At 44.8% G+C, this 56,668-nt stretch carries 58 protein-coding genes, 9 tRNA genes and 1 other RNA gene (1 of these 68 cut by a window edge); 40 read left to right on the top strand and 28 right to left on the bottom strand.

The features are described 5' to 3' along the window. Positions 1-1,188 carry the final stretch of a two-component sensor histidine kinase BarA gene (barA, locus tag AB4375_RS08165; protein WP_372051305.1) on the top strand. 1,626 nt of this gene lie to the left of the window's left edge, so only the last 1,188 of its 2,814 coding nucleotides appear in the window; the start codon falls outside the window, past its left edge; its stop codon occupies positions 1,186-1,188. A gap of 125 nt (positions 1,189-1,313) precedes the next feature. On the opposite strand, the gene acpS is transcribed toward barA, so the two are convergent. From acpS to rpoE, 11 genes are all read right to left on the bottom strand, one after another. Beyond that, positions 1,314-1,694, bottom strand: coding sequence for a holo-ACP synthase (acpS, locus tag AB4375_RS08160; protein WP_017059039.1), 381 nt, complete (start codon positions 1,692-1,694; stop codon positions 1,314-1,316). 78 nt (positions 1,695-1,772) lie between these two features. Beyond that, positions 1,773-2,510, bottom strand: a complete 738-nt coding sequence (gene pdxJ / locus AB4375_RS08155) for a pyridoxine 5'-phosphate synthase (protein ID WP_137001310.1) — start codon at positions 2,508-2,510, stop codon at positions 1,773-1,775. Then, positions 2,507-3,235 carry a DNA repair protein RecO gene (recO, locus tag AB4375_RS08150; RefSeq protein WP_019826299.1) on the bottom strand — a complete coding sequence of 243 codons (729 nt, stop codon included), beginning with the start codon at positions 3,233-3,235 and terminating at the stop codon, positions 2,507-2,509. The genes pdxJ and recO overlap by 4 nt, the downstream gene beginning before the upstream one ends. A 116-nt stretch (positions 3,236-3,351) precedes the next feature. Continuing rightward, positions 3,352-4,323 (bottom strand): GTPase Era, encoded by a 972-nt coding sequence (gene era / locus AB4375_RS08145; RefSeq protein WP_017059042.1) that lies wholly within the window; start codon positions 4,321-4,323, stop codon positions 3,352-3,354. Continuing rightward, positions 4,316-4,993: a ribonuclease III gene (gene rnc / locus AB4375_RS08140; RefSeq protein WP_017066012.1), complete on the bottom strand. Its 678-nt coding sequence runs from the start codon at positions 4,991-4,993 to the stop codon at positions 4,316-4,318. Before rnc ends, era begins: the two co-directional genes overlap by 8 nt. A gap of 26 nt (positions 4,994-5,019) precedes the next feature. Continuing rightward, complete coding sequence (lepB, locus tag AB4375_RS08135; protein WP_017068697.1) at positions 5,020-5,916, bottom strand: signal peptidase I; 897 nt, start codon at positions 5,914-5,916, stop codon at positions 5,020-5,022. A gap of 245 nt (positions 5,917-6,161) precedes the next feature. Continuing rightward, positions 6,162-7,955: a translation elongation factor 4 gene (gene lepA, locus AB4375_RS08130; RefSeq protein WP_017059045.1), complete on the bottom strand. Its 1,794-nt coding sequence runs from the start codon at positions 7,953-7,955 to the stop codon at positions 6,162-6,164. Positions 7,956-8,092: 137 nt separating this feature from the next. After that, positions 8,093-8,563 (bottom strand): SoxR reducing system RseC family protein, encoded by a 471-nt coding sequence (locus AB4375_RS08125; protein ID WP_372051304.1) that lies wholly within the window; start codon positions 8,561-8,563, stop codon positions 8,093-8,095. Then, positions 8,560-9,522, bottom strand: a complete 963-nt coding sequence (rseB, locus tag AB4375_RS08120; protein WP_017059047.1) for a sigma-E factor regulatory protein RseB — start codon at positions 9,520-9,522, stop codon at positions 8,560-8,562. Before rseB ends, AB4375_RS08125 begins: the two co-directional genes overlap by 4 nt. After that, positions 9,519-10,142 carry a sigma-E factor negative regulatory protein gene (locus AB4375_RS08115; RefSeq protein ID WP_017063205.1) on the bottom strand — a complete coding sequence of 208 codons (624 nt, stop codon included), beginning with the start codon at positions 10,140-10,142 and terminating at the stop codon, positions 9,519-9,521. The genes rseB and AB4375_RS08115 overlap by 4 nt, the downstream gene beginning before the upstream one ends. 26 nt (positions 10,143-10,168) lie before the next feature. Continuing rightward, positions 10,169-10,747 (bottom strand): RNA polymerase sigma factor RpoE, encoded by a 579-nt coding sequence (gene rpoE, locus AB4375_RS08110; protein WP_017068700.1) that lies wholly within the window; start codon positions 10,745-10,747, stop codon positions 10,169-10,171. A gap of 389 nt (positions 10,748-11,136) precedes the next feature. On the opposite strand from rpoE, the gene nadB reads away from it, so the two are divergent. After that, positions 11,137-12,753, top strand: a complete 1,617-nt coding sequence (nadB, locus tag AB4375_RS08105) for an L-aspartate oxidase (RefSeq protein WP_372051303.1) — start codon at positions 11,137-11,139, stop codon at positions 12,751-12,753. 101 nt (positions 12,754-12,854) lie between these two features. Here nadB and AB4375_RS08100 read toward each other — a convergent pair whose 3' ends face one another. Then, positions 12,855-13,274, bottom strand: a complete 420-nt coding sequence (locus AB4375_RS08100; RefSeq protein ID WP_372051302.1) for a protein YgfX — start codon at positions 13,272-13,274, stop codon at positions 12,855-12,857. Then, positions 13,222-13,482 (bottom strand): succinate dehydrogenase assembly factor 2, encoded by a 261-nt coding sequence (locus AB4375_RS08095; protein ID WP_004735374.1) that lies wholly within the window; start codon positions 13,480-13,482, stop codon positions 13,222-13,224. Before AB4375_RS08095 ends, AB4375_RS08100 begins: the two co-directional genes overlap by 53 nt. Positions 13,483-13,649: 167 nt before the next feature. Here AB4375_RS08095 and ygfZ point away from each other — a divergent pair, with 167 nt between their 5' ends. The 3 genes from ygfZ (at position 13,650) to AB4375_RS08080 (ending at position 15,851) form a co-directional block, all read left to right on the top strand. Next, a complete protein-coding gene (gene ygfZ, locus AB4375_RS08090) occupies positions 13,650-14,621 on the top strand; it encodes a tRNA-modifying protein YgfZ (RefSeq protein ID WP_372051301.1) in 972 nt (323 codons plus the stop codon). A 4-nt stretch (positions 14,622-14,625) separates the two neighbouring features. After that, positions 14,626-15,087, top strand: coding sequence for an aminoacyl-tRNA deacylase (locus AB4375_RS08085; protein WP_029235114.1), 462 nt, complete (start codon positions 14,626-14,628; stop codon positions 15,085-15,087). Positions 15,088-15,644: 557 nt separating this feature from the next. Further along, on the top strand, positions 15,645-15,851 hold the full coding sequence (locus AB4375_RS08080) for a DUF1107 domain-containing protein (RefSeq protein ID WP_009847660.1): 207 nt from the start codon (positions 15,645-15,647) through the stop codon (positions 15,849-15,851). Positions 15,852-15,962: 111 nt separating this feature from the next. On the opposite strand, the gene AB4375_RS08075 is transcribed toward AB4375_RS08080, so the two are convergent. The 3 genes from AB4375_RS08075 to AB4375_RS08065 are packed head-to-tail and all read right to left on the bottom strand — an operon-like array spanning position 15,963 to position 18,976. Continuing rightward, positions 15,963-17,186, bottom strand: a complete 1,224-nt coding sequence (locus tag AB4375_RS08075) for an FAD-dependent 2-octaprenylphenol hydroxylase (protein WP_017063203.1) — start codon at positions 17,184-17,186, stop codon at positions 15,963-15,965. A gap of 11 nt (positions 17,187-17,197) precedes the next feature. Further along, positions 17,198-18,376, bottom strand: a complete 1,179-nt coding sequence (gene ubiH / locus AB4375_RS08070; RefSeq protein ID WP_372051312.1) for a 2-octaprenyl-6-methoxyphenyl hydroxylase — start codon at positions 18,374-18,376, stop codon at positions 17,198-17,200. Positions 18,377-18,400: 24 nt separating this feature from the next. Continuing rightward, a complete protein-coding gene (locus AB4375_RS08065; RefSeq protein ID WP_017070457.1) occupies positions 18,401-18,976 on the bottom strand; it encodes a YecA family protein in 576 nt (191 codons plus the stop codon). 308 nt (positions 18,977-19,284) lie between these two features. Between AB4375_RS08065 and zapA the strand changes: the two genes are divergently transcribed. The 5 genes from zapA (at position 19,285) to serA (ending at position 22,666) form a co-directional block, all read left to right on the top strand. Further along, the gene (gene zapA, locus AB4375_RS08060; protein ID WP_004735366.1) at positions 19,285-19,593 is read left to right on the top strand and encodes a cell division protein ZapA; all 309 of its coding nucleotides are present in this window, start codon (positions 19,285-19,287) and stop codon (positions 19,591-19,593) included. A gap of 11 nt (positions 19,594-19,604) precedes the next feature. Beyond that, a non-coding RNA gene (gene ssrS / locus AB4375_RS08055) (6S RNA) lies at positions 19,605-19,788 on the top strand. A gap of 6 nt (positions 19,789-19,794) precedes the next feature. Continuing rightward, positions 19,795-20,394, top strand: coding sequence for a 5-formyltetrahydrofolate cyclo-ligase (locus tag AB4375_RS08050; protein ID WP_372051300.1), 600 nt, complete (start codon positions 19,795-19,797; stop codon positions 20,392-20,394). Between the two features lie 124 nt (positions 20,395-20,518). Then, on the top strand, positions 20,519-21,175 hold the full coding sequence (gene rpiA / locus AB4375_RS08045; protein WP_017059057.1) for a ribose-5-phosphate isomerase RpiA: 657 nt from the start codon (positions 20,519-20,521) through the stop codon (positions 21,173-21,175). A 261-nt stretch (positions 21,176-21,436) separates the two neighbouring features. Next, the gene (gene serA, locus AB4375_RS08040; protein WP_017059058.1) at positions 21,437-22,666 is read left to right on the top strand and encodes a phosphoglycerate dehydrogenase; all 1,230 of its coding nucleotides are present in this window, start codon (positions 21,437-21,439) and stop codon (positions 22,664-22,666) included. Positions 22,667-22,778: 112 nt separating this feature from the next. On the opposite strand, the gene AB4375_RS08035 is transcribed toward serA, so the two are convergent. Together AB4375_RS08035 and AB4375_RS08030 are read right to left on the bottom strand one after the other, a co-directional pair. Then, the gene (locus tag AB4375_RS08035) at positions 22,779-23,492 is read right to left on the bottom strand and encodes an oxidative stress defense protein (RefSeq protein WP_017059059.1); all 714 of its coding nucleotides are present in this window, start codon (positions 23,490-23,492) and stop codon (positions 22,779-22,781) included. 111 nt (positions 23,493-23,603) lie between these two features. Beyond that, complete coding sequence (locus AB4375_RS08030; protein WP_372051299.1) at positions 23,604-24,500, bottom strand: LysR family transcriptional regulator ArgP; 897 nt, start codon at positions 24,498-24,500, stop codon at positions 23,604-23,606. 142 nt (positions 24,501-24,642) lie between these two features. Between AB4375_RS08030 and AB4375_RS08025 the strand changes: the two genes are divergently transcribed. After that, positions 24,643-25,272 carry a LysE/ArgO family amino acid transporter gene (locus AB4375_RS08025; RefSeq protein ID WP_017059061.1) on the top strand — a complete coding sequence of 210 codons (630 nt, stop codon included), beginning with the start codon at positions 24,643-24,645 and terminating at the stop codon, positions 25,270-25,272. A gap of 96 nt (positions 25,273-25,368) precedes the next feature. Here the strand turns inward: AB4375_RS08025 and mscS are convergent, their stop codons facing one another. From mscS to tkt, 5 genes are all read right to left on the bottom strand, one after another. After that, entirely contained in the window at positions 25,369-26,235 is an 867-nt protein-coding gene (gene mscS, locus AB4375_RS08020) for a small-conductance mechanosensitive channel MscS (RefSeq protein ID WP_017063201.1), read from the bottom strand. A 377-nt stretch (positions 26,236-26,612) separates the two neighbouring features. Further along, positions 26,613-27,689, bottom strand: coding sequence for a class II fructose-bisphosphate aldolase (gene fbaA / locus AB4375_RS08015; RefSeq protein WP_010435694.1), 1,077 nt, complete (start codon positions 27,687-27,689; stop codon positions 26,613-26,615). Positions 27,690-27,844: 155 nt separating this feature from the next. Continuing rightward, positions 27,845-29,008: a phosphoglycerate kinase gene (locus AB4375_RS08010; protein WP_017068708.1), complete on the bottom strand. Its 1,164-nt coding sequence runs from the start codon at positions 29,006-29,008 to the stop codon at positions 27,845-27,847. 166 nt (positions 29,009-29,174) lie between these two features. After that, the gene (gene epd, locus AB4375_RS08005) at positions 29,175-30,224 is read right to left on the bottom strand and encodes an erythrose-4-phosphate dehydrogenase (RefSeq protein ID WP_032545627.1); all 1,050 of its coding nucleotides are present in this window, start codon (positions 30,222-30,224) and stop codon (positions 29,175-29,177) included. A gap of 213 nt (positions 30,225-30,437) precedes the next feature. Next, the gene (tkt, locus tag AB4375_RS08000; protein ID WP_048605833.1) at positions 30,438-32,432 is read right to left on the bottom strand and encodes a transketolase; all 1,995 of its coding nucleotides are present in this window, start codon (positions 32,430-32,432) and stop codon (positions 30,438-30,440) included. A 356-nt stretch (positions 32,433-32,788) separates the two neighbouring features. Here tkt and metK point away from each other — a divergent pair, with 356 nt between their 5' ends. The 9 genes from metK to AB4375_RS07955 all read left to right on the top strand — a co-directional run bounded on the left by metK (position 32,789) and on the right by AB4375_RS07955 (position 39,763). Continuing rightward, positions 32,789-33,943, top strand: coding sequence for a methionine adenosyltransferase (metK, locus tag AB4375_RS07995; RefSeq protein ID WP_017062234.1), 1,155 nt, complete (start codon positions 32,789-32,791; stop codon positions 33,941-33,943). A gap of 368 nt (positions 33,944-34,311) precedes the next feature. After that, entirely contained in the window at positions 34,312-35,109 is a 798-nt protein-coding gene (locus tag AB4375_RS07990; protein ID WP_017062235.1) for a DUF2189 domain-containing protein, read from the top strand. Positions 35,110-35,189: 80 nt separating this feature from the next. Next, the gene (locus AB4375_RS07985; protein WP_017062236.1) at positions 35,190-35,690 is read left to right on the top strand and encodes a SprT family zinc-dependent metalloprotease; all 501 of its coding nucleotides are present in this window, start codon (positions 35,190-35,192) and stop codon (positions 35,688-35,690) included. Positions 35,691-35,786: 96 nt separating this feature from the next. Beyond that, positions 35,787-36,518, top strand: a complete 732-nt coding sequence (locus AB4375_RS07980) for an endonuclease (protein WP_017063198.1) — start codon at positions 35,787-35,789, stop codon at positions 36,516-36,518. A 153-nt stretch (positions 36,519-36,671) separates the two neighbouring features. Beyond that, the gene (gene rsmE, locus AB4375_RS07975) at positions 36,672-37,403 is read left to right on the top strand and encodes a 16S rRNA (uracil(1498)-N(3))-methyltransferase (RefSeq protein WP_061032418.1); all 732 of its coding nucleotides are present in this window, start codon (positions 36,672-36,674) and stop codon (positions 37,401-37,403) included. A 9-nt stretch (positions 37,404-37,412) separates the two neighbouring features. Further along, positions 37,413-38,363 (top strand): glutathione synthase, encoded by a 951-nt coding sequence (gene gshB, locus AB4375_RS07970; RefSeq protein ID WP_004735482.1) that lies wholly within the window; start codon positions 37,413-37,415, stop codon positions 38,361-38,363. Positions 38,364-38,479: 116 nt separating this feature from the next. Further along, a complete protein-coding gene (locus tag AB4375_RS07965; RefSeq protein WP_017062239.1) occupies positions 38,480-39,043 on the top strand; it encodes a YqgE/AlgH family protein in 564 nt (187 codons plus the stop codon). Positions 39,044-39,103: 60 nt separating this feature from the next. Further along, entirely contained in the window at positions 39,104-39,526 is a 423-nt protein-coding gene (gene ruvX / locus AB4375_RS07960; protein ID WP_004735480.1) for a Holliday junction resolvase RuvX, read from the top strand. A gap of 99 nt (positions 39,527-39,625) precedes the next feature. Next, on the top strand, positions 39,626-39,763 hold the full coding sequence (locus AB4375_RS07955; RefSeq protein ID WP_170791814.1) for a hypothetical protein: 138 nt from the start codon (positions 39,626-39,628) through the stop codon (positions 39,761-39,763). Positions 39,764-39,837: 74 nt separating this feature from the next. On the opposite strand, the gene AB4375_RS07950 is transcribed toward AB4375_RS07955, so the two are convergent. Beyond that, positions 39,838-40,947, bottom strand: a complete 1,110-nt coding sequence (locus tag AB4375_RS07950; protein ID WP_017062241.1) for a PilT/PilU family type 4a pilus ATPase — start codon at positions 40,945-40,947, stop codon at positions 39,838-39,840. Positions 40,948-40,961: 14 nt separating this feature from the next. Continuing rightward, positions 40,962-41,999, bottom strand: a complete 1,038-nt coding sequence (locus AB4375_RS07945; protein ID WP_017062242.1) for a type IV pilus twitching motility protein PilT — start codon at positions 41,997-41,999, stop codon at positions 40,962-40,964. Positions 42,000-42,025: 26 nt separating this feature from the next. Between AB4375_RS07945 and AB4375_RS07940 the strand changes: the two genes are divergently transcribed. The 7 genes from AB4375_RS07940 to hemW all read left to right on the top strand — a co-directional run bounded on the left by AB4375_RS07940 (position 42,026) and on the right by hemW (position 46,857). Beyond that, on the top strand, positions 42,026-42,730 hold the full coding sequence (locus tag AB4375_RS07940; RefSeq protein WP_017062243.1) for a YggS family pyridoxal phosphate-dependent enzyme: 705 nt from the start codon (positions 42,026-42,028) through the stop codon (positions 42,728-42,730). Between the two features lie 78 nt (positions 42,731-42,808). Next, positions 42,809-43,627: a pyrroline-5-carboxylate reductase gene (gene proC / locus AB4375_RS07935; RefSeq protein ID WP_108209503.1), complete on the top strand. Its 819-nt coding sequence runs from the start codon at positions 42,809-42,811 to the stop codon at positions 43,625-43,627. A gap of 57 nt (positions 43,628-43,684) precedes the next feature. Beyond that, positions 43,685-44,242: a YggT family protein gene (locus tag AB4375_RS07930; RefSeq protein WP_017069592.1), complete on the top strand. Its 558-nt coding sequence runs from the start codon at positions 43,685-43,687 to the stop codon at positions 44,240-44,242. A 29-nt stretch (positions 44,243-44,271) separates the two neighbouring features. Next, on the top strand, positions 44,272-44,562 hold the full coding sequence (gene yggU, locus AB4375_RS07925; protein WP_372051298.1) for a DUF167 family protein YggU: 291 nt from the start codon (positions 44,272-44,274) through the stop codon (positions 44,560-44,562). 28 nt (positions 44,563-44,590) lie between these two features. Next, positions 44,591-45,022: a DUF4426 domain-containing protein gene (locus tag AB4375_RS07920; RefSeq protein WP_171762404.1), complete on the top strand. Its 432-nt coding sequence runs from the start codon at positions 44,591-44,593 to the stop codon at positions 45,020-45,022. 48 nt (positions 45,023-45,070) lie between these two features. Continuing rightward, positions 45,071-45,670, top strand: coding sequence for an XTP/dITP diphosphatase (locus AB4375_RS07915; protein WP_372051297.1), 600 nt, complete (start codon positions 45,071-45,073; stop codon positions 45,668-45,670). Further along, positions 45,670-46,857, top strand: a complete 1,188-nt coding sequence (hemW, locus tag AB4375_RS07910) for a radical SAM family heme chaperone HemW (protein ID WP_017062248.1) — start codon at positions 45,670-45,672, stop codon at positions 46,855-46,857. The genes AB4375_RS07915 and hemW overlap by 1 nt, the downstream gene beginning before the upstream one ends. 159 nt (positions 46,858-47,016) lie before the next feature. On the opposite strand, the gene glsB is transcribed toward hemW, so the two are convergent. Both glsB and trmB read right to left on the bottom strand, forming a co-directional pair. Next, positions 47,017-47,937, bottom strand: coding sequence for a glutaminase B (glsB, locus tag AB4375_RS07905; RefSeq protein WP_017062249.1), 921 nt, complete (start codon positions 47,935-47,937; stop codon positions 47,017-47,019). A 349-nt stretch (positions 47,938-48,286) separates the two neighbouring features. Then, complete coding sequence (gene trmB / locus AB4375_RS07900; RefSeq protein WP_017062250.1) at positions 48,287-49,006, bottom strand: tRNA (guanosine(46)-N7)-methyltransferase TrmB; 720 nt, start codon at positions 49,004-49,006, stop codon at positions 48,287-48,289. Positions 49,007-49,171: 165 nt separating this feature from the next. Between trmB and mutY the strand changes: the two genes are divergently transcribed. The 13 genes from mutY (at position 49,172) to AB4375_RS07835 (ending at position 55,049) form a co-directional block, all read left to right on the top strand. Next, positions 49,172-50,233 (top strand): A/G-specific adenine glycosylase, encoded by a 1,062-nt coding sequence (gene mutY, locus AB4375_RS07895; RefSeq protein WP_371725227.1) that lies wholly within the window; start codon positions 49,172-49,174, stop codon positions 50,231-50,233. A gap of 28 nt (positions 50,234-50,261) precedes the next feature. Continuing rightward, positions 50,262-50,534: an oxidative damage protection protein gene (locus AB4375_RS07890; RefSeq protein WP_010435637.1), complete on the top strand. Its 273-nt coding sequence runs from the start codon at positions 50,262-50,264 to the stop codon at positions 50,532-50,534. A gap of 69 nt (positions 50,535-50,603) precedes the next feature. Next, a complete protein-coding gene (gene mltC / locus AB4375_RS07885; RefSeq protein WP_017063191.1) occupies positions 50,604-51,737 on the top strand; it encodes a membrane-bound lytic murein transglycosylase MltC in 1,134 nt (377 codons plus the stop codon). 103 nt (positions 51,738-51,840) lie between these two features. Further along, positions 51,841-51,916: transfer RNA gene (locus tag AB4375_RS07880), tRNA-Phe, on the top strand. Between the two features lie 74 nt (positions 51,917-51,990). Beyond that, positions 51,991-52,066 (top strand) — tRNA-Thr (locus AB4375_RS07875). Between the two features lie 7 nt (positions 52,067-52,073). Further along, positions 52,074-52,149: transfer RNA gene (locus AB4375_RS07870), tRNA-Phe, on the top strand. Positions 52,150-52,205: 56 nt separating this feature from the next. Further along, positions 52,206-52,281, top strand: a tRNA-Asn gene (locus AB4375_RS07865). A 382-nt stretch (positions 52,282-52,663) separates the two neighbouring features. Next, positions 52,664-54,289 (top strand): methyl-accepting chemotaxis protein, encoded by a 1,626-nt coding sequence (locus AB4375_RS07860; protein ID WP_372051296.1) that lies wholly within the window; start codon positions 52,664-52,666, stop codon positions 54,287-54,289. Between the two features lie 235 nt (positions 54,290-54,524). Continuing rightward, positions 54,525-54,600 (top strand) — tRNA-Phe (locus AB4375_RS07855). Between the two features lie 56 nt (positions 54,601-54,656). After that, positions 54,657-54,732, top strand: a tRNA-Thr gene (locus AB4375_RS07850). 24 nt (positions 54,733-54,756) lie between these two features. Next, positions 54,757-54,832, top strand: a tRNA-Asn gene (locus tag AB4375_RS07845). Between the two features lie 36 nt (positions 54,833-54,868). Beyond that, positions 54,869-54,944 (top strand) — tRNA-Thr (locus AB4375_RS07840). A 29-nt stretch (positions 54,945-54,973) separates the two neighbouring features. Then, positions 54,974-55,049: transfer RNA gene (locus AB4375_RS07835), tRNA-Asn, on the top strand. Positions 55,050-55,393: 344 nt separating this feature from the next. On the opposite strand, the gene AB4375_RS07830 is transcribed toward AB4375_RS07835, so the two are convergent. Beyond that, the gene (locus AB4375_RS07830) at positions 55,394-55,789 is read right to left on the bottom strand and encodes a DUF2391 family protein (protein ID WP_017060180.1); all 396 of its coding nucleotides are present in this window, start codon (positions 55,787-55,789) and stop codon (positions 55,394-55,396) included. Positions 55,790-56,668 lie beyond the last annotated feature (879 nt).

Here is a 56,668-nt window from a genome sequence, read left to right as displayed (position 1 = left end):
AACATGCAAGCGGCATCGATTACTCAGCAAATCCTAACCCAAGAAGGCTTAGTGGTAACGTATCGTTCGGTGATGCCAGATGAGACGACCTCGTATGACTACGTTCTGCTTAACCTAGCCGCCAACCAAGAGTATCAATTTGATACTGTGAGTGGTTGGGCGATCGGTGCGAAGAAGATTGCTCAAAACGTGATTATTGGTACACCAAGTACCGAGCTAGCGTTGGGTGAGCAACTAATGAAAGAGGTCGATGTTCAGTGCATCACTAAGCCTCTTTCTCGTAAGAAGTTGCTGCAAACTCTGGTATCGAATCAGGCACCTACCTTGATTGCACCAGCGATTGAAACGCATTCTGAAGAGAAGTTACCGCTTACTGTGATGGCAGTAGACGACAACCCAGCCAACCTTAAGTTGATTACCGCGCTGCTTAAAGAGCGTGTAGAAACCGTCATCAGTTGTACCAGTGGTCAGCAGGCTATAGACAAAGCGACAGAGACGCCATTTGATATCATCTTCATGGATATTCAAATGCCACAGATGGACGGTGTGACCGCTTGCCAGAACATCAAAAAACTGGCGAACAATGCGAATACACCTGTAATTGCCGTGACCGCACATGCAATGATTGGCGAACGAGATCGACTGCTTGAAGCGGGCATGGATGACTACCTAACCAAACCTATTGAAGAGCATGTTTTACAGCAGGTTCTGATTCATTGGAGCTCGACCTCTGAGGTTGAGCTCATAGAAAAAATAGATCCAGACCACCCAGCGGTCTCTGCTGAAGTCGACAACGGTCCGGTGTCAGAAACTGAAGCCAGCGTGCACACAAACATCATCATTGATTGGCAAGCTGCGATGAAACAAGCCGCCAATAAAGAAGACCTCGCACGCGATATGCTGCAAATGCTCGTCGACTTTATTCCAGAGGTGTATGAGGCAGCAGACAAAGCGATAGAAGACAGTGACTACCCAGTTGAAGAGCTGATACACATCATTCACAAGATGCATGGCAGCAGCTCGTACAGCGGCGTACCAAGGCTAAAATCGGTATGTGCGACAATAGAGAAAGAGCTGCGTTCAGGTACTTCTGTTGAAGACATTGAACCTGAGCTTTTCGAGCTTCAGGATGAATTAGATAAGGTTCAAGCAACCGCGATTCACTACTTGAAACAGGCGAAGGCCTAGCGGGTACTTGTTACTCACTAGTATTCTTTAGAGGGTTTACCCGCCAATAAAAAAGCAGAGCTCATGAGCTCTGCTTTTTTCTGTCTAGAGCCAAGAGCACTAGATATAAAGTCGCGATAATCTGTTTACGATTCGAGTAACACCGTTGCCACAGCGTAGTGACGCTCATCCGAGATAGTCAGATGAATCGATGTTGTGCCATTCGCCTCTGCGATTTCACGCGCTTTCTTGTGTAAGCTCAATACTGGCTTACCATGCTCATCGTTTGAAATCTCAAAGTCGTGGAAGGTAACACCCAGCGCAATCCCCGTACCTAACGCCTTAGATGCAGCTTCTTTAGCAGCAAAACGTTTTGCAAGGTAACGGCCTTTTTGCTTCAACTGTTGGAATACTTCAAACTCAGAATCCGTCAAAATACGCTGAGCAAAAGCGTCGCCACTTCGTGACAATGCCTTTTCAACACGTTCAATTTCTGCGATATCTGTACCTAATCCAACAACAGCCATGCTTACCCTACTAACAAACTTCTATCTATTAACTCTACTAATTCGTCGCTTACGACTTAACGCTTACTGTTTAGAAAATTAAGCGTTGTTGCGTGCTGTTTCCATCACGGTTTTCATGTCTGCAACGGCTTTGTTCAAACCATCAAACACTGCACGTCCCATGATCGAGTGACCGATGTTCAGCTCGTAGATCTCAGGAAGAGCCGCAATTGGGGCTACGTTGTGGTAAGTCAGACCATGACCCGCATTGACTGTGATACCTAAGTCATCTGCATAGCTTGCGCCTGCTGCGATCTTCTTAAGCTCGTCTTGTTGATCTTCTTCTGTCTTAGCATCAGCATAGTGACCCGTGTGCAGTTCAATGAACGGTGCGCCACACGCTTTTGCAGCATCGATTTGCTCACGGTCAGCATCGATAAACAGAGATACCTTGATACCTGCTGCAGACAGTTTTTGTGTCGCCGCTTTGATCTTCTCTAGTTGACCAACCACGTCCAAGCCACCTTCAGTGGTTAGCTCTTCACGTTTTTCAGGAACCAGACAAACAAACTCAGGATTAGTATCGAGTGCAATTTGAACCATCTCGTCCGTTACGGCCATCTCCAAGTTCATGCGAGTTTGAAGTGTTTCAGCCAGAATACGCACATCGCGATCAACGATGTGACGACGGTCTTCACGCAGGTGAATAGTAATGCCATCTGCACCAGCACGTTCAGCGATTTCAGCTGCGTGTACTGGATCTGGGTATTTAGTACCACGTGCATTACGTAGTGTTGCAATATGGTCGATATTAACGCCTAAAAGGATTGAGCTCATTTTCCAATACTCCGTGCTCTGGAGAGGGCTATTGTTGGCATAAATAGCTCTCTACTTTTTAATGGTTTGCCGCCAAGATACGGCTTTAAGGCTATGCGTGTAAAGCGTTTTGCCGCTTTTAACTGCTCTTTAGTGATAAACCTACGTTCGCTGATTGCAATAAGTTCATCGCCCATAAAAGTCAGGTTATCTCGACGTACTGAAGCGATGAAACCTTTCTGCTCTCGATAGCGATAAGTCATGCTCGGATCAATCGCTTCGCCAGTGCCCGCGCAGTGTAAAAAGTCGACGCCGTAACCCATAGCAGATAATAGAGCCAGCTCAAAGCGACGCAGTGCTGGCTCAGGATTATCATTATGCGCCAGCTCTGTTAAAGCATGAAGATAGTCGTGAAAAAGTGCAGGCATCGGTACTTCCGCCATCAATACCCGACCGATAAGCTCGTTCACGTACATGCCTGAATACAGATTAATACCGGCGAGAGGGAGCCCCAAGCTGATGGGTTCAGCTTGGCGTAAGGTTTTCATCGAACCATTACCAGACCACTTAAGCAATAGCGGCGTAAAAGGTTGTAATGCACCTTTCAAATTGGAACGCTTGCTGCGAGCGCCTTTAGACATCAACGTCACCCGACCGAACTCTTCGCTGAAGACGTCCAAGATCAGGCTCGACTCACTGTATGGTCGACGGTGCAACACAAAGCATCGCTGTAACCCTTCGCTCAATCACTTACCCTTATTACAGATACAAAAAGAGAGAGTTCGCACTCTCTCTTGGATTTATCTTCAGTTCAACTTTCTTACTTCTTAATTCTTACTATCAGAAAGTGACGTTCAATATATTATAGATCGTCGATGTAGCCTAACGAGCGAAGTGCACGCTCATCATCAGCCCAGCCAGATTTAACCTTGACCCAAGTCTCTAGGTAAACCTTACGGCCGAATAGCTCTTCCATATCGATACGCGCTTCACGACCAATCGTTTTGATCTTCTCGCCCGCTTTACCAATCACCATTTTCTTCTGGCCTGTACGCTCAACAAGAATCAGTGCATTGATGTGGAAGCCATCGTTATCTGGGTTGTAATCGAAACGTTCGATTTCAACCGTTACCGAGTAAGGTAGCTCGTCACCCGTAAAGCGCATCAGCTTTTCACGGATAATTTCAGAGGCCATAAAACGTTGCGAGCGATCAGTCACGTATTCTTCAGGGAAGTGGTGTGTCGCTTTAGGTAAATGTTCACGTACGTGCTTACGCAGTACATCAATATTTTTACCTTGCTTCGCTGAGATTGGCACTACATCAATGAAGTCCATCTTCTTAGAGACTTCCATCATGTGCTGCATCACGTTAGTACGGTCTTGAACGTTATCTACTTTGTTGATGCAAAGTACAACTGGGAAGTCAGTCTTCTTCAGTTTGTTCAGAACCATCTCATCGTCGTCAGTCCAGTGAGTACCATCGACAAGGAAGAATACTAGGTTTACATCACTCAATGAGCTGTTCGCCGCACGGTTCATCAAGCGGTTGATGGCACGCTTTTCTTCAATATGAAGTCCAGGAGTATCAACAAAGATCGCTTGGTAATCACCCTCAGTTTCAACACCCATAATACGGTGACGTGTCGTCTGTGGTTTACGTGATGTAATAGAAATCTTCTGACCCAGAATATGGTTCAGAAGCGTCGACTTACCTACATTTGGGCGACCGACAATAGCGATGAAGCCACAGTGTTGGTTTTCCGGTAGGCCTGTTTTTTTGCTATCAGATGAAAAGAATGCATCGATATCGAAATCTTGGTTGTTATCAGACATTGCTTAGTTGCTCTAATGCTGTTTCAGCAGCCGCTTGTTCTGCCTTGCGGCGGCTAGTGCCTTTACCGATAACAGGTTTATCCACACCTGCCACTTCACACTCAACCGTAAACTCTTGGTTGTGTGCTTCACCTTTAATATTAGTCACTGTGTAGACAGGTAGAGGATTTCTTCGACCTTGCAAAAACTCTTGTAGGCGAGTTTTCGGATCTTTTTGAGATACTCCAGGCTGAATAGCATCTAGGCGAGATTGGTACCAGCTTAAAATAATGCCGCGAACCGTCTCGGTATCACTATCTAAATAGACAGCGCCGATGACCGCTTCAACCGCATCCGCTAGAATAGAATCACGACGGAAACCGCCACTCTTCAACTCACCTGGACCTAATTTTAAGTAATCTCCTAGTTCGAATTCACGACCTAGTTCTGCCAATGTATGACCACGTACTAATGTTGCGCGCATGCGGCTCATATCACCTTCGTTTACCTTAGGAAAACGGTGGTAAAGATCATCAGCGATAACAAAACTTAAAATTGAATCGCCCAGAAACTCAAGACGTTCGTTATGTTTACCTGCGGCGCTGCGGTGAGTCAGCGCCAAGTGGATAAGATCGGCATCATTAAACTGATAGCCAATCTTTCTCTCTAGTTTATCAATTGGAGAATTCATGCTCTCTCGATGTGTTATGTGATCGATTAATGAATCCCACCGATGCGATTAAAACGCACACCAGTAGGAATCCATGTTGGAAGTACACTGTCTGAACCGCGTTCGAATTCGAAGCTGATCCAAATAGCAACGGCCTTACCAACAAGGTTTGCTTCAGGGACAAAGCCCCAGTAACGGCTATCGGCACTGTTGTCACGGTTATCACCCATCACAAAGTACTGGCCTTCTGGAACGACCCATTCGTTAACACCATTGCGAGGCTGATATGCTTGCACACGATCGCGGCGCAATGGGTTAACTAAAATCTGGTGTTCTACGTCTCCAAGCTGTTCGTTCAGCTGAATCAGAGGCACACCATCTTGAATAAATTGGCTCTCTTCAACATTACTTAGTTTCACTGGTTCACAGCTACTTGTACCCTTCGCCTGAATGCAGATCTCTTTACGACTGCTGTAGCGAATGGTGTCACCTGGCATACCAACAACACGCTTGATGTAGTCGATGTTAGGCTGAGGTGGGTACTTAAATACGATTGAATCACCACGCTCTGGCTTGCCCGTTTCTACCAGTTGAGTGCGCCATACTGGGTCTTTTAGACCGTACGCGTACTTCTCTACCAAGATGAAGTCACCAACCAAAAGCGTTGGCATCATCGAGCCAGAAGGGATTTGAAACGGTTCATAAATAAATGAACGCAGAACCAAAACAAATGCAATTACCGGGAAAATGGACACACTGTTCTCAACCCACCAAGGTTGAGCCGTAACTTTTGCGCTAGTTTCAGCGTCTAGGCCATTCGATTGTGCTTCAACGTCAGCAAGCTTTTGCTGGCGCTTCTTCGCCCACACAAACTTTTCCAACGCCCATACAATGCCGGTCACTAGAGTTACGATCACTAAGATAAGCGAAAATGTATTAGCCATTGATATCCCTTAAATTTCATTTCTTTAAAAATAACGAAAGTGAAAGAGCATAACTCTTTCACTCTGCTTAATATTTCTAATTTGTATCAATCATGCTGACTAAATGCTGGGAAGATTACGAAGGAAAAATCGTTTAGTTCGAGGCGCAAAGTGCAGTGACTAGTGGGCCTAATTGCAATCTTTGCAACAAAGAAATAAACGATTTTAACCAGTAATGTTCAGCAGATAGTTAGTGCGATTGATACCTAGTCTTTGCCAACATGAAGGATTGCAAGGAAAGCTTCTTGAGGCAGTTCAACGTTACCGATCTGCTTCATACGCTTCTTACCTTCTTTTTGTTTCTTAAGAAGTTTCTTCTTACGACTGATATCACCACCGTAACATTTTGCGATTACGTTCTTACGCAGTTGTTTCACTGTAGAACGAGCAATGATGTGGTTACCAATCGCTGCTTGAATCGCGATATCGAACATCTGACGAGGGATGAATTCTTTCATCTTCTCTACCAGTAGACGACCACGAGACTGAGCAATATCTTTGTGCGTAATGATAGCTAGTGCATCAACTGTTTCGCCATTCAGCAGTACGTCTACACGTACCATGTTTGATGGCTCGTAACGTTGGAAGTTGTAATCCAATGATGCATAGCCGCGAGACGTTGACTTCAGACGGTCGAAGAAGTCTAGAACTACTTCTGCCATAGGAAGATCGTACGTCACAGCAACTTGGTTACCGTGGTAGACCATGTCTACTTGTACGCCACGCTTCTCAACACACAGTGTGATTACGTTACCTAGGTAATCCGAAGGTACCAGAATATTACAGCGTGCAATTGGCTCACGAATTTCTTCTAGGTCATTAACCGCTGGCAGTTTAGCCGGGCTATCAACGTAAAGAACCGTTTTATCTGTTTTTACAACTTCATACACTACTGTTGGAGCAGTTGTGATTAGGTCTAGGTCGTATTCACGCTCTAGACGCTCTTGGATGATCTCCATGTGAAGCATTCCTAAGAAGCCACAACGGAAACCAAAACCAAGTGCTGCTGAACTTTCTGGTTCAAAGAACAGTGATGCATCGTTCAGGCTTAATTTGCCTAACGCGTCACGGAAGTTTTCGTAGTCATCAGATGATACAGGGAATAGACCAGCGTATACCTGAGGCTTCACTTTTTGGAAACCAGGTAGACGTTCAGTGCTGCCGCCTTTTGCAAGCGTCAACGTATCACCAACCGGTGCACCTAGGATGTCTTTAATACCACAAACAACCCAACCTACTTCGCCAGTATTTAGCTCTGTAGTATCGATTTGCTTAGGCGTGAAGATACCTAGACGGTCAACACCCCATACTTGGTCTGTCGACATTACTTTGATCTTATCGTTCTTCTTCAGCTTACCGTTTTTGATACGAACCAAAGAAACTACGCCAAGGTAGTTATCGAACCAAGAGTCAATGATCAACGCTTGTAGAGGCGCTTCAGGATCACCTTCCGGTGGCGGGATTGCCGTCACGATGTTTTCTAGAACATCATCAACACCCAAACCTGTTTTCGCAGAACAGCGAGTCGCTTCCATCGCATCGATGCCAACGATCTCTTCGATTTCTTCAGCAACACGTTCTGGTTCAGCAGCTGGTAGGTCAATCTTGTTCAAGATTGGCACTACTTCCAGTTCCATTTCGATTGCTGTGTAACAATTTGCTAGAGTTTGTGCTTCAACACCTTGGCCAGCATCCACTACAAGTAGTGCGCCTTCACAAGCCGCTAGAGAACGAGATACTTCGTAAGAGAAGTCTACGTGTCCAGGAGTGTCGATAAAGTTAAGTTGGTAAGTTTCACCATCTTTAGCTTTGTAGTCTAAAGTCACACTCTGCGCTTTAATTGTAATACCACGCTCGCGTTCTATATCCATAGAATCGAGGACTTGAGCTGCCATCTCACGTTCACTTAATCCTCCACAAACTTGGATTAAGCGGTCAGAAAGGGTCGACTTACCGTGGTCGATGTGGGCGATAATCGAAAAATTACGAATGTGCTTCATAGGCTTGGTGTGACTAAACTCTTTGAATAGGGATAATAAGAAAGCCGCGACGCGTCCAATCTACAGTCAGCATTGGTGGCGGCATTTCAATCAAGTTGGCAGATTCTACCCAATTTAAGGGCAAGAAGCATCATAAATTAGACGAGAGACTCACCTAGGATTCGAATCAAGACGACTTCTTGCTTGGATTTGTCTTCCATGGGTTTGGCTAACCGCTTCGCTAAGGCAATCCCACCAGCAGTAAACAGTGCTGCACTTAAGATAACAATGCCCTCGCCCCCCTGGAGTAAGGGTTGTAACAAGAGTTGCCCAAAACCAGCACCAATCATCAACATGAAAAGTGGGATGAGATAAACAATCGCCGCCGACTGAAGTAGGCTTTTTTCTGGAAAGCCAATTTCTACGATTTGTCCAGCTTTGACTAAGCTTTTGGTTTTAAGGTGCCAAAACAAAGATTTATTGCCAACAGCCTTGGTCACAATACCCGTACCGCAGTTTTTTTGAGAAGAACAGCTGCTACAACTGGTTTGTTGTTCGCAGCTCAATTGAACAAAGTATTGCTTACCTTTTTGTTCAACCGAGCTAACGGTCGCCAGCGCGGTCATCATTGCGCTTGTACCGATTTATTAAATGTAACTGACTGAGCAATACGTTTTGCAGTTGCCGGCGGAATGTCACCAACCACAGAGATCTCTTTATCGCCAATCACTAAGCTGTGCAAGGTTCTACGCCCTTGACGCACCAGCTGCCCTTTCAATGAATGCTCATCTTTTTCCGCGATATAAACCGAAAAGTTAAACAGTCCATCACTGAAAAGCTGACTTTCAACCATTTTATCGGTCGCAGCCATTTGATAGCGGCTAAGCTCTTTTGATTTAAACCCTTCAGGAATCCACGACGCTTGCCAGTTAGTTTCACTCACTAAGCCTTCCGGTAATGATAAAACTTTCGGCAATTGAGCTTGGCTCAAGCCACCCATAGCCTCAGCAATCTTATCGTTCACCACGTAAGAGATAGTGCGGTACTGTTCAAGCACTTCGCCATCACGATCCAAAAGGTCGGCACGCAAAGGAAGATTCGTTTTTTCGTCTACCCAAACCACGTAAGAGTAGCGAAGGCCATCTTTCGGCACGACACGCAGCACTTGAGTGGTGCTACCTGCTTCACGAGAGCGACCAACTTTCACAAAGTCGTAGTACTGATTCAGAGATTCGATATCTCGATTAATCATCGGAATAACAGGCGCAACCATGCTGCCTGACTGAATCGTAAATGGCTCTGTACCCGGCTCGATGTAGCTAACTTCGTTGCCACGTCGAATGACTTCACGAACAGGGCCGCTTAGATAAACAAGGTGTGCAAGTTGTTGGTCGTCGTTAACCGCATGGCGATAAACAAGAGGCTCAATACTGCTCTTCTTTATCAAAATGTAGGAGAGTTCGTAATTTAGATGCTGACTGGCCTCGTTCATTTGATGCAACAAGGCCTTTGCAGTGGTTTCCTCTGCAAAGGCTGTTGGAGACATCAAGCTGAACAGTGTCAGTGCACTGACCAGGATTTTCTTCATTCAATGTCCGATTCTAGATGTGCATCTTGCATTGGCGATGCATCACTGTTTAATCTTAGCTGCAGCTCATAATCTTCTAACAATGCATGAACGCGTTTGCGCTGCTCTTGCAAGTTAGCTTCAGATGCTGGTTTCTCAACAGAGTCACGCGTTAAACTTACTGGTTCCGCAGAACCGGCAAATGGAATCGTCTGGAGTACAGGCAACTGCTCTGGTGCTGCAGGGTCGCTACCACCATATTGTTGAACACCTAATACAACGGCTAATGAAACACACGCTGCCACGGCAACTTGTCCAAACTGTTGTAACCACGCCGGAAGCTGACGCTTCGCTTGCTGAGGTTTAGGTTGCTCTTCAATTGGAGCAACAGTAGGTTCAACATTCACTTGGTGCAGGTTCGACATTGAACCATGTGCAGGCTCGTTCTCAAGCGCTGCCGCTACACTATTAGCAATGTTCCACTCTGGAGTTTCTGGCGAATCCCCACGCATAACATCACCAATTAAATGGTAACTCTGCCAAGTATCCATGCTTTCTTGATCAGATTCTAGATCTACAATGAGAGCTTTATCGATCGTTTCACCATCCATGAGTGCCGAAAGCTTTTCTTTATCAGCCATTATTTTCACCATAATTATTACAAGTTCTAGCGTTGCAAAAGAGGTTTGATTTTCTTTTCCACCGCTTCACGAGCTCGGAAAATACGCGAACGTACGGTTCCTACAGGGCAATCCATTACTTCTGCAATCTCTTCGTAGCTCAAACCTTCGAGCTCTCGCAACGTCATTGCAGTTTTTAAGTCTTCTGGTAGCGCTTCAATCGCTCCAAAAACAACTTGTTTCAATTCTTTAGACAGCGTTAAGTTCTCAGGGTTCGATATTTCTTTTAACGCGCTGCCTGTTTCGTAATATTCTGCATCTTCTGCATCTACATCGGTTACTGGCGGCCTACGGCTTTGGGCAACGATATGATTTTTAGCGGTGTTCACGGCAATTCGGTATAACCATGTATAGAAGGCACTCTCGCCACGAAAGTTAGGTATCGCGCGGTAAGCTTTAATAAAAGCTTCTTGTGCTACATCAGGTACATCACCGGAATTATTCACGTATCGAGAGATAAGATTACAAACTTTGTTTTGATACTTAACCACTAGTAAGTTAAATGCCTGCTTATCTCCACTCTGAACTCGCTCAATCAACACTTGATCGGTTAGCTGCTCGTTCATTCGAGCGGGTACTCCTATTGTTATAACCCTCACCTTCACAGATATGGGTACTAATTATGCGAAATGTAGTATTGACACCACCGTCTACAAGAGCACTATTGTGACTAAGCCAAATACCGAAAGTTCCAACTTTCTTAAAATTATTTGCCATTATTGTTTCACAATGTGATGTAATAAAAATAGCTATCCCTATCAATTTGGGGAAACTTGAGCAAAAGCAATGGTATTGAGCAATTAAATATTTCTAGATAGCTGTCTATATATTGATTTTGCATAGCGTTTAAGGATGACTCTGGAGAGATTATAACAGTCTTAGCCAAACTCCTAAAACAAGACAAAGTCAATTGAGAGTGGACAACTCGACTATAGCCCGGGATTTAATAAGTTTTATGAACGCAAACCGTGAACATCAGTGTGATGTATTAGTGGTAGGAAGTGGTGCGGCAGGCTTGTCATTAGCCTTACGCGTAGCAGAACATGCAAAAGTAATTGTATTAAGCAAAGGACCACGCAGCGAAGGATCGACGTATTACGCACAAGGTGGTATCGCCGCGGTGTTCGATGAGTCGGACAGTATTGAGTCTCATGTAGAGGATACTCAAATCGCTGGGGCTGGGTTATGCGAAGAAGATACAGTTCAATTCATTGCTGAAAATGCGAAAGAGTGTGTGCAATGGCTGATTGATGGTGGTGTTCCATTTGATAAAGATGAGAACAGCACAGAAGGCCAACCAAAATATCACCTCACTCGTGAGGGTGGCCACAGTCACCGCAGAATTCTGCACGCTGCCGATGCAACTGGCATGGCGATGCAAACCTCACTACAAGATAACGTCAACAACCACCCAAATATCGAGATCTTCGAGCGCCACAATGCGCTGGATTTGATCACGGAAGATAAGATTGGTGGTTCAAAAGACAAGGTGATCGGTGCCTACATTTGGAACCGTAACCAAGAACATGTTGAAACCGTGCGTGCTAAGTTTGTTGTATTAGCAACAGGCGGCGCTTCAAAGGTTTACCAATACACCTCTAACCCAGATGTTTCTTCAGGTGATGGTATTGCTATCGCTTGGCGTGCGGGTTGTCGTGTGGCAAACCTTGAGTTCAACCAGTTCCACCCAACTTGTTTATTCCACCCAGAAGCGCGTAACTTCCTACTAACGGAAGCACTGCGTGGTGAAGGTGCTTACTTGCGTCGTCCAGATGGTTCTCGCTTTATGAAGGACTTCGATGAGCGCGGTGAACTGGCGCCACGTGATGTGGTTGCTCGTGCAATTGACTTCGAAATGAAGCGCTTAGGTGCCGACTGTATGTATGTTGATATCAGCCACAAGCCTGAAGAATTCATCACAGCGCACTTCCCGATGATCCATACTCGCTTGATGGACTTGGGCATCGACATGACCAAAGAGCCGATCCCTATCGTACCAGCCGCTCACTACACGTGTGGTGGTGTCATGGTGAATAAGCAGGGTCAAACCGACCTAACGAACTTGTATGCGATTGGCGAAGTGAGCTACACCGGCTTACACGGTGCAAACCGAATGGCTTCTAACTCACTGCTTGAGTGTGTGGTTTACGCATGGGCAGCAGCAAAAGATATCGTTGAGAACATCGACCAATCTCAACTGTGCGCTGAACTGCCAGCATGGGATGAAAGCCAGGTCACCAACAGTGATGAAGAAGTTATCATTCAACACAACTGGCACGAACTGCGCCTATTCATGTGGGATTACATGGGCATTGTTCGAACGGATAAACGACTAGAGCGAGCATTGCGTCGCATTCAGATGCTGCAACAAGAAACTCATGAGTACTACAGCTACTTCAAGGTTTCGAATAACCTATTAGAACTGCGTAACTTGCTACAAGTGGCAGAGCTAATGGTTCGTTGTGCAATGCAACGTAAAGAGAGCCGCGGCCTCCACTACACGTTGGATTACCCTGAACTTGCAGAAGACAGTCGCCCAACGATTCTGACGCCAGAGAAACGCCAATCATAATAATTGGTTAAACGTGCTTAGCGAATTAGCCGTCAGCGGAAAATGATTAAACGAAAGGGAGCCGAGAGCTCCCTTTTCTTTTGTCTAACGCTTTCTTTTATCTAGCGTGTTCGTTGTAAGTTCGCCAGAAAATGACGATATTCGCGCTCGCAACAGCTGTCTCGCCAAAGCAGTACCGAGTGCCCACATTCAAACTGTAATTTAACGAAGAACTGCGCCCAGATCTTATCAACGGACTTGAGTCGGTAAGTTCGGTCATTGAGTCGAATATCACCATCCTCTCTGTAATCAAAACGCCCATAGACACTATTTAGAATCACATGATTGTTTCTGAACAAGCGGATCATTAAAGCTAAGCAATAAAGGCTGGCGGCAAGTGGAATAGAAGACAGGACGATGAAAAACAAAAGGCACCCAAAAATAGTGCCTTTTGCAAATAATGCGGAATATGAAGGGTTAAGCTGGAGCTTAACGAACCTTGCTGAGGTTGTGTGCGACAATTTTATCAACCATTGATGCATGGCCTAGGTTTTCACTGCGTCCGTGTCCCATCACCCAAGTAAACAAATCTGGGTCATCACACTCTAATAGAGAAACAAACTCGCGCTGTTCCTGCTCTTGCAATGAATCAAAACACTCTTCGAAAAATGGCATGATGACTACATCAAGTTCTAACATGCCGCGACGGCAACCCCATTTAATTCGTGCTTTCTGCTCTGCAGTGTACATTGGCTATCCTCACCTATAATTTTTCTTTCTCGGAGTGTAACAAGTCATACGCCCTGTAACTACTATGTGAGTCACAGTCCCTATCTAAGCTCACAAAAAAACCTAGGCTGACAAAGAAACAGAACCGGATTAACATAGAGCCAAATAAAATTCTTAGGAAAGATAAAATGGATTGGAAAAACACATTTCAGCCACTCGCTCATACGCAAAATGAATCGCTTCCAGAACTGATGATGACACACGTGTCAGACTGGAGCGCAATCACCATGATAGGCGATGACAAAAAGTCGTACCTACAGGGTCAAGTAACGTGCGATGTCGTCACTCTTCCTAATGATGAATCCACGTTAGGCGCGCACTGTGATGCAAAAGGAAAGGTATGGAGCATCTTCCGCCTGTTCCATCACAATGGCGGTTACGCACTCATGCAGCCTAAATCTGCGATTGAAGTAGAGCTGGTCGAAATCAAAAAATACGCCGTGTTCTCTAAGGTTGATATCGAGCAAACGACAGATGTTGTTATCGGTGTGATGGGCGCGTCTGCGGATCAATATATTGATTCAATTTCAGAAGGCCAAGGTAACGTGCGTGCTATCTCTGGTGGTACAGCGGTTCAAGTTGCAGATAACCGCTGGGCTCTACTTGTGACAGAAGAAGCCGCTGAAGCCTTGGTATCAAACAGCGCTGCGGAGAAAGTATCAGAAACACTTTGGCAATATCATGAAATTCTTGATGCTCAGCCTAACCTATCGAAAGCAGAGCAAAACGAGCACATCCCTCAAGCGCTTAACCTGCAAGCGATTGGCGGTATCAGCTTTTCAAAAGGCTGTTACACAGGTCAAGAAACGGTAGCTCGTGCCAAGTACCGTGGCATGAACAAGCGTGAGATGCGCATTGTTTCAGGAACGACAGCAGAAGTATTGTCTCTAGAGAACCCAATTGAACTAGAGCGTAGCGTGGGTGAGAACTGGCGTGGCGCAGGCCGACTATTAAACGTCTATCAATTTGCTGATAACCGAGCGATTGGTTTGATGGTACTGCCAAACAACCTTGATGACGATGTTCAGCTGCGACTGACCGCGCAGCCTGATCAAACATGGAATATCCTGCCACTGCCGTACAGCCTTGACGACGAGTAACCACGTGGAAACGCAGATTACACAATGGCTGGATCAACAGCAGGTGAATTATCGCCTGCTGATGCAAAGCAAGCCAACCACCAGCATTGAAGAAACTGCACAAGAGCGAGGCATCGACGCCTCTCAAATGGTGAAGTGCATCCTGCTCAAGGATATGGGCAACCAGTATGCGTTAGCCTGTACTGCTGGCGATCGCTCTGTCGACCCCAAGAAAGTACGCTCGGTACTGAATTGCCGTCGAATGACCTGCGTGTCGCTCGCTGATGTTGAAGCGATCACCGGTTTTAAAGTGGGTTGTGTTGGTCCGCTCGCTCTCAAGAGACACATGCCGATCATTTTTGATCCTTCCATTCAAAACAACTCGACCGTAACCATTAGCTCCGGCGACCGAATGGCTGGCGTTGCGCTGGATCTCAATGATCTTATGGCGCTATGTGCACCGACCGTCGCGGACATCAGTCGATGATCGTTTAGATCATGCTTCGCAAACTTCATTTTAATATTTCATTGAGTACATTTTTAGTGTGAACCTCGTCATAAGAAGAACACACCATTAATAAATAGTTACTCAAAATAAAAGCATAAGTAGTCACAAAGTTAAATTTGCGTTATTGTAAATTTACTGACTAGCTATTAAGCAAATCAGTGCAAGTGAATCCACTGAGTAACATCAGTATCCACTTTTGTGTAATGCATCTGTGACTATTCGCCCGTTTTAGACGGGCTTTTTTTTGTCCGAAATTTACAATTTGATTACACAAACAAAAAAATCCCGCCTATTCTTATACTTGTAACATTATCACTGCTTAATACTGAACAGAAAAGTTCACGGCAGTTCACTACTCAGTATTATTTTGGGGAGGAGCTCACGTAAAAATAGATATTTACTGAAGAAAGTGCTTAGAACAGCACAAATATCTAATTAACGTCAACGCTACTGCATATAACTCCATGCTTATCACAATTATTATCTCGGAGTTTTTCTATAATATGCAGGCTAGGTAAATATAAGGATAATTAAGAATGAGACTGTTTAAGCGCTATACACCGAGTATGATTGCTAAACATGTAAGTCGACTTTTCAAAGGACGAATCTACATTTACGGCGTAGGAAAATTTGAGTTTGATAACGGTAAGCTAGTGCTACCAGACCGAGCAGAAAAACGTCACTTTCAAACAGTGAAAGAAATAAATAGTGAAATCATGAAACTGCGCTGCGCGTACGCATGACCTGATTATCTACAGAATTAAAAACAAAAAGGGTTGGCATTATGCCAACCCTTTTTTCGTACCAATTTTCGTATCAATGATGATTCGATATACCACCAGAACACTATGTCATTATCGATGAGTCACTGGACGCTTAGCTAAGTCAGGAAGATTGCCAGACAAACCCAGTGCGCGCTTCATGATCTCATCTTTCGCACCCGGTAATTGGCCCGCAAGCTTCATACCAATGCCACGAATCAGCTTCTTAGCTGGGTTATCGCCTTCAAACAGATCTTTAAAGCCCTGCATTGAAGCAATCATTTTCGCCGCCTCTGCTTTTCTCCAGCGCTCGTAGCCGCGAAGATTACGCTTGGTGCCAATGTCTTCACCCGCAGACCATAGCTTTAACAGCTCTTGCGCTAGGCTTGCTGCGTCTAATAGGCCAAGGTTCACGCCCTGCCCTGCTAATGGGTGAATGGTATGAGCAGCATCACCAACCAAAGCCACACGCTCTACCGCAAAGTCACGCGCATAACGCATGCGCAGTGGGAAGGCAAAACGGTCACCAACCACTTCACATAAGCCCAGCTTTGCATCGAACTCAGCTGTTAACTGCTTGTTGAATTCAGCATCCGACATTGATACGAGGTTCTCGGCACGATTTGGTTCCGTAGACCAAACAATCGAGCTCATGTTGCTTGGTTGCATTGGTAGGAATGCCAATGGGCCTTGAGGCGTGAAGATTTGACGAGCAACGCTGTGGTGCGGCTCTGTGGTTTTGATGTTCGCGACAATCGCACTGTGTCCGTAATCCCAATGTGTTAATGGGATATCTTGCTGCTTACGAACCCAAGAGTTTGCGCCGTCTGCTCCAACAACTAACTTAGCTGTCAGTGCTTGACCATTGTCCAATGTTAACCAAGCTTCACTTTCACCAATCGCCATCGTTTTACACGTTGCGGGCATATACAGGCTGACGTTGTCTTGTTTCTTAACCTGATCAAGCAGCGCTAATTGAATCACACGGTTTTCAACGATATGACCAAGATTAGGCTGAGCCAAGCGTGTCGAGTCAAACTCAATACGAGCGAAACTGTCTTGTTCCCACACTTCCATCGCTTGATACGGTGCAGCGCGTCTTTGTTCGATACCTTGCCATGCACCTAGGTTACGAAGAATCACTTCACTAGAACGACTCAACGCGGATACACGCACATCAGGCAGCTCACTCAGCCCTTCACTAGGCGCTCTGCCTTCAATGACAGCGATTCTTAGGTCACTGTCTTTTAGGGCAGCAGCAAGCGCTAGGCCAACCATGCCACCACCAACAATCGCGATATCAACACTTTGCATCATTATTTATTACCTTATCTTTCTACTAGGCCAAGCGTATGACGCAAAAGTGGACCTTTAAGTGGTGGAAGGTTATCTATTACGGCTAACCCAAGATTACGCCCAATGCGAGCGGTCATATAATCGTTTGAGAACAGGTGAACTAGGCTTGAAGTCAACGTGATCGTTGCGTCTCGGTCTTGTTCTCTACGCTTTCTAAAGTTAACAAGACCACGGTAACGACCTACATCATCTAACTGGGTACACAACTCTTCTGCCAAGGAAGCCACATCTCGGATGCCTAGGTTAAAGCCTTGCCCCGCAATTGGGTGAAGCGTTTGAGCAGCATTACCAACAATGGCAAATCGATGAGAGATATTTTGCTGTCGGTGACGAAGAATCAGAGGGTAACTCGCGCGCTTGCCGACCTTCTCTAATCGGCCAAGTCGCCAGCCAAAGTCATTCTGCAATTGCTCAAGAAATTCATTGTCGTTTAGCGTCATCACTTTTTGTGCTTGCTCTGGTGTTAAACACCAAACCAGCGATAAACGGTTGTCACTCATCGGTAATAGAGCAACTGGCCCATGATGGGTAAAACGCTCAAATGCGCGACCTTGGTGAGGTTCACTCGCCACAATATTGGCAATCACAGCGACTTGCTCAAAGTCGTGCTCACTCAATGAGATATTGAGCTGTTGGCAACAGGTTGAGATTGCACCGTCAGCAGCAACCAGTAACTTAGTGGTTACTGTTTGCCCACTTGTCAGTTCAATCGTCGTCAACGCTTCTTCACGTTCAACTTTACTAACAGACTCAGGACAAAGCATGGTAATTGCCGCTTCTGATTCAAGTTTCTGCTGATAGATTCGACCCACATCTGCTAACTCGACCACGTAGCCAAGCGCATCTACAGCAAGCTCTTCACTGTAGATGCCTGTCATTCCGGCATGCCCGCGATCCGAAACATGGATATCTTTAATCGGGGTCGCGACCGGAGCGATAGATTGCCATAAGCGCAAAGAATCCAGGATCTGCACCGTGCCATAGGACAAAGCAATCGAACGAGAATCAAACCCAGGGTGAGCTTGATGATCAACCTGATAAGGCTCCACTACCGCAATCGACAGTGAACCTTGGCTTAGGTGATTCAAAGCAAGGGCTAAGGTTGCCCCTGCCATTGCGCCACCAGCAATTACAACATCATACTGAGCCATCATAACCTCAAACCGGCCAACGAATTAATGAATGGTAGGCGCCGCATCTTCAGATGGGCGAGCACCAAATTCAGCATGAATCGTTAGTGCACACGCTTTTACGTGCTCAATAACGTGCTCTAGAAGCTGCGCTTGCTCTTCCAGATCATCTTCTTCGTCAATGCCTAGCTTGGCCATCTCTTCTAGATCAGCTAATGCTTCTTTTGTACTGTCAGACGCTTTGTTCAATTGAGCGCCAACCAAGCCTAGACCAGAAATGAAATGGTTAATCCAATCAGACACACCATCAGCCAAGTCAAATAGGCTTGCGCTTGCGTCTTCGTCAGGCAGCAACATAGACAATTCCATACCCGAACCTGTGATTTCACTGGTCGTTACTTTCAGTGTCGCTTCCGCTAGCGTTAATGCGCGATCTGGCCAACCCATGCCTTCATTGGTGTAATCGAAGATCAGTGGTTGCCAGCTTTTATCTGCAAGGCTTAAGCCTCCGCTTAACATACCCGTTAATAAACCGTGCATCTCAGCAGGGGTTACGGCTAGACTTGCCGATTGAAGTTCAGTCGCAACCGTTAGGTAGTCAGGTAAAGTAGTTTCGCTCATCAGATAGCTCGCTCAGTTATTCTTTATATCGATAGTATAATCGTACCACTTCACCCCAATTCTGGTAAGCATCGATCCCCAGCAATTGAAGGATGACTGACTACCAATTGTTCAATTTGCTGAATTACTGTGTGCTCAAGCTCTCATTTACAAACAGTCACTCTGAAAAGCTTGAATCTTAATAGCGGTTTACCTATAGTTTCTCCCTCAGAGGAGATTGCTTCCTCATCGGTACTTGCACTTTTTCTTTCTCAAAAAATGGCGAAGGGCAACAGCCTTAAAATAGCGCGTTAAAGAGTTCATCCATCATGAGTAATCAAGCGGTAGACGTTGAAATATTAGGAAAACTGACTCGAGTGAATTGTCCACCAGGGCAAGAAGAGTCATTGATTGCAGCGGCGGCCGATCTTGATAATCGATTGAAAGAGATGGCTGAACGTACTAAGGTAACCAATGAAGTGAAGCTGCTGACTATCGCAGCTCTGAATATTTGCTACGAATTACAAACCAAGAAGTTTGAAGCAAATGATGAACAAAACGCACTGACCGAGCGAATGGAACAGCTCACGACATCACTTTCAGATGTCCTCAGTAAAGTTAAGCACGGACAGCAATAGCGTACACAAAATTTACCCTGGAGTGTTTGTCAGAGGATTCACGTCCCCGAGCCGATAAGCAATCCCTAAGGGTTAGTACTTGAGTGCTATTGAGCATGCTCGGCCCGACCGAGAAGCCTACGGTAATCATTGCTGATCCGCCTTGAACTCGCTGGTTCAAGGGCCATCTATTCTCAACGGCACTTTGGGGTATCCCTTCTTATGAAGACGCTCACACGCAGCGAATTTCGCAAACAGATCCGTATCAAACGCAATGCCTTATCTGGCGACCAACAAACTCAATCCGGTATCGACTTAGTTAAGCAGTGCATGCAGCTTGATGAAATTCAGTCTGCTCAGCATATTGCCCTCTATATCTCTATCGATGGCGAACTCGATACTCAGCCTTTAATCGAATGGTTATGGGCGCAAGGTAAGCACACTTATTTACCAGTATTGCACCCCTTCTCTGCCGGGCACCTGCTGTTTTTACACTACTCGCCAACCACACCGACGGTCTTGAATAAGTACGGTATTGTCGAACCTCAGCTCAATCAAATGCTGGTTAAACCTTGTCAGCAACTCGACCTTATTCTTACGCCCCTTGTCGGCTTTGACTCCCATGGCCATCGTTTAGGTATGGGCGGCGGATATTACGATCGCACCTTGGCAAAGTGGTTCGAGACGGGCGAAGGTGCAGCTCCTATTGGTTTGGCTCATGATTGCCAACATGTTGATACGCTACCGATTGAAGAATGGGACATTCCGTTACCTAAAATCGTGACTCCGAGTAAAACTTGGCAATGGGAAAACAACCATTAAAGCGCTATAATCGCGCCGCAAACGTTAACCTCGATATAGAAACGTTAACTCAATATCTAAACGTTAACTTCATCATTACGCAAACGATCAATTCAAAGCGCAAGACCTTATTCAGGAGAATGGCATGACTCAAGATGAAATGAAAAAAGCAGCTGGCTGGGCAGCACTTCAATATGTTGAAGAAGGCAGCATTGTAGGTGTAGGTACTGGCTCTACAGTAAATCACTTCATCGACGCACTAGGCACAATGAAAGACAAAATCAAAGGTGCGGTTTCAAGCTCTGTTGCTTCAACGCAGCGACTAGAAGAGCTAGAGATCAAAGTGTATGAGTGTAACGATGTCGCTAAGCTAGACATCTATGTTGATGGCGCAGATGAAATCAACCCAACTCGCGATATGATCAAAGGCGGCGGCGCTGCTTTGACTCGTGAAAAAATCGTAGCGGCTATCTCTGATAAGTTTGTGTGTATTGTTGACGGTACTAAAGCAGTTGATGTGTTGGGTAAATTCCCACTGCCTGTTGAAGTAATCCCAATGGCACGTTCATACGTGGCACGTGAGTTGGTTAAGCTTGGTGGTGACCCAGTTTACCGCGAAGGCTGCACAACCGATAACGGCAACGTGATCCTAGATGTGTACGGCATGGCGATCGAAAACCCGAAACAACTAGAAGATATCATCAATGGTATAGCTGGTGTGGTGACGGTTGGTCTGTTCGCTCACCGTGGTGCTGATGTGGTTATCACCGGCACGCCTGAAGGTGCAAAAATCGAAGAATAAATAATAGAAGATTGAGTTTTTCTGTTACTTCATTACATACGGTGCCCTAGGGCACCGTTTTTTTTGCTTTATTGCTGTAAAATTATGTCTTATTCCGTAATTTTCTTACCCAAAACATTTTTTTTTTGTTACTTTATTGTTCAGAAGACGCACAGGGAAAACGTTTGTCTCCTAACAAAGTGGTGAATTTGTTCCCCTTTCAGCCATTTTGTAGCACGTGCGCCGCATTTGCCCAACCTTTCCATTTTAAGGACGAGAACAATGGCCAAAGTTTCACTGGAAAAAGAAAAAATTAAAATTCTACTTCTAGAAGGTCTTCACCCTTCTTCTGTAGAAGTACTGCAAGCCGCTGGTTACACAAACATTGAGTACCACAAAGGCTCGCTACCGGAAGATGAACTTCTTGAAGCAGTAAAAGATGCTCATTTCATTGGTATTCGTTCTCGCACTAATATCTCCCAAGAAGTTATTGATGCAGCTGAAAAGCTGGTTGCCGTCGGTTGTTTCTGTATTGGTACTAACCAAGTCAACCTTCAAGCAGCAGCAAAACGCGGTATCCCTGTGTTCAACGCACCGTTCTCAAACACTCGAAGCGTTGCTGAGCTCGTTCTTGGTCAGGTTCTATTGCTACTACGTGGCATTCCAGAAAAGAACGCGCTTGCACACCGTGGCATCTGGAAAAAGAGTGCCGACAACTCTTACGAAGCCCGTGGTAAGCGTTTAGGTATTATTGGCTACGGTCACATCGGTACTCAACTGGGTATTATTGCTGAAAACCTTGGCATGCGTGTTTACTTCTACGACATTGAAAACAAACTGTCTCTGGGTAACGCAACGCAAGTTCATACCATGACGGAATTACTGAACAAGTGTGACGTAATCTCTTTGCACGTCCCTGAAACCAACGAAACAAAAGACATGATGGGTAAAGAAGAGTTCGAGCGCATGAAGCCTGGTTCTATCTTTATCAACGCAGCTCGTGGCACGGTAGTCGATATTCCTGCTCTGTGTGGCGCTCTGGAGTCTGGACACCTTGCAGGTGCGGCTATTGATGTTTTCCCAACAGAACCAAAAACCAATGCAGACCCGTTTGAGTCTCCATTAATGCAGTTCGATAACGTGATCCTAACGCCTCACGTGGGTGGTTCAACTCAAGAAGCACAAGAGAACATTGGTGTTGAAGTTGCTGGTAAGCTAGCGAAATACTCTGATAACGGCTCTACGCTATCAAGTGTTAACTTCCCTGAGGTATCACTACCACTGCATACTGGAACGTCTCGTTTATTACACATTCACGAAAACCGCCCAGGCATCCTAACTCAGATCAACACCATCTTCGCTGAGGAAGGGATCAACATCGCGGGTCAATACCTACAGACTGCGGCTGATATGGGTTATGTCGTTATCGATGTAGAAGCCGATCGCTCTGAAGAAGCACTGCTTAAACTGAAAGAGATCGAAGGCACAATCCGTGCTCGTCTTCTTCACTAATCATCGCACTCAAAATGCATAAAAAAGGCTCTCATTATGAGAGCCTTTTTAGCATTTGGCCTATCGTAGGTAATTAGGTCGTCATGATCCAAAACCTTCTATAGCACTGTCATTACTCTTCGATCTGGTAGATCACATTCACGCGATCACGAATGGTGATCGTTGAGTCTTCATAAGAGTTCGATTCTGTTCTTGCATCCATCGCCATTGAACGCATGAGTACTGGCTGAGAAGATTGGGCGTTGTAATCCACGCGCCATACATCACCTAACTCGCGCTCAAAACCACTCGCCAATGATTTAGCTTTTGATGTCGCATCTTTAATGGCTTCTAAGCGCGCTTGCTCTTGATACTTAGCTTGGTCGCGAACTTGCAGTTGGATGTTGTCGATCTGATTAATGCCTTCTCCAATCGCAATATCCATGTACTCATTAAGATTAGCTAGCTCAGTCACTTGAACGGTCACATTACGTGAGGCGCGGTAGCCAACCAGTTCCGGTTTGCCATCTTTCGGGTAATGATATTGAGGAGATAAATACAGGTTAGAGCTGTGTACACTCGCCTCATCAACACCAGCTTGATGCAGCTTGTTTAGAAAGCCTGTCACGACTTTATCAACGGTATTTTTAGCCTGTTCAGCAGTCATCGTCGATTCCACGACTCTCACAGAGAATGTCGCCATATCAGGTGTAGCGATCACTTCACCATAGCCTGTCGTTGAAATATGAGGAAAGGATGGAGAGTCAGCCAATGATGGAAAACTCACAGCACTCAACGCCGCAGTAAGAGTAAGAGACGTTGCTAACATCTTTGGTACAAGCTTCATTAGGTATGACCTATGCTAAACAAATGTCCTTTCATCATAGAGCAATTTATCGTTTAGCCAATCCAGAGCACACACTTCTAACAGAACTTTGACGCTGAAAAAACCAACAGTTTACTGAGGTAAGTGATTGTGAGCAAAACTCAATATTGCTTGGGATACCTCTTTTAATACTCCGCTCTCAAGCTGCCAATGGTGCCAATAGATGCGATAAGAGAGCAGAAAGCCAGGGGTAATATCAATCAGAGCACCAGACTCGAGCTCATCGATAATCTGTAATCGGGGGATCAAGCAATAGGCTACACCCGATAATGCCAAGCGCACAAATGCTTCTGAACTGCCGACTGTATGATTGATCACACTGTCTCTCGGGACGTTAAAATGATCATGCAGAAACTTCTTATGCAGATCATCGTATTGATCATAGGAAACCGCAGGTGCTTTGCTTAAGGTGGCGTAGTTTACGCCCTCTGCAAAGTAACGCTGATGAAAGTCAGGGCTAGCCACGCACACATAATCCATCCTACCGAGATAGTCAGCACTGCAGCCAGGAATCGCTTGAGACTCCAAACTGATTGCACCGGCCACCTCGCCACTTTTAATCTTTTCAATGGTTCTCGACTCACCATGAATCGCGAGGTTCAACTCGACTTGGCGAGACTTAATCACATCCGACAAAGCTGGTAGCAACCATGTCGCCAAACTATCAGCGTTGGTGGCTATGGATATCGATAGTGGTTGATTACCCTCTTCATTCATCAACTCAGGCACAAGCTCGTGCTCTAACAAACGAACACGGCGATATAAGCCCAGTAGTTTTTTACCCGCAGGCGTTGGCCTAGGCGGGCTTTCTCTCACCAAGACTGGCTGAGCCAACCACTTTTCCAGCTGTTTGATGCGTTGAGATACCGCCGACTGGGAGATATATAACTGCTCAGCAGCCCTTTCGAAACTACGTTGTTTTACTACAGCATCCAGTGCTTCAATCCATTTATAATCCAATCCGCGCATCAATTTGCTTCCTTTTTAAGCTAACTCATCACCACATTAGCAACTCTAATAATGGATTAAAATCATTAATTATACTTATTTAAAGGGTCAGAGTATCTTCGCCATATAGCACGTAAATATCGTTAAATAAGTGGAGGTTAAAATGAGTTTTTGGGTTTTATTACAAGGTTTTGGTCTAGGGGCAAGTATGATTATCCCTATTGGCGCTCAGAATGCGTACGTCCTAAATCAAGGGATAAAACGCAATCATCATTTAACGACAGCAACGATTTGTAGCCTGCTCGATACTCTGTTTATCTCATTAGGCATTTTTGGCGGCGGAGCGATCTTGTCGCAAAATGAATTACTGCTTACCTCAGTGACACTAGGTGGCATCGCTTTTCTGACTGTGTATGGTTTGCTCTCACTACGCAGTGCATTCAAAGTGCGCACCAGTGATGAGTCGAAAGGTGAGATATTAGCGCGTGGCAAGCGCACCGTTATTTTAGGGGCATTGGCAGTGACAGTATTAAACCCACATCTCTATTTGGATACCGTGGTAATTCTTGGATCCATTGGTGGGCAATTTGAAGGCAACGACAGAATTGCATTTGCTATGGGGACTATATTGGCTTCGTTCGTCTGGTTCTATTCTTTGTCATTAGGCGCTGCAAAACTAGGCCCGACGCTATCTAAACCTAAGGTTAAGAAAGGCATTGATATCGCAGTCGCAACCATGATGTTCGCCATAGCAACGGTGCTTACCGATGGACTTATTGAGCAATACTGGTAAATCTATTTAGCTTCATGAAACCAACAAAAAAGGCGGATAACCTAAGTTATCCGCCTTTCCTTATAAAAGCTTATAGTTATAAAAACTAACTAGGAATTAAGCTTCTACTTTATTCATGTGTACATCCATTTGCGGGAATGGAATTTCGATACCCTCGTTATCCAAGCCTTCTTTGATTGCTTGCATCAGGTCGAAATAAACATTCCAGTAGTCAGCAGTGCTAACCCATGGACGAACAACGAAGTTAACTGAAGAATCAGCAAGCGTATGAACACCAACTTGAACGCCAGGTTCTTTCAGTACACGCTCATCAGATTCACAGATCTTAGTCAGTAGCGCTTTTGTCTTCTGAAGATCAGCGTTGTAAGAAACACCAATCATTAGATCAATACGGCGCGTCGCATGACGAGAATAGTTTGTGATTGGGCTGCCGATAACGCTACCGTTAGGTACTACAACCATTTTGTTGTCTGGCGTTGTTAGAACCGTTTGGAAGATTTGAATAGAATCAACTGAACCTGCCACACCACCAATTTCCACATAGTCACCAGACTTAAATGGACGGAATGCAACGATAAGTACACCAGCAGCAAAGTTAGATAGTGAGCCTTGTAGTGCAAGACCAACGGCTAAACCAGCCGCACCAATAACAGCAACTACAGATGCCGTTTGAACACCTAAACGACCAAGTGCAGCAATTAAAACAATCACAAACAACAAGTAACGAACTAAACCATGGACGAACTCCACAACTGCTCGGTCCATTTTCTTCTTCTGAAGAACCTTAGACACGCTATTCGCTACTGCTTTAACAATAAGGTTACCAATAAATAGAATTATCAGTGCTGAAATGATATTTACGCCATATTGGATAAATAAATCTGAATTATTTGTTAACCACTGCTCTGCTTGAGACAAACCATCCACAAGTGGAGTCTCAATCGCTGTCGAACTATCAGCCATAATGTGCATCCTCTATATAATATGCTTTGGGCTAAACTGCCTTAAGCCTCATTTACTCTGCAATATAATAAACAGTGTAATTACCGTTAAGTCATTGTGTTAAAAGTAAATTAAAGCCAAGTCCTTTTTATAAACTGAACCAAGTTCAGTTTTTCGGCACGATATCCTATCTTTGACAGATTGCAAAGTCATATTTATGTAAGCTTTTGAATTATTAAAACTTACCGATAAACACAAATACCGATAACTAAAAGACTACGAAATTTATTCACCGCACGCTAGGTTTTTCACATATTTAGTACAAGTTTTTATCAGATATAAAAAAACCCGCTCAATGAGCGGGTTTTTAAAACTTAAAGAGTACTTAATTCAAAGAATTATAGTACGTCTACAGCGTTAAGGTCAGCAAATGCTTTCTCTAGACGAGCAACCATTGAAGCTTGACCAGCACGTAGCCATACGCGTGGATCGTAGTACTTCTTGTTTGGAGCAGCTTCGCCAGTTGGGTTGCCGATTTGACCTTGTAGGAAATCGAAGTTGTCAGCAGAGTACTGACGGATACCGTCCCAAGTTGCCCACTGTGTATCAGTATCGATGTTCATTTTGATAACACCGTAGCCGATAGACTCTTGGATTTCTGCTTCAGAAGAACCAGAACCACCGTGGAATACGAAGTTTAGAGCGTTAGGTGCGATACCGAACTTCTCTGCACAGTATGCTTGAGAGTCACGTAGGATAGTTGGAGTAAGTACAACGTTACCAGCTTGGTAAACACCGTGTACGTTACCGAAAGATGCAGCGATAGTGAAACGTGGGCTAACAGCCATTAGTTTCTCGTAAGCGTATGCTACGTCTTCTGGAGAAGTGTAAAGCTCAGATGCGTCCATATCAGAGTTATCAACGCCGTCTTCTTCACCACCAGTACAACCAAGTTCGATCTCGATTGTCATGTTCATTTTAGCCATGCGCTCTAGGTACTTAGCACATGTTTCGATGTTCTCTTCTAGAGACTCTTCAGAAAGGTCTAGCATGTGAGAAGAGAATAGAGGCTTACCAGTTTGTGCGAAGAACTCTTCACCAGCGTCTAGTAGACCGTCGATCCATGGAAGAAGTTTCTTAGCAGCGTGGTCAGTGTGCAGGATAACTGGAACACCGTAAGCTTCAGCTACAGCGTGTACGTATTTTGCACCAGCTACAGCGCCAAGAACTTGTGCGCCTTGACCTTCAAGTTTAACGCCTTTACCTGCGAAGAATGCAGCGCCGCCGTTAGAGAACTGAACAACTACTGGAGCTTTAACTTTAGCAGCTGCTTCTAGTACTGCGTTTACAGAGTCAGTACCAACAACGTTTACAGCAGGAAGAGCAAATTTGTTTTCTTTTGCTACTTCAAATACTTTCTGTACGTCATCGCCAGAAATCACACCAGGTTTTACAAAATCGAAGATCTTAGACATGGAAATAGTCCTATTTATTCTATCGTTTTAAGATTAAAAAACTTAAGTTTAAAAACTTGCAATCGTTTGCTCACAACTTATGCCATTCTAGCAAAAAAGTGTGATATGCAGCAAACGTTAAAAGGCGAGATTCACATCTCGCCTTTCTAAATCAATTATGCTTTAGCACGCTCTTCAAGCATTGCTACTGCAGGAAGTACTTTACCTTCAACGAATTCAAGGAAAGCGCCACCGCCAGTAGAGATGTAAGAAACGTCAGCTTTGATACCGAACTTATCGATAGCTGCTAGCGTGTCACCACCACCTGCTACAGAGAAACCTGCAGACTCAGCGATTGCTTTAGAGATACCAGCTGTACCCGCTTCGAAGTTCTTGAATTCGAATACGCCTACAGGGCCGTTCCAAAGGATTGTTTTCGCGTTGCCGATGATTTCAGCTAGTGCCGCAGTTGAATCTGGACCAAGGTCGAAGATCATGTCGTCGTCTTGAACTTCAGAAACGTGCTTGATTTCAGCTTCTGCGTTTTCGTCGAATGCTTTAGCACATGCAACGTCAGTTGCTACTGGGATAGCACACTCTTTCATTAGCTTTTGAGCCGTTTCAACTAGGTCAGCTTCGTATAGAGACTTACCTACGTTGTGGCCTTCAGCAGCGATGAATGTGTTCGCGATACCACCACCAACAACAAGCTGGTCAGCGATTTTAGATAGAGACTCAAGAACTGTTAGCTTAGTCGATACTTTAGAACCACCAACGATAGCAACTAGCGGACGCTCTGGGTTGTCCATTGCTTTGCCAAGAGCTTCAAGCTCAGCAGCAAGAAGAGGACCAGCACATGCTACAGGAGCGTGAGTACCAACACCGTGAGTAGATGCTTGTGCACGGTGAGCTGTACCGAATGCGTCCATCACGAAGATGTCACATAGCGCAGCGTACTGCTTAGAAAGTGCTTCTTCGTTCTTCTTCTCACCTTCGTTGAAACGAACGTTTTCAAGAACAACTAGCTCACCAGCGTTTAGCTCTAGGCCGTTTAGGTAATCTTTAGCTAGTTTAACTTCGCAATCTAGTGCGTCGTTTAGGTAGTTAACTACAGGAGCTAGAGAGAACTCTTCGTTGTATTCGCCTTCAGTAGGACGACCAAGGTGAGAAGTAACCATTACTTTTGCACCAGCTTCTAGGCAAAGCTTGATAGTTGGTAGAGATGCTAGGATACGTGCATCTGAAGTTACTTTACCGTCTTTTACTGGTACGTTTAGGTCAGCACGGATAAATACGCGTTTACCTGCAAGTTCCAGGTCAGTCATCTTGATCACAGACATGATTTGTCCTCTCAAATTTAAATAAAAATAAAGTTTTGGAAACTCAGCAACCCTGCTAAGCCTATAAATTATTCAACTGGTAATTCTTTCACTACTAATAATATGTGGACTCTTAGTATTTATTTCAAGCTAAAAAATAAATAATCCGCACATTTGCTTCTAGGTCTTACTTCTTGCCTTCAGAAGCTTGCATTGCAAGAACCGTATCCAGCATTCGGTTCGCAAAGCCCCATTCATTATCACACCACACTAGCATTTTAACTAAGTGGCCGTTGCTCACTCGCGTTTGTGAACCATCAACGATTGCGCTATGGGGATCGTGATTAAAGTCGATGGAAACGAGCGGCGCTTCAGTATAGTCAACTATATTGTGTAATGTACACTGGGATGCATTAACAATGGTTTGATTTACGTCATTAACTTTCACATTTGCATTAATTGTGACACTTAAATCCATCGCTGTTACGTTTACCGTCGGCACACGCACAGATATAGCTTCAAATTTGTTGGAAAATTTCGGGAAGATTCTTTCAATACCTTTATGCAACTTGGTATCGACAGGAATGATCGATTGGCTTGCTGCTCGAGTACGACGCAAATCGCTGTGGTACGCATCGATAACTTGTTGATCATTCATTGAAGAGTGAATAGTCGTAATCGTACCGGACTCGATACCAAAGGCGTCATCAAGAACCTTAATGATAGGGACAATACAGTTGGTGGTGCACGAACCATTGGAAACGATTTGGTGGTCCGCTTCGATGGTATCGTGGTTCACACCATAGATAATGGTGTTATCGAGGTCATTGGCACCGGGGTGAGAAAACAGTACCTTTTTCGCCCCTGCAGCAATGTGCGCGAGGCCGTCATCTCGGCAACCATAAACACCGGTACAATCGAGAACGATATCCACCTCAAGGTCACGCCAAGGCAACAGCTCAATATCAGCAAGATGTAAGATACGAATGGTATCAAACTCACCCTTGTCTTCAGCACCAATGCCATGATGGACATAAATGTGCTCTTGATCGTTAGAGATTTTCTTACCGAAGCGGCCGTGACTGGTGTCGTACTGCAATAGGTGAGCCATAGCGTCAGGCTGAGCAAGCTCATTGACCGCTACTACTTTGATTTGTTGGCTTTTGCCACTTTCATAGACAGCGCGCAATACATTACGCCCTATTCGTCCAAATCCATTTATCGCGACTTTTAGCATAGTTCCGTACATCTAACCAAAATTTCGTGCAACAGATGATAACTGAATCCTACCCAAAAGGCATTACTTGAATAACTCAGCTTGTTCATGACAGATTGATCTGTTGCTTATAGAGATGAGTCTAGGAGAAACAAATCCCAGAGACAAAAAACCGAGCTCAGCGCTCGGTTTTTTTATTCATTTCATTGTTAGCACTAAGCTAGCAATCAATGATTAAGCAAGAAGCTCTTTCGCGGTGTTTACTACGTTTTCAGTAGTGAAACCGAACATCTTGAATAGCTCGCCTGCTGGTGCAGATTCGCCGAACGTTGTCATACCGATGATCTTGCCACCGAAACCAACGTACTTGTACCAGAAGTCAGCGATGCCAGCTTCTACTGCGATACGAGCAGTAACGTCAGATGGAAGTACAGACTCACGGTATTCAGCATCTTGCTTGTCGAACGCGTCAGTTGCAGGCATAGATACTACGCGTACTGCTTTACCTTCAGCGGTTAACTGTGCAGCAGCTTCAACAGCAAGCTCAACTTCAGAACCTGTTGCAATGATGATTAGCTCAGGCTTGCCTTCACAATCTTTCAGGATGTAACCACCCTTAGCGATGTTAGCTACTTGCTCAGCATTACGATCTTGTTGTGCAAGGTTTTGACGAGAGAAGATTAAAGATGAAGGACCATCTTTACGCTCAATAGCCAGTTTCCAAGCAACAGCAGACTCAACTTGGTCACATGGGCGCCATGTGCTCATGTTTGGCGTTAGACGTAGAGAAGCGATCTGTTCAACCGGTTGGTGAGTAGGACCATCTTCGCCTAAGCCGATAGAGTCGTGCGTGTAAACTTGGATGTTCTGAACTTTCATCAGAGCAGCCATACGCATTGCGTTACGCGCGTATTCCATGAACATTAGGAACGTTGCGCCGTATGGTACGAAACCACCGTGCAGAGCGATGCCGTTCATGATAGCCGTCATACCGAATTCACGTACACCGTAGTGGATGTAGTTACCAGAGAAGTCAGTTGCTTCAAGAGACTTAGAGCCAGACCACATAGTTAGGTTGGAAGGCGCTAGGTCAGCAGAGCCGCCCATGAATTCTGGAAGCATTTGACCAAACGCTTCTAGAGCATTTTGAGATGCTTTACGTGAAGCAATGTTTGCAGGGTTAGCTTGAAGATCAGCAATGATTGCGTTTGCTTTCTCTTCCCACTCAGCTGGAAGTTCACCGTTAGTACGACGTTTGAATTCTGCTGCTAGCTCTGGGTAAGCCGCTGCGTATGCGTCAAACTTAGCATTCCACGCCGCTTCTTTTGCTGCGCCCGCTTCTTTCGCATTCCACTCAGCTGCGATATCTGCTGGGATTTCGAAAGGACCGTGTTCCCAACCAAGTGCTGCTTTAGTTGCTGTAATTTCATCAGCGCCTAGTGGGGCACCGTGACAGTCGTGCGTACCTGCCTTGTTTGGAGAACCAAAACCGATGATAGTTTTAGTACAGATAAGTGTTGGACGAGGGTCCGCTTTAGCCGCTTCAATTGCTGCATTGATAGCGTCAGAGTCGTGACCATCTACCGCTGGGATTACATGCCAGCCGTAAGCTTCAAAACGCTTAGGTGTATCGTCAGAGAACCAACCTTCAACTTCACCATCGATAGAGATACCATTATCATCCCAGAAAGCAACTAGCTTACCAAGACCAAGCGTACCAGCTAGTGAACATGCTTCGTGAGAGATACCTTCCATCAGACAGCCATCACCCATGAATGCATAAGTGTAGTGGTCTACGATGTCGTGGCCTTCTTTGTTGAACTGGGCAGCAAGCGCTTTCTCAGCCATTGCCATACCAACAGCGTTAGTGATGCCTTGACCTAGAGGACCAGTCGTTGTCTCGATACCAGGAGCGTAACCGTACTCTGGGTGACCTGGAGTCTTAGAGTGCAGTTGACGGAAGTTTTTCAGGTCTTCAATTGAAAGCTCGTAACCTGCAAGGTGAAGCAGAGAGTAAATCAACATTGAACCATGGCCGTTAGACAAGATAAAACGGTCGCGGTCAGCCCACTCTGGGTTTGCTGGGTTGTGGTTCAAGTGGCCACGCCAAAGAACTTCAGCGATGTCAGCCATACCCATAGGTGCGCCTGGGTGGCCTGAATTTGCTTGTTGAACACCGTCCATGCTAAGTGCGCGGATTGCATTGGCTAGATCTTTACGAGAAGGCATGTCTGCTCCTGAGTACATAAGCGATTTAAAAAAGAGATAATTGCTAAAGTTTTCATTTTTATTAGCGCGGGTATTCTCTCAAACGACTATTGCGACTGCAAACGTTTTACTGGCATTTTAACTGTCATTTTTCGCAATTTTCGAACATTTACATCACTTGGCAGTGGCTTATCTCAATCGATACGCAAACGATTAGTTATGACATATCATAAAAAAGAGCTTGTAATTCGACCGCTGGAATTTAGAATAGCCGTCTAGATGTAGAAACACCTACAAAATATACTGTATTTAATGGCGCGCTTCCTAGCTTGCGACGCCATAAACTATTTACACCAAAAACTAAAAGTGGAGCTCTCATGGCTAAGCACCTATTCACTTCTGAATCTGTTTCAGAAGGCCATCCAGATAAAATTGCAGACCAAATCTCTGATGCTGTTCTTGATGCCATCTTGGAACAAGATCCAAAAGCACGTGTTGCTTGTGAGACTTACGTTAAAACCGGCATGGTTATGGTTGGCGGTGAAGTAACAACGTCTGCATGGGTTGATATCGAAGAAATCACTCGTGAAACAGTACGTGAAATTGGTTACGTTCATTCTGATATGGGCTTTGACGCTGACTCTTGTGCTGTTCTAAACACAATTGGTAAGCAGTCTCCAGACATCAACCAAGGTGTTGATAAAGAAGACCCTAAAGAGCAAGGCGCAGGCGACCAAGGCATCATGTTTGGTTACGCGACTAACGAAACACCAATCCTAATGCCGGCTCCAATTACTTACTCTCACCTTCTTGTTAAGAAGCAAGCTGAAGTACGTAAGAGCGGTAAACTTGACTTCCTTCGCCCTGATGCGAAATCTCAAGTTACGTTCCAATACGACCAAGGTAAAATCGTTGGTATCGACGCTGTTGTTCTTTCGACTCAACACTGCGATTCAGTAACAACACCGGATCTACGTGAAGCAGTAATGGAAGAGATCATCAAACCAGTACTTCCTGCTGAGTGGATCAACAAAGACACTAACTTCTTCATCAACCCAACAGGCCGTTTCGTAATCGGTGGCCCAATGGGTGACTGTGGTCTAACAGGTCGTAAGATCATCGTTGATACCTACGGCGGCGCAGCTCGTCACGGTGGCGGTGCATTCTCTGGTAAAGATCCATCAAAAGTTGACCGTTCTGCAGCTTACGCGGCTCGTTACGTTGCGAAAAACATCGTTGCTGCTGGCATGGCTGACCGTTGTGAGATTCAACTGTCTTACGCTATCGGTGTTGCTGATCCAACATCTATCATGGTTGAAACGTTTGGTACTGAAAAAGTAGCTCACGAAATTATCATTGAAGCAGTTCGTCAAAACTTCGACCTACGTCCATACGGTCTTCAAGAGATGTTGAACCTTCTTCAGCCTATCTACAAGCAGACTGCTGCATACGGCCACTTCGGTCGTGAAGAGTTCCCTTGGGAAGCGACTGACAAAGCAGCAATCCTTGCGGACTTCGCTGGCCTAAAATAATTTAGCCACTGCGATTTGTTTCTTTAAAGCCCTTACTTCTTAGTAAGGGCTTTATTTTTATGTACTTACCTTACTTTCACTCGCCATTCTCTTCTCTAATGCCCTTCTTTACCGTTAACCACTTAGTATAAAAAACCGCTGATAATTTGTGTTTTCTAACACTACTGACAATAGTTAAGGTAACTCCTAAGAGATCAAGCTCACATTTAACTTAAATTAATTCAGCCTGATAACGCTCGTTAAATGCACGCTAGAACAAAAACTGGGATGACAAAGAGCAATTTAGCTCAACACCATAACTCTCACACAAGCCACATCGATGAGCCTTATGGAATTATAACTAGGACGTTATTTAACTAGGGGGATCTATGCCTCGTACCGCGCACCCATCCGAACTGAACGATAAAAAACACAAGGTCAGCGATAAGGATTACGCTCGCACCATTCCTTGTAACCAAATCAGTATTTCCGCACCCTTTCATTGGTTGTCGCTTGCTCTGCATGACTTAGTAAGAATGCCATTAATCAGCGCATTCTACGGTTTGTGCTTTATGGGAGCGGCAATCGCCATTGTTCAGCTTGTCCAATGGCAAGGAACACACTTGGTCGTAATGCCAAGCCTGATCGTGTACATGCTAATAGGGCCGTTTCTTGCTCTGGGCTTGTATGACGCAGCTTGGGAAAGAGAAAAAGGCCACAACGCAAGCCTACTGCACTCGATGAAAGCCATCACTCGCAACTCCACCCACCAATGGGCCTTTGCGATCGTATTGATGGTTGCGATGATATTCTGGATGCGTATCGCTGCATTATTGCACGCGCTCTACCCTTCAGTGCAAGGCGCACCACTGGCTGAGTTCGCTCCCTTCTTAATTACGGGTTCTGTGATTGGTTTTGTTATCGCAAGCCTCATATTTAGCATCTCAGCATTTTCAATTCCGTTAATGATGGAGAGACGCGTTGATGTGATGAGTGCGATTTTCACTAGCTTTAATGCCGTGAAATCGAACATCCCTGCAATGGTGGTTTGGGCGAGTATTATTTGTGCCGGTATTTTGGTGGGTTTTGCCACCTACGGCATCGGAATGATCGTCACCATGCCGCTACTTGGCTATGCTACATGGCACGCTTATCACGAGATCATTAAGAAAAAACATCACGTGTAAAGCATCGCTAGATCAACAAGCAATGTTATGATTAGGCCTTGGTTTAAACGCTGAGGCCTTTTATTTGGAGTTAACAACGTTTGTCTTACACCCCGCAACAACACCGAGCAAATAAGAAATTGGCCGAATGCCTAGCTATCGCAAATCAACATTTCTCTCGTGAATTTCCACACCCAACTATCACCTTCAAGTTAAGAGGCAAAGCGGCGGGAAAGGCCTACCTTCAGCTCAACGAAATTAAGCTCAACCACGTACTATTTTCTGAAAATGAAGATGCCTTCATCAACGAGGTTGTGCCACATGAACTCGCACACCTGATCACGCATCAGGTTTTCGGACGTGTTAGGCCTCACGGAAACGAGTGGAAATACGTGATGGAAAAAGTATTCAACGTGCCAGCCAGAACAACTCACAGCTTTGAAATCGCGTCAGTTCAAGGGAAAACCTTTGAATATCGATGTGAGTGCACCACTTACCCATTATCAATCAGACGACACAACAAAGTACTTCGGAATCAATCGACCTACCGCTGCCAATTGTGCCAGCAAACCTTAGCTTTCACGGGAACTCAACTAAGCTAGTGACAGGTTGATTTACTCGGTAGAACAAATCTAATAGAGAGATCTAACATTTGAGTGCTAGACTGATGTTTATCATACTTTTATCAGTCTTTTTCTATGCAAAAACTCACCTTCAAAGCATTTGGCCTACCTGTATCTTTTTACTTAACAATAGTATTTGGCCTACTGGTAACCCAAAGCGTTCTCGCCGCACCACCGAGCTCATTTTCCAAAGCAAAAAGAGAAGCGGTGAAGATTTACCTCGACCATCCGACTTCATTTTATTGCGGCTGTGACATTACATGGAAGGACAAAAAGAAAGGCATTCCCGACCTTGATGGCTGTGGCTATCAAGTCCGAAAACAACAAAAGCGGGCGAGTCGAATTGAGTGGGAACACGTGGTTCCAGCTTGGCAATTTGGCCACCAGCGTCAGTGTTGGCAAGATGGTGGGCGCAAGAACTGCACTCGCAATGACAAAATATTCAAATCCATGGAAGCCGACCTTCACAACCTAACTCCGGCCATTGGCGAGGTTAACGGTGATCGCTCCAACTACAATTTCAGTCAGTGGAATGGGATGGATGGAGTAAGCTATGGTCAGTGTGAAATGCAGGTCAACTTCAAGCAGCGTAAAGTTATGCCGCCAGACAGAGCAAAAGGCTCTATCGCGCGTACTTACCTTTACATGAGCCAAGAGTATGGTTTCAAACTCTCTAAGCAACAAACCAACCTAATGATGGCGTGGAACAAGCAATTTCCTGTCGACAAGTGGGAATGTACTCGTGATGAGCGTATCTATGCCATCCAAGGGAATCACAACCCATTTGTTTATCCAGCTTGTAAATAACGCCACTCGCGTAACCCACATTCCTAGCCGTCTCAAACAAGAGTTTCAGAATTGCCCCTGAAACTCTTGCTCTACCCTTGTTTTTTCAACTAAAAGCATCCATGTTAGGCAGAGACAAAATACCCAAATGATCATATTTATAGGTTTACCAGCATGAGAATCCCTCGTATCCATCACCCAGAACGCATTCATCAGTTAGGTTCACTCGCTTTAGGCGAAGATGCCGCGGGTCATGTTGGTCGTGTCCTTCGTATGAAAGAAGGTCAAGAAGTGCTTCTTTTTGATGGCAGTGGTGCTGAATTTCCAGCGACAATTGCTGAAGTATCAAAGAAGAATGTGACGGTTAATGTTACTGAGCGAATCGAGCGCAGCAGTGAATCTCCATTAGACTTACATCTGGGGCAAGTGATTTCACGTGGCGACAAAATGGAGTTCACAATCCAAAAATCAGTAGAGCTTGGTGTGAATACCATTACTCCTCTGATTTCAGAACGCTGCGGCGTTAAACTAGATGCTAAACGCTTCGAGAAAAAACTTGCTCAGTGGCAGAAAATTGCGATCGCAGCGTGTGAACAGTGCGGTCGAAATACAGTTCCAGTGATTCGCCCTATCATGCAACTTGAAGAGTGGTGTAGTGAACCGAGTGAAGCATTAAAGCTGAACTTACATCCTCGTGCAAAATACTCAATTAATACCCTTCCAGAACCTATCAGTAAGGTACGCCTATTGATCGGCCCTGAAGGTGGCTTGTCGGCTGAAGAAATCGGCATGACAGAACAATACAAATTTGAAGAGACGCTACTCGGCCCACGTGTACTTCGTACCGAAACAGCAGCTCTAACCGCAATTACTGCCTTACAAGTCCGTTTTGGCGATCTAGGCTAGGAGAAAAAAATGATCAAACTTGGCATCGTAATGGATCCAATTTCATCCATTAACATCAAAAAAGACTCTAGCTTTGCCATGATGCTTGAAGCTCAGCGTCGTGGTTACGAAATCCATTACATGGAAATGGATGATCTACATTTAGATCAAGGCGTAGCCATTGCTGACACTAAGGTTGTTGAACTAAAAGAAGATCCAAACGGTTGGTACGAGTTCAAATCAGAACAGACTATCGCGCTATCCGATTTAGATGCGGTACTAATGCGTAAAGATCCTCCGTTTGATACTGAGTACATCTACGCAACTTACATTCTTGAGCGTGCTGAAGAGAACGGCGCACTGATCGTCAACAAACCACAAAGCCTACGTGACTGTAACGAGAAGTTGTTCACGGCATGGTTCCCTGAACTGACACCGACCACCATCGTGACTCGTAAAGCTGAAAAAATTAAAGCGTTCCGAGAAGAACACGGCGACGTGATTCTAAAACCACTTGATGGCATGGGCGGCGCGTCTATCTTCCGTGTGAAAGAAGGCGATCCAAACGTATCAGTTATTATTGAAACCTTGACCAACCACGGTCAGAACTACGCAATGGCACAAACTTTTGTTCCAGACATCAGCAATGGTGATAAGCGTATTCTTGTGGTTGACGGTGAGCCAATGCCTTACTGTCTAGCGCGTATTCCTGCAAAAGGGGAAACTCGAGGTAACCTTGCTGCTGGCGGTACAGGTGAAGCTCGTCCTCTAAGTGAAACAGACTGGGCTATCGCAAGAGCAGTTGCTCCAGCACTGAAAGAGAAAGGCTTAATCTTTGTTGGGCTTGATGTTATCGGCGACAAGCTGACTGAAATTAACGTGACTAGCCCTACTTGTATCCGTGAAATTGAAGCCGCTTTTGATATTTCAGTTACAGGTAAATTAATGGATGCAATTGAGCGTCGCGTTAACGCTAAATAGCCTAAACTAAAGAAAGCCTTAGCTATTCGAAAACACAGAAATATCTAGGCAAAGAACAATGAGCGGCTTTACGCCGCTCTTTTTCCTTTACTGGGAACACACTGGCAGGAGGCTCTATGAATTTAACGAACCACTTTCTGGTTGCTATGCCCGGAATGAAAGACCCATACTTTCAAAATTCGGTGATTTACCTTTGTGAGCACAATGACGAAGGCGCGATGGGTTTGATGATCAACGCCCCTATTGATGTCACTGTCGGTAGCATGCTTAAGCAAGTTGAGGTTGATTCTGATCAGCCAAAACCCAACCAAGCAAGTCTTGATAAGCCTGTATTGAATGGTGGACCGGTCGCAGAAGACCGTGGGTTTATTTTGCACAAACCTAAAGGCAACTATCAATCCAGTATCAGCATGACGGATCAAATCTCAGTGACAACCTCAAAAGATATCTTGATGGTGTTGGGCACAGAAGATGAGCCGATGAATTATTTAGTCGCACTTGGGTATGCAGGATGGGAACCGGGACAACTGGAAACAGAACTGACCGAGAACTCATGGTTAACCGTTGAAGCCGATCCGAAGGTCATCTTCGATACACCGATTTCTGACCGCTGGAAAGTCGCTGTACAGATGTTAGGCATTAATGCAGCTCAGCTTTCAGCAGACGCTGGTCACGCCTAGCTCAAATCAACTAAGTAAAATAAACAGACACTCTCAAACACAGATAAATTTGGAAACCCCATGTCACGAACAATTATGGCATTTGACTACGGTACAAAAAGTATCGGTAGTGCGATAGGACAAGAAATCACGGGCACCGCAAGCCCTCTAAAAGCTTTTAAAGCCAAAGATGGCATCCCAAATTGGGACGATATCGAAAAGCAAATTAAGGAGTGGCAGCCGAATCTTATCGTGGTTGGTCTTCCTACCGATCTTCATGGTAAAGATCTAGCCGCGATTACACCAAGGGCGAAGAAGTTTGCCAATCGCCTAAAAGGGCGCTTTGGTGTCGATGTTGAACTGCATGATGAAAGACTTTCTACGACAGAAGCAAGGGCCGACCTTTTTGAAATGGGCGGCTACAAAGCACTAAGTAAAGGTAATGTCGATAACCAGTCTGCAGTCGTCATTTTAGAGAGCTGGTTTGAAGCACAATATTCATAACGAAAATTAAGAGCTCAAAGATTAAACTCCTTTGTGATCCTATAATGATATTACGGCGTAATGTCGAAGCAATTCATTATTAGGTAAGTGGGAGTTCACATGAAAATTTTTCTAGCAATCTTCGTAGCTCTAGCAATATCAGCATGCAGTTCGACAAGCTCCAATAATGCAGGTTATATGAATCATACTTCGACTGACGCAGACGTAATCAGCGAGCCTAAGAACAAGAAGCGTTGATAATACAGACGCAGTCGAACGATGAATATGATGAACGCCTGATTTTAACCTAGAATCAAATCAGGCGTTTTTTATCACCCCATATCTATCTTCACACCAGCCAACGCCCCAGTTCCGTAGTCGTCATCACCACGTCTAGTTTTGAGCATTAAGCGCAAGTCATTAGCAGAATCGGCACTGTGGAACGCATCCTCTTCGCTGATCTTGCCTGCTATCACTAAATCATACAAAGCTTGGTCAAAGGTCTGCATACCTATCTCTTTCGATTTAGCCATGGTTGCTTTCAGTTCGTGTAGTTCACCACGACGAATCAAGTCAGAAACACGAGGGCTATTCAGCAGAATCTCGAATACACCATGACGCCCGCTGCCATTCTTGTCGCGAATGAGTTGCTGAGCGACGACACCACGCAGGTTCATCGATAGGTCAAACAAGAACTGTTCTTTCTGCTCTTTCGGCACCAAATGAAGAATACGCTCTAGCGCTTGGTTAGCGTTATTGGCGTGCAAGGTTGCCATACACAAGTGACCCGTTTCAGCAAAGGTCATCGCGTATTCCATGGTCTCACGGCTACGGATTTCGCCAATCAAGATCATGTCTGGTGCTTGGCGTAGCGAGTTCTTAAGCGCGACTTCGTAACTCTCGGTGTCGAGCCCGACCTCACGCTGCGTCACGATGCACTTTTTATGTTCGTGCACAAATTCAATAGGGTCTTCAACCGTCAAGATATGTCCCGAGCGATTGGTGTTGCGATAGCCTGTCATTGCAGCCATTGAGGTCGATTTACCAGAGCCTGTCGCACCAACCACCAGCACAAGTCCGCGCTTAGCTATTGATAGGTCCTGTAGTACATCAGGAAGCTTTAGTTGCTCAAAGGTTGGGATGTTAGTCTCGATACGTCGAATGACCGCTCCAGGTAGCTCTCGCTGAAAGAATGCACTGACACGAAAACGACCAAAGTCACGCACAATCGCAAAATTAGCCTCACGCGTTTGCTGATATTCATCACGTCGGTCTTGTTCCATCATCGCATCAAGTAATTGAGCAACTTGAGCCGCATTCAGCTTCTCTCCTTGGGGGCGTAATTCACCATCCACACGAAAAAGGATTGGCGCATCAACCGTGATATAAAGATCCGATGCCTTTTGAGAAAGCATTCCCTCAAGGATTTGATTCAATTCCATTGTGTCCACCTTGATTAAAACATTGAGGTTTCAATTTCGATCTTTTTCTCGACCTCTTCCGAATCAACCAAGCCCTGCGCCATCAGCTGCTTCGCATTTTGTTCCATGGTCTGCATGCCGTGCGCTGCGCCCGTTTGAATGATCGAGTACATCTGCGCAACCTTATCTTCACGAATCAAGTTTCTGATCGCAGGTGTTGCCATCATGATTTCATGACACGCCACACGACCACCACCAACACGCTTTAGCAGCTTCTGGGCTATCACCGAGCGCAGTGATTCAGACAACATCGAACGAACCATATCTTTATCGCTACCTGGGAACACATCGATAATACGGTCGATCGTTTTAGCCGCAGAACTGGTGTGCAGAGTACCAAAGACCAAGTGACCCGTTTCTGCTGCGGTTAACGCTAAGCTAATCGTCTCTTGGTCACGAAGTTCACCAACCAGAATCACGTCTGGGTCTTCACGTAAGGCACTGCGCAGTGCCGCTTTAAAACTGTGGGTATCACGGTGAACTTCACGCTGGTTGACTAGGCATTTATTATTGGTGTGAACGAATTCAATCGGGTCTTCAATCGTCAGAATATGCTTATTGTGGTTGCGATTTACGTAATCAACCATCGCCGCAAGAGTCGTTGATTTACCAGAGCCAGTTGGACCAGTGACGAGCACTAACCCTTTTTCGTAGTTAGCAATCCTTTCGAAGATCTCAGGTGCACCTAACTGATCTAAAGTCGGGATTTCGACAGGGATAGTTCGAAAGACAGCTGAGCAGCCACGGGCTTGGTTAAACGCATTAACACGAAAGCGACCAACATTGGGTAATTCAAAAGAGAAGTCGACTTCCAGTTTTTCTTCAAACTCGCCGCGTTGTGAATCGCTCATGATCTCAAAAACCAAACGATGCACATCAGCATGACTCAAAGCTGGGATTCCAAGCTTCCTTACTTCACCATCTATACGTACCATTGGAGATACACCCGCAGAAAGATGTAGATCTGACGCGTTATGCTTTACACTAAAATCTAGTAACTCAGTGATATCCATTTATTTTCCCTTAAGTAAAGTCAGCTATGAGTAGTATTCAACAAAATATCGAACAAATCACCTCACAGATTCGTAGTGCTGAGCAAAAGTGCGGACGAGCTCCAGAGTCCGTGCAACTTTTAGCCGTCAGCAAAACTAAACCTATTGATGCGATTCTAGAAGCCGCACTCGGAGGCCAAGTTGCCTTTGGTGAAAACTATGTTCAAGAAGGTGTAGATAAAGTAAAACACTTTTCAGAACAACATTCTAACCTAAATTTAGAGTGGCATTTTATTGGTCCAATTCAATCCAATAAAACCCGCCCAATCGCGGAAAGCTTTCAATGGGTGCATTCCGTCGATCGCGATAAGATCGCACAAAGGCTTAATGATCAACGACCAAGCGAACTTCCACCTTTGCAAGTGTTGATTCAGGTAAACACCAGTGGTGAAGAGTCCAAATCTGGAACCTCAGAAGAGACAGTTTTTGCACTCGCGGAGTTGATTTCATCGCTCCCCAACCTCACCTTAAGAGGATTGATGTCGATTCCTGCAAACGTATCTGACTATCAATCTCAGCTTAATGCATTTTCTCAACTGGCAGAGCTTAAAGACAAGCTAGCCGCGAAGTATTCAGACATTGATACCCTTTCGATGGGGATGAGTGGTGATATGGATGCAGCAGTTGAGGCTGGCAGCACAATGGTTCGTATTGGAACAGCTATTTTCGGCGCTCGTGATTACGCGAAATAGCCGTAGTAAGTAACGACAAGTACAAGTATTGATACCGCTTCGCCTTATCCGCGCAGCGACACGCTCAGGATTTTATATATGGTACATAAGAACATCGCCTTTATTGGGGCGGGAAATATGGTTCGCTCGATTGTAGCGGGCTTAGTGGCGAGTGGTTACCCAGCGCAAAAGATTACTGCGACAGCACCTTCAGAAACCAGAAGGCTGCCGTTAGAACAAGAATACGGCATCAATACCACCAGCGATAATATTGCCGCAGCTGAAAAAGCAGACGTTGTTGTGTTATCCGTGAAACCACAGATGATGGCTGATGTATGTAAACCCTTACAAAGCATCGACTTTAGCAACAAACTGGTTATCTCCATTGCTGCGGGTATTAATGCGAATCGACTCAATGAGATGTTAAACTGCCAACTGAACCTTGTTCGTGTGATGCCAAACACGCCATCACTGCTAGGTAAAGGAATGAGCGGTCTTTATGCCGATTCAACCGTTAGCCAAAATGATAAAGACTTTGCATCTCAGCTGATGCAAGCTGTAGGTGAAGTGAGCTGGGTTGAACAAGAATCTGGTATCAACAACATCATTGCGGCGGCGGGGAGTGCTCCAGCTTACTTCTTCCTGTTTATGGAAGCGATGCAAGTTGAGGCAATCAACCAAGGCTTCGACCAAGAAACCGCTCGTAAATTAGTGCAGCAGTCTGCATTAGGCGCGGCAGAGATGGTGGTAGCGAATCCAAATACTGAATTATCGACACTGCGTGAACAAGTGACTTCAAAAGGCGGAACAACTGCAGAAGCATTGCGCACGTTCAATGAACATCAACTATCAGACATCGTAGCCAAAGCCATGCAAGCGGCGGTCGCTCGAGCTGAAGAGATGGAAAAACTGTTTTAAGCATTTTGTCGCTCATGTGATATCTAAGCGGCAAGTAAATCCGAAAAAGGAAACAATATGAACTCGATGAGCTTTCTGATCTCGACCGTTTTTGATCTTTACATCATGGTTGTGATCTTGCGTATCTGGCTACAAGCATCACGAGCAGATTTCTACAATCCGTTCTCACAATTCATCGTAAAAGCGACACAACCAGTGGTTGCTCCACTACGCCGAGTTATTCCATCAATCGGCAGCCTAGATCTGGCAACGGTTGTTTTCGCTTATGTGCTATGTGTACTCAAGTTCGTCGCTCTCAACTTAATTATCTCTGGCGGCGCGGCTGTGTTCGACATCAGCTTCCTAATCTTTGGCGGACTATCTCTGATTAAAGCGGCGGGTGGTTTGATTTTCTGGGTACTACTAATCCGTGCAATCCTTAGCTGGGTTAGTCAAGGTCGCAGCCCAATCGAGTATGTGTTCCATCAACTGACTGAGCCAATGCTAATGCCTATCCGCCGTATCCTACCGGATATGGGTGGCTTCGACTTAAGCGTTCTGGTTCTGTTCATTGTTCTTCAGTTTGCGAACTTCCTAATGGGTGACATGATTGGTCCTATTTGGTATCAGCTATAATTCAAGTACGAACATCAGGTACTTTGACGATGCCAAAAGCGGTTTGGGTCGAGGGAGACGATATTCTTCTTAGACTCTATATCCAACCCAAAGCAAGCCGAGACAAAATTGTTGGCTTGCATGGTGAGGAACTCAAAATTGCCATCACCGCTCCCCCGGTAGATGGCAAAGCCAATGCCCACTTAGCGAAATACCTTGCGAAACAATTTAAGGTCGCTAAAAGGCAAATTAAAATTGAAAAGGGAGAGCTCGGCCGGCACAAACAAGTTCGAATATGCTCGCCAAGCCAAATCCCCAGTGAAGTCAAAGCCATCCTATGATGGCTTTTTGCTATTTATTGGAGTCATTATGCGTCTATGGATTACAGCACTACTTACCGCTCTTGTTGCCCTACCAAGCTCAGCAGGACAATTTAAAAACATTAAGGATGTCGAGGTTCACTACTCAGCTTTTAACTCAACATTTTTAACTGCTCAAGTCGCTAAGCAATATAAACTTAAGCGAAATGGCTACTCAGCGATTCTGAACATCAGCGTGCTAGACAAAGCTTCCCTTGGCAAACCAGCAACAACCGCTAAAATCACGGGAACAGCCAAGAACCTTGTGGGCAATACTCGCACACTTAACTTCCGCGAGATAAAGGAAGGTGATGCGATTTATTACCTAGCTGAGTTCCCTGTAACACATGAAGAAAACATCACTTTTGATATCGATGTTAACGCAGGCCTAAAAGGCACTGGTCCACTGCGTTTCACACAGAAATTCTATATAGAAGAGTAAGCTCAAACCTTACTTTTCATTTATTAACTTATTTAGAGCTACATTCCCATGAGTAAGATTGTTTTAGCAACAGGCAACCAAGGTAAAGTTCGCGAGATGGCAGGTATTCTGTCTGAGTTTGGTTTTGACGTTGTCGCGCAAAGTGAATTTAACGTTTCAGAAGTCGCTGAAACAGGAACGACTTTCATTGAAAATGCCATCATCAAAGCTCGCCACGCAGCGAAAGAAACAGGGCTGCCAGCCATTGCTGACGACTCAGGTTTAGAGGTTGATTACTTAAATGGTGCGCCAGGTATCTATTCAGCGCGTTACTCAGGTGAAGGGGCAACCGATAAGCAGAACATCAAAAAACTATTAGATGCGATGCAAGGTGTCGAAACTGAAAAGCGTACTGCGCGTTTCCACTGTGTGTTGGTGCTAATGCGTCACGAGAATGATCCAACACCTCTAGTGTGTCACGGTAAATGGGAAGGTCGTATTCTTACTGAAGAACACGGTGAGAATGGCTTTGGCTACGATCCTGTGTTCTTTGTACCAGAAGATAACTGCGCCTCAGCAGAGCTTGAATCTTCGCGTAAGAAGCAACTATCACACCGTGGTAAAGCGCTTGCGTCACTATTCAAGACTCTCAAGGAGCAAGCTCTGTAATGCACAATGCAGCGCTAATACCACCCGCACTTAGCCTCTATGTACACATCCCATGGTGTGTACAAAAGTGTCCGTATTGTGATTTTAACTCTCACGCTCTGAAAGCCGAGATCCCTGAAAAAGAGTACATCGATGCACTGCTTGAGGATCTCGATACTGATATCGAAAAATATCAGCTCAATGGTATGCCTCGCCCACTGCATTCGATCTTTATTGGTGGCGGTACCCCAAGCCTGTTTTCTCCTGAAGGAATTGGCCGATTGTTACAAGGCATTGAACAGCGCATCCCGTTCAAACCTGAAATAGAAATCACCATGGAAGCCAACCCGGGAACTATCGAAGCTGAGCGTTTTGCAGGTTACCAAAAGGCAGGCATTACTCGAATCTCGGTGGGTGTGCAAAGTTTTGAGCAAGAGAAACTGGAAAGACTTGGGCGTATTCATGGTCAAGATGAAGCGGTAAATGCCGCTCATTTAGCGCATAAGATTGGATTGAATAGTTTCAACTTAGACTTAATGCACGGCTTACCCGATCAGAGTATTGAACAAGCGTTGGCTGATTTGGATAAAGCGATAGAACTCGACCCTCCGCACTTATCTTGGTATCAGCTAACAATAGAACCTAACACCATGTTCTATTACAAAACACCAACGCTGCCTGATGATGATGACCTTTGGGATATCTTCGACCTAGGCCATAAGAAGCTCGCAGACGCAGGGTATGTGCAGTACGAAATTTCAGGCTACAGCAAGCCGGGATATCAGTGCCAACATAACCTCAACTACTGGCGCTTTGGTGACTATCTAGGTATTGGCTGTGGCTCTCATGGCAAGCTGAGCTTTACAGATGGACGCATTGTTCGTACCACTAAGGTTAAGCACCCTAGAGGCTATCTAGCTGCGTACCAAAACATGGTAAAACCTTATCTATCAGATGAATTTGAAGTGCCGAATGAAGACCGCCCTTTTGAGTTTTTCATGAACCGCTTTAGGTTAATGGAAGCATGTCCAAAGCAGGATTTCATTGATACGACAGGGCTTGGTTTTGACTCGATTCAAAAAACGATTGAATGGGCAAAAGAGCTAGGCTACTTGAAGGAAACCGACACTCACTGGCAGATCACTGAAAAAGGAAAGCTGTTTCTCAATGATCTGTTAGAAGCCTTTATGGCAGAAGAAGACGAGTAGTTCGAGATTCGAGATTCGAGATTCGAGATTCGAGATTCGAGATTCGAGATTCGAGAAGCATTGCGTAAGGGTTGGCTTTAGGGTCAACCCTTTTTGTTTTATAGCCCTCTCTCGGAGCGAAGCGTTCTATAGGACAACGTCCGTGCTCGAATCTTTCTCTTAGAAAATAGAACGACCAATTCGCTCTGAAAGCAACTCTAGAGCCTTAGTACCTGCGAGCGAGTTGCCAGAAGGATCAAGCTCTGGAGACCACACCGCAATCGTCATTTCGCCAGGAACGATAGCAATAATACCGCCACCAACGCCCGATTTTCCTGGCATACCAACACGGTAGGCAAACTCACCAGCCCCATCGTACAAGCCACACGTCGCAAGCAAAGCATTCAACTGCTTGGTTTGAACTGGCGTGATGATCTCTTTCTTGGTTTGAACCGACACGCCTTTGTTTGCTAAATAGCTAAAGGTTTTTGCCAAATCCACACACGTCATTTTAAGCGCACAAGCGTGGAAGTAGTTATTCAGAACTGGGATAACATCATTCTCAAAATTACCAAATGAACGCATCAAATAAGCAATGGCAGCATTACGATCGCTGTGCATCATTTCTGAAGCCGCTACCACCTTGTCATACACAATATGAGTATCACCCGATAACTGACGCACAAACTCTAACAAGCGGTGCCTAGGCGCAGACAAGCGGCTTTGTAGTAGGTCTGCAACGACAATTGCCCCCGCATTGATGAACGGGTTGCGGGGAATACCATACTCCATCTCAAGCTGAATCATCGAGTTAAAGGCTTGACCAGAAGGCTCTTTGCCTACTCTTTGCCAAATCTCTTCAGGCTTATATAGCACCATAGCTAGCGTCAGGCTCAAGGCTTTAGAAATAGATTGCACAGAAAATGCTTCTTCAGCATCGCCTGCTTTAATCACCTCACCTTCATTGGTGTATACCGCGATCGCCAGTTTCTGGTTCGATACGCGAGCCAGTGCAGGGATATAATCAGCGACCTTTCCCTGTCCAATTAAAGGACGAACTTCGTCTAAGATCTCGGCCAAAATAGCTTGAGTTGGTTTCATGTGCGCTTACTTCTATATTGTTATTTTTGTAGGGGTGTAACATATACCAATCGTAGTAAATAACTGCTCACTCTAGCTTGTTAAAATGCTCGATAACTGCGTTAGAATTTTTGATTGTAGAGTAACTACTTATCGAAAAATGCTGCCTTGTTCTCAAGCCTTTTTCCTACGCTATTTCTGATCACTTACTTACTGTGATTGGTATTACTTTCTGTCGTTAAGCCTTTACTGAAATAAAAGCCTAAGGACAAAAAAGCCAACATTACAATAATGTTGGCTTTAATCAATCCCATAAAGTGTAGGGGTTAAACCCTAAGTCGGATTACCCTTCACTTAATTTGATTCGAAGTTACTTAGTACGCTTGAACTTAATGTCCCAAACACCATGACCTAAACGGTGGCCACGCGCTTCAAACTTAGTTAGCGGGCGCTCATCCGGACGAGGGATGTAATCACCATCTTCAGCGATGTTTTCGAAGCCTGGAGCTACGTTCATCACTTCAATCATATGTTCTGCGTAGTTTTCCCAGTCTGTTGCCATGTGGAAAACACCAGTATCAAGTTGAAGCTTGCCGCGAACCATCTCTGCAAACTCAGCCTTAACGATACGACGTTTATGGTGACGAGCTTTGTGCCATGGGTCAGGGAAGAACAGTTGCAGAGTATGCAGGCTGCTATCTGGGATCATGTGTTCAAATACTTCTACAGCATCGTGACACATTACACGCAGGTTAGTTACGCCAGCATCGCGAGCTGTACCTAAACACGCACCAACACCCGGGCTATGAACTTCAATACCTAAGAAGTTTTTCTCAGGTGCGTTCTTTGCCATTTCAACCAGTGATGCACCCATACCGAAGCCAATCTCTAGTACAACCGGGTTATCGTTGCCAAATACTTCTTTCCAGTTAAGAAGCTCTGGGTTGTAGTCGATACCCATTGTTGGCCAACATTCATTCATCGCGTTCTCTTGGCCTTTTGTTAAGCGGCCTTCGCGGCGAACAAAGCTACGGATCTTACGAACCAGTTTGCCGTCTTCAGTATATTCGTTAGTGGTCACTTCACTCATTGATTTTTGCCTGCACATTGATTAATCAAAGCGGGGATTATCCAAAGAATTGCCTCCGGTGCAAGTCTTTCCGTGGATAAATTCCCACACAATTTGTCTGTTTTACATCCAACGTTAAGTGTGGTGCAATTTCGCTTCTAATAATAGCAAAGCATAGAGCATGTCGTGACTCCTTTCGCAACCGCCATATTAAAGTGGTATGACGCCTACGGGCGTAAAGAATTGCCTTGGCAACAAAACAAAACCGCCTACACCGTTTGGCTATCTGAAATCATGCTTCAGCAGACTCAGGTTGCTACGGTGATTCCATACTACCAACGCTTCTTAGAACGCTTTCCAACGGTTATCGACCTAGCGAACGCCGAACAAGATGAGGTACTCCACTTATGGACAGGGCTTGGTTATTACGCACGAGCTCGCAATCTACATAAAGCAGCCAAGATCGTTGCTGAGCAATATGGTGGTGAATTTCCGCTGTCTATCGAAGAGATGAACGCGCTACCGGGGATTGGTCGCTCAACAGCAGCAGCCGTCTTATCATCGGTTCATAAACTTCCTCATGCGATTCTTGATGGCAATGTAAAACGAACGCTTGCGAGAAGTTTTGCCGTTGAAGGTTGGCCGGGGCAAAAGAAAGTCGAAAACCAGCTTTGGGAACACGCCGAAGCACATACTCCGAACAAAGATGTCGATAAGTACAACCAAGCAATGATGGACATGGGTGCCATGGTTTGTACCCGTAGCAAGCCTAAGTGCACCTTGTGCCCGATTGAAAGCATGTGTGAGGCCAAGAAGCTCGATAGACAGCTGGACTTCCCTGGCAAAAAGCCTAAGAAAGAAAAGCCAGTAAAAGACACATGGTTTGTGATTCTGTATCACGACAACCAAGTGTGGCTCGAACAGCGCCCTCAATCTGGTATCTGGGGCGGACTGTTCTGTTTCCCTCAAAATGAAAACGCAGAGATCGAACATCAATTAGATCTTCGTTCGATCAAAGATAGTGAAACCGATTCGATCAAGACCATGATTGCGTTTCGACATACTTTCAGCCACTACCATTTAGATATCACACCTGTATTAGTAAAATTAGATAAACAACCAGATTTGATAATGGAAGGGACTAAAGGTCTCTGGTATAACTTATCAAAACCGGAAGAAATTGGCCTAGCCGCTCCTGTAAAGCAGCTTATTGAGAGCCTACCCTTTGAACTGAACGACGACGTTTGAATCAACGAACGCGATAAGAGGAACCACTATGAGCCGCACTGTATTTTGTGCTCGCCTTCAAAAAGATGCTGAAGGCCTAGATTTTCAACTTTACCCAGGTGACTTAGGTAAGCGTATCTTTGACAACGTGTCTAAAGAAGCTTGGGGACAATGGCAAAGCAAGCAAACTATGCTTATCAATGAAAAGAAGCTAAACATGATGGATCCTGAGCATCGTAAACTTCTTGAAACTGAGATGGTTAACTTCCTTTTTGAAGGTAAAGATGTCGTAATTGATGGCTATACTCCACCAAGCGAATAAGACATTTATTTAAGCAATTTTTAATGACATCATGGTTAACGCTGCGATGTCATTTTTGTATGAGGAACTATGAAAAAGCTAAGTTACTTCCTAACAGCCATGTTATTAACTGGCTGCAGCCGTGAATTTGTCGAAAGCATTTATGATGTCAATTACGAGCCAACCAACCGGTTTGTGAAGAATTTAGCTGAGCTACCCGGACAATTTGAAAAAGATACCGGGGCGCTAGATTCATTAATAGATAGCTTTTCAGGCAACATTCAAAAACGTTGGGGTAGCAGTGAAATCAAGATAGCAGGTAAGAGTAACTATGTGAAATACATAGATAATTACTTAAGTCGTTCAGAAGTGAATTTTAGCCAAGGCCTGATAACGGTGGAAACGGTTTCCTCTACCGAACCGAAAAAACACCTCAAAAATGCGATCATGACGACCCTTTTGACGCCAGATGATCCGGCGCATGTCGATCTATTCTCTTCTAAAAGCATCAAGCTAGAAGGCAAACCTTTCCTCTATAATCAGGTCGTAGACCAAGAAAAAAAGCCCATTCAATGGACTTGGCGAGCGAACCAGTTTGCGGATTACCTGATCGCGAATAACCTAAAAACCAAAGAAGTCGACTTTAAAAAAGCCTACTACGTTGAAATCCCAATGGTGGCCGACCACGCTAGCCAGCGTAGTTATCAATATGCCGACATCGTTCGACGAGCGTCTCAGCGTTATGACATCCCTGAAGATTTAATCTACGCTATCATCAAGACAGAGAGTAGCTTCAACCCGTACGCCGTAAGCTGGGCTAATGCTTATGGTCTTATGCAGGTGGTACCTAAAACCGCTGGTCGAGATGTATTTGAACACGTCAAAAAGAAACCTGGTGAACCAAGCCCTGAGTACTTATTCAATCCAGAAAACAACATTGATGCTGGCACCGCATACTTTTACATCCTTAAAAATCGTTATTTGAAAGACGTAAAAAACCCATTAACGCTTGAATACAGTATGATTTCAGCCTATAACGGCGGTACTGGTGGCGTACTCAATACCTTCAGTAAGGACAGAAAGCGAGCAATGCAAGACTTAAACTCGCTGCAACCGAGCCAAGCCTACTGGGCGCTTACCAAGAAGCATCCAAATAAAGAGTCGCGCCGATACCTCGAAAAAGTAACGCAATTCAAAAAAGAATTTAACCAAGGTAAAACATAACCCTCACTTTTGAATAAAAAAACAACGAACGAACGGTTTTTTTAGTTATTTTCAAAAAAGGAGTTGACGGTTATGCAGAAAATCCGTTTAATAGCGCTCCGTTGCCCGGATAGCTCAGTCGGTAGAGCAGAGGATTGAAAATCCTCGTGTCGGTGGTTCGATTCCGCCTCCGGGCACCACAATTTGATTTGTTGGTGTCAACACTCTTTAACAGGGAGTAACAACACGGACAAAAGCATAAAGAATTTAGTGTGCCGACTTAGCTCAGTAGGTAGAGCAACTGACTTGTAATCAGTAGGTCACCAGTTCGACTCCGGTAGTCGGCACCATTCTTTTGCCTCGATAGCTCAGTCGGTAGAGCAGCGGATTGAAAATCCGCGTGTCGGTGGTTCGATTCCGCCTCGAGGCACCATTATTTGGTGCTTAACAAATAATGGTCTTTATAGACCTGATGTTGACACAAATAATTCCCCTTTAGTTCAGTTGGTAGAACGGCGGACTGTTAATCCGTATGTCGCAAGTTCAAGTCTTGCAAGGGGAGCCACATTCAAGAAAGCCAAGTCGAAAGACTTGGCTTTTTTTCGTTTGAACAAAAACAAACTCTATTCAATATGCACATCAGCTCCTCACTAACTCTTAATCAGTCTCGATAAATTGAGTTATCTCCTTTTAGTACTCTTACTACAGCAGTTGATTCTAAGTTCTATAAAGCATATCCACTACAACAGAACCAACGCCTTATAAAGTTCATGACCCGCTAATATTCACATTAAAACAAATAGAACCAAGTCCTGTTACTTTTTTTTCTTCGAAAATTTAATCCCTATCATACTTTGATGTCTTTCTAATATCTGCCTTACACCACTTAGATTAAGATTCGATGAATTATACCTAATACTAATTATTGAATCGCTGCGCGGGGAAATATGAAACTAAAAACGCAAGCTTACTTATTATCGGGCATCATCTTGATCGCCCTGCTAGCACTGACGGCTACAGGCTTATGGACCTTAAGAGTTGCTAGCAACATGGACAACAAAGCTCGCGTAACAGAGCTGTTTAAGAGCGCATACAGCATTCTTACTGAAGTCGAAAAAATGGCTATTGATGGCACACTAGAAGAAGAGCAAGCCAAGCAACTAGCTACTCGCCTTCTACGCAACAACATCTATAAAGATACTGAATATGTTTACGTAGCCGATGAGAACATGACGTTTATCGCGACACCATTAGATCCTCAACTGCACGGAACCAGTTTTAACGACTTTAAAGATGGCGACGGCAATAGTGTTGGACAGCTAATCCAAAGAGTACTTGGTAATCGTACTGGCGAGATCATTGAGTACACCTGGACACAAAAACTGCCAGATGGAACGATTGAAGAAAAACTGTCTATTGCAGAGAAAACGCCACATTGGGGTTGGGTTGTCGGCACTGGTATCGGGTTCAATGAAGTTAACGCTCGTTTTTGGTCTACTGCTCAATGGCAGCTATTCCTTTGTGTCGTGATTGCTGGTCTTATTCTGGCGAGCCTAATTGTATCCATTAAACGCATGCTAGCGCTTCTTGGCGGCGAACCTAAAGACGTACGAGAAGCAGTACAAGCCGTAGCACAAGGTCGAATTCAAACCTCTTTCGAAACTCAGGCAATTGACGGCAGTATCTATCACGCCGTACAACAAATGAGTAAGTCATTGGCTGAGCTAGTATCAAACCTTGACGCTTCAATGCTGGCATTAAGAGGCGAACTGCAGCGCGTAGAAGATCGCGCTGGGTCAATTGGTCAACTGACAGACACCCAACAGCAATCAACAGAGATGATCGCGACAGCAATGACCGAGATGGCCTCTTCAGCCAATAACGTAGCTGCTTCAGCTAGCGATACCGCGCGCAACACCGACGAGGCCGACAAACAGAGCCAGCATACCCAACAACTCATTCACAACACAGTAGATAACATTCAAGGCTTAGCAGGCCAACTAGGCACAGCAAGCGAAGCTGTCGCTAACCTAGATAACGATGTAAACAACATTACAAAAGTATTAGATGTGATTGGTGATATAGCGGAGCAAACTAACCTATTGGCACTAAATGCAGCCATTGAAGCAGCTCGAGCTGGCGAACAAGGTCGTGGATTTGCTGTTGTAGCAGATGAGGTTCGTAACCTTGCAGGCAGAACACAATCGAGCACAAAAGAAATCCAATTAATGATTAATAACCTTCAAGAGGGATCTCGCAACGCAATTCAAACCATGGAAGTGTGTGCCGCGACCAGTGAAAGCACCGTAACAGAGTCTCAAAACGCCTCTGAAGCACTACAACAGATTGTTGTCGCATTAGAGTCCATTTCATCAATGAGTCATCAAATCGCAACAGCGGCCGCTGAGCAGACTCAGGTGAGCGATGATATATCGAAGCGTATCAATATGATCGAAGAGAGCGGTGACCAACTGAGCAATGTCGTAACAGAAAGTCATAACAGCACCCAAACTCTTGCCTCTCTTTCCAACGAATTAGAAGCTTGGGTTAATAGGTTTGAAGTAAAACACTAAACTCCCTAGAAAATTTTCAAATAAAAAAGCACGTTTTCATACGTGCTTTTTTTATTTCGGCGCCCATTCAGTGTAGTTAACCGTAGTTTTACTATCTTTTAGGGCATGCTAGACCTAGGTTTTTCACCCCAAATGAGCAAAAACAACCCACTAAGTATAGAAAAACATCAAACGATACTTTTTTTGCAATTTAATGTTGACCCAGAACGCGAAAACACGTTTAATACACCTCGTCGCCCGGATAGCTCAGTCGGTAGAGCAGAGGATTGAAAATCCTCGTGTCGGTGGTTCGATTCCGCCTCCGGGCACCACAATTTATTTGTTGGTGTCTTAGACAACAACAGTAAAGCACAAAGAAATATTATGTGCCGACTTAGCTCAGTAGGTAGAGCAACTGACTTGTAATCAGTAGGTCACCAGTTCGACTCCGGTAGTCGGCACCATTTCTTTAAAGCTTTAAGAATAATTCCCCTTTAGTTCAGTTGGTAGAACGGCGGACTGTTAATCCGTATGTCGCAAGTTCAAGTCTTGCAAGGGGAGCCAAGTTAATCATCAAGCATAAGCTTTTTGATTCATGATGCCGACTTAGCTCAGTAGGTAGAGCAACTGACTTGTAATCAGTAGGTCACCAGTTCGATTCCGGTAGTCGGCACCATTCTCTTGATTAGAGACTAAACAATCAATTCCCCTTTAGTTCAGTTGGTAGAACGGCGGACTGTTAATCCGTATGTCGCAAGTTCAAGTCTTGCAAGGGGAGCCAATTAAAAGAAGCCGCATCATTGATGCGGCTTTTTTGCATCTAAAGATCCTAACTTATTAATACAACTACCCTCACCTTTCAAATACCATATTCAATTCAGAAACCAACCGTTTTTATATCCTTCCAAAGCTACAAATCTTCGCTACTTGATGCTCTTCAAAATCTCCCAACAACAAACGACACATTCACGTAAGAGTCAGTCACAGTACGTTGCTACTCATTTTATTGACTAGGAGATCGGTTGAAAAAATCAATACTAAGTTTGGAGGTAAGAAAGCTAAATAACGAATCAAGTAAGCGCTGAAAAGCTCTGTAAGACACTTCAATCCAAATTGATACACAGATTACTCTTTATCAAAACTATCCACTACAATAGCGCCCATAGAGGCTGGCATTGAAATAACAATCACTCTTTTGATCGATACGACGGGATCACTCAATAGAGGTAATTTGTCCAGGCAAGTCAGTACCAAAGCAACGACCAATGCCGTCATAACATAAGCAATCACTATTCTGAAAATAAACACCGGCAACCGAGCAACAACATCTTTTTGAAAGACACTCTCATACGTATAGAAGCCTAAGAACACCGCAGACAGTAAAAATAGCAGCAATAGATTAGCGGTAGGTAAAGTCTCCCCTAACTTCCAAGCCTCTTCAGAAAAAGAAATCGGCACGGCCAAGGCAAAAGATCCCACAAAGATCTGGCTCGCATCTTCAAAGTTAAAACTCAATTTCATAATTCGACCCATTAGGTTTAAGGCTTTATCTAATTCTGAAAAGAATCACAAAACTATCCGCCGATGATTTGGGGGATTTTTATTTCTACTAAGCAAACAGTAGTGACCTTCTAGCTTCATCTTAGTCGCAATAACCAAAACATAGCTTGAACTAACCAGCAAGAAATCAATATGCTCAGAGCAAAACGGTCAACACGACTGATTAATATCGAGTCAACAAACACATCAAAATCGAAGACAGAGTGGTAACCCCTAATATACCAGCACCTAGAACCAAAGAATCTAAATCCGCAGGGTGATAAACGTCACTTCACGAATACGAGGGATGCTCTATTTCTTAGCTTATATACCCCTCAGGCACCACTTGGGAACATACTTAGCGACTCTCACCTTTAAGCTGAATCTAGCCTACTTTCACCCTTTGAAGTACTTAGAACGAGTCGCTCAATACCATCGAGAGTGGTTTTAAGCTCAATGCATAACAAGAGACATTAAGTCGACTCATTATGAGCTCTAGCGTTCTTAAGAGAAGCCTCCATGATAGAGCCCTAATTACACGTATCCTATAGATTCACAGATAGAGCAGAAGTCAGATTTCGTAGCCGAAAGGCTGTTAACTAATACTGAGAGCCGCTCACTTAATAAAGGAAACATCTACAGCGCGTATGGCTCGAGTATCTGAATGCTAAACTTAAAGCTATATACGTTTGAAATCATGCTCGAGTCACCTCAAAGCTGGAATCAGAAATGATGTAGTCCTAATCATGAGTTGGTTTTGGGGAAAACCTGAGCTAAGAGCTGTGGGCTGCGGGAAAATCTTTTGTGTAAGTTATTCGACTGACGTGCGAAACACTATGATTTATACCAATTAAAGTAAAA

It is taken from the genome of Vibrio sp. 10N.261.51.C6 (genome assembly GCF_041471785.1).
Classification (GTDB): domain Bacteria; phylum Pseudomonadota; class Gammaproteobacteria; order Enterobacterales; family Vibrionaceae; genus Vibrio; species Vibrio crassostreae_C.
The sequence above is the reverse complement of the archived record's forward strand: the minus strand, read 5'-3'. Positions and strand labels throughout refer to the sequence as shown.

Excerpts from the sequence above, each read along its gene's own strand:
- AB4375_RS07930 (WP_017069592.1), top strand. The coding sequence starts at position 43,685 with ATGAACTCGATGAGCTTTCTGATCTCGACCGTTTTTGATCTTTACATC.
- AB4375_RS08100 (WP_372051302.1), bottom strand. The coding sequence starts at position 13,274 with ATGCATCAATGGTTGATAAAATTGTCGCACACAACCTCAGCAAGGTTC.
- AB4375_RS08030 (WP_372051299.1), bottom strand. The coding sequence starts at position 24,500 with ATGCGCGGATTGGATTATAAATGGATTGAAGCACTGGATGCTGTAGTA.
- AB4375_RS08075 (WP_017063203.1), bottom strand. The coding sequence starts at position 17,186 with ATGATGCAAAGTGTTGATATCGCGATTGTTGGTGGTGGCATGGTTGGC.
- AB4375_RS07915 (WP_372051297.1), top strand. The coding sequence starts at position 45,071 with ATGAGTAAGATTGTTTTAGCAACAGGCAACCAAGGTAAAGTTCGCGAG.
- gshB (WP_004735482.1), top strand. The coding sequence starts at position 37,413 with ATGATCAAACTTGGCATCGTAATGGATCCAATTTCATCCATTAACATC.
- serA (WP_017059058.1), top strand. The coding sequence starts at position 21,437 with ATGGCCAAAGTTTCACTGGAAAAAGAAAAAATTAAAATTCTACTTCTA.
- metK (WP_017062234.1), top strand. The coding sequence starts at position 32,789 with ATGGCTAAGCACCTATTCACTTCTGAATCTGTTTCAGAAGGCCATCCA.
- glsB (WP_017062249.1), bottom strand. The coding sequence starts at position 47,937 with ATGAAACCAACTCAAGCTATTTTGGCCGAGATCTTAGACGAAGTTCGT.
- era (WP_017059042.1), bottom strand. The coding sequence starts at position 4,323 with ATGTCTGATAACAACCAAGATTTCGATATCGATGCATTCTTTTCATCT.
- AB4375_RS07860 (WP_372051296.1), top strand. The coding sequence starts at position 52,664 with ATGAAACTAAAAACGCAAGCTTACTTATTATCGGGCATCATCTTGATC.
- AB4375_RS07945 (WP_017062242.1), bottom strand. The coding sequence starts at position 41,999 with ATGGATATCACTGAGTTACTAGATTTTAGTGTAAAGCATAACGCGTCA.
- fbaA (WP_010435694.1), bottom strand. The coding sequence starts at position 27,689 with ATGTCTAAGATCTTCGATTTTGTAAAACCTGGTGTGATTTCTGGCGAT.
- AB4375_RS07890 (WP_010435637.1), top strand. The coding sequence starts at position 50,262 with ATGAGCCGCACTGTATTTTGTGCTCGCCTTCAAAAAGATGCTGAAGGC.
- zapA (WP_004735366.1), top strand. The coding sequence starts at position 19,285 with ATGAGTAATCAAGCGGTAGACGTTGAAATATTAGGAAAACTGACTCGA.
- acpS (WP_017059039.1), bottom strand. The coding sequence starts at position 1,694 with ATGGCTGTTGTTGGATTAGGTACAGATATCGCAGAAATTGAACGTGTT.
- AB4375_RS07990 (WP_017062235.1), top strand. The coding sequence starts at position 34,312 with ATGCCTCGTACCGCGCACCCATCCGAACTGAACGATAAAAAACACAAG.
- AB4375_RS08035 (WP_017059059.1), bottom strand. The coding sequence starts at position 23,492 with ATGAAGCTTGTACCAAAGATGTTAGCAACGTCTCTTACTCTTACTGCG.
- rpoE (WP_017068700.1), bottom strand. The coding sequence starts at position 10,747 with ATGAACGAGCAGCTAACCGATCAAGTGTTGATTGAGCGAGTTCAGAGT.
- AB4375_RS07965 (WP_017062239.1), top strand. The coding sequence starts at position 38,480 with ATGAATTTAACGAACCACTTTCTGGTTGCTATGCCCGGAATGAAAGAC.
- AB4375_RS08080 (WP_009847660.1), top strand. The coding sequence starts at position 15,645 with ATGAGACTGTTTAAGCGCTATACACCGAGTATGATTGCTAAACATGTA.
- AB4375_RS08065 (WP_017070457.1), bottom strand. The coding sequence starts at position 18,976 with ATGAGCGAAACTACTTTACCTGACTACCTAACGGTTGCGACTGAACTT.
- tkt (WP_048605833.1), bottom strand. The coding sequence starts at position 32,432 with ATGCCTTCTCGTAAAGATCTAGCCAATGCAATCCGCGCACTTAGCATG.
- AB4375_RS08125 (WP_372051304.1), bottom strand. The coding sequence starts at position 8,563 with ATGATGACCGCGCTGGCGACCGTTAGCTCGGTTGAACAAAAAGGTAAG.
- AB4375_RS08095 (WP_004735374.1), bottom strand. The coding sequence starts at position 13,482 with ATGTACACTGCAGAGCAGAAAGCACGAATTAAATGGGGTTGCCGTCGC.
- yggU (WP_372051298.1), top strand. The coding sequence starts at position 44,272 with ATGCCAAAAGCGGTTTGGGTCGAGGGAGACGATATTCTTCTTAGACTC.
- pdxJ (WP_137001310.1), bottom strand. The coding sequence starts at position 2,510 with ATGAGCTCAATCCTTTTAGGCGTTAATATCGACCATATTGCAACACTA.
- ruvX (WP_004735480.1), top strand. The coding sequence starts at position 39,104 with ATGTCACGAACAATTATGGCATTTGACTACGGTACAAAAAGTATCGGT.
- rnc (WP_017066012.1), bottom strand. The coding sequence starts at position 4,993 with ATGAATTCTCCAATTGATAAACTAGAGAGAAAGATTGGCTATCAGTTT.
- ygfZ (WP_372051301.1), top strand. The coding sequence starts at position 13,650 with ATGGATTGGAAAAACACATTTCAGCCACTCGCTCATACGCAAAATGAA.
- proC (WP_108209503.1), top strand. The coding sequence starts at position 42,809 with ATGGTACATAAGAACATCGCCTTTATTGGGGCGGGAAATATGGTTCGC.
- AB4375_RS07950 (WP_017062241.1), bottom strand. The coding sequence starts at position 40,947 with ATGGAATTGAATCAAATCCTTGAGGGAATGCTTTCTCAAAAGGCATCG.
- rpiA (WP_017059057.1), top strand. The coding sequence starts at position 20,519 with ATGACTCAAGATGAAATGAAAAAAGCAGCTGGCTGGGCAGCACTTCAA.
- ubiH (WP_372051312.1), bottom strand. The coding sequence starts at position 18,376 with ATGGCTCAGTATGATGTTGTAATTGCTGGTGGCGCAATGGCAGGGGCA.
- AB4375_RS08050 (WP_372051300.1), top strand. The coding sequence starts at position 19,795 with ATGAAGACGCTCACACGCAGCGAATTTCGCAAACAGATCCGTATCAAA.
- AB4375_RS07940 (WP_017062243.1), top strand. The coding sequence starts at position 42,026 with ATGAGTAGTATTCAACAAAATATCGAACAAATCACCTCACAGATTCGT.
- lepA (WP_017059045.1), bottom strand. The coding sequence starts at position 7,955 with ATGAAGCACATTCGTAATTTTTCGATTATCGCCCACATCGACCACGGT.
- AB4375_RS07830 (WP_017060180.1), bottom strand. The coding sequence starts at position 55,789 with ATGAAATTGAGTTTTAACTTTGAAGATGCGAGCCAGATCTTTGTGGGA.
- AB4375_RS07920 (WP_171762404.1), top strand. The coding sequence starts at position 44,591 with ATGCGTCTATGGATTACAGCACTACTTACCGCTCTTGTTGCCCTACCA.
- hemW (WP_017062248.1), top strand. The coding sequence starts at position 45,670 with ATGCACAATGCAGCGCTAATACCACCCGCACTTAGCCTCTATGTACAC.
- rseB (WP_017059047.1), bottom strand. The coding sequence starts at position 9,522 with ATGAAGAAAATCCTGGTCAGTGCACTGACACTGTTCAGCTTGATGTCT.
- mscS (WP_017063201.1), bottom strand. The coding sequence starts at position 26,235 with ATGGCTGATAGTTCGACAGCGATTGAGACTCCACTTGTGGATGGTTTG.
- epd (WP_032545627.1), bottom strand. The coding sequence starts at position 30,224 with ATGCTAAAAGTCGCGATAAATGGATTTGGACGAATAGGGCGTAATGTA.
- AB4375_RS08115 (WP_017063205.1), bottom strand. The coding sequence starts at position 10,142 with ATGGCTGATAAAGAAAAGCTTTCGGCACTCATGGATGGTGAAACGATC.
- lepB (WP_017068697.1), bottom strand. The coding sequence starts at position 5,916 with ATGGCTAATACATTTTCGCTTATCTTAGTGATCGTAACTCTAGTGACC.
- mltC (WP_017063191.1), top strand. The coding sequence starts at position 50,604 with ATGAAAAAGCTAAGTTACTTCCTAACAGCCATGTTATTAACTGGCTGC.
- AB4375_RS08025 (WP_017059061.1), top strand. The coding sequence starts at position 24,643 with ATGAGTTTTTGGGTTTTATTACAAGGTTTTGGTCTAGGGGCAAGTATG.
- AB4375_RS07980 (WP_017063198.1), top strand. The coding sequence starts at position 35,787 with ATGCAAAAACTCACCTTCAAAGCATTTGGCCTACCTGTATCTTTTTAC.
- trmB (WP_017062250.1), bottom strand. The coding sequence starts at position 49,006 with ATGAGTGAAGTGACCACTAACGAATATACTGAAGACGGCAAACTGGTT.
- AB4375_RS07955 (WP_170791814.1), top strand. The coding sequence starts at position 39,626 with ATGAAAATTTTTCTAGCAATCTTCGTAGCTCTAGCAATATCAGCATGC.
- AB4375_RS08010 (WP_017068708.1), bottom strand. The coding sequence starts at position 29,008 with ATGTCTGTGATCAAGATGACTGACCTGGAACTTGCAGGTAAACGCGTA.
- rsmE (WP_061032418.1), top strand. The coding sequence starts at position 36,672 with ATGAGAATCCCTCGTATCCATCACCCAGAACGCATTCATCAGTTAGGT.
- nadB (WP_372051303.1), top strand. The coding sequence starts at position 11,137 with ATGAACGCAAACCGTGAACATCAGTGTGATGTATTAGTGGTAGGAAGT.